Raw genomic sequence first — 54,146 nt, forward strand, 5'->3', positions numbered from 1 at the left:
GATCGGGGCGACCGGCACCGGCGGCGACCCGGCGACCCGGCGACCCGGCGACCCGGCGACCCGGCGACCCGGCCCCCGGGCACGGGCAGCCGCCCGCCGTACCGCCGAACCCGGCCGAACCCGGCAGTCCCGGCCCCGACCTACGGGCGCTTGACCAACCGTGCGTCGGCGATCGCAGTCCCGCCCTCCTGTCGGGTCGGCCCCGCACCCGCGGGGATAGCGCTCGACGCAGCCCGCCTACGGACGCGTCCGGGTCTCCCCGCGATGTGCGACCGCCGCCCGGATCTCTGCGAGCGCGCGGTCGCGGTCGACCGGCGGCGGCCGGAACCGGCCGCCGGACCGTCGGACGTGTTCCTCCCAGCGGTCCTGCCAGAACTCCACCGTCCAGCCCGGCCATCGCTGCGGCATCTCGTAGGCCTCGGCCGACGCCCCGAGCACCCACCAGCCCACCCGGCGCCGAACCGGATCGACATGGACCCCGGCTTCAGCCGGCATACGACACACCGCCCGCTCCGGACCGCCGTCCAGCTGGTCGAGAAGCGAAATCCCCTCCCGGATCGGATGGTCGGCAACGTTCGCCACCACGTAGCAGCGGTCCGACCCGACCGTCACCACCGCGACCATCGGTTCGGGGTCGGCCAGGTCCTCCGGATCCGGTTCCAGCAACTCTCCGGGGAGAACACCGTGGTCGCGGTCGCGTACGAGCTCAGGATCCACCCCCAGGTAGCTCCGCAACTCCGCGGGACCGTCGTACGACCACCGCACATCCCAACCCGCCCAGGCCGCTCGCAACAGCTCCAGGGCCGCAGCCCTGTGGCGCATCACGGCACTCGGCCCCTCCCAGGCGAACACCAGCAGTACCCTGCGACCGAGGTCGATCAGCGCCGCCCCCTGGCAGTGCACGTCGTCCAGCCACCAGTCATCGACTCTCAGCCGTTGGACCATCGAGAGCGTTTCCGTCGGTCCGGCCAGCAGGTCGAGGTCGATCCCCACCGCGCCGAACCGGGAGAGATACAGCTCGTACTCGCCGTTCTCGCGGACGACGACAAAGTTCGCGCGGTCAGCCACGTGCCCAGGATGGCCGACACAAGAAGCCCGCCACCACCGATTTCACGCGGCAACGCGGCAACGCGGCCGCTTCGACGCCGACCGGTTGCGGCAGACGCCGGCCGCGCTGCCCCGGCCGAAGGCCGCCGACGGCCGGCTCGTCCTGGCCGTGGACGTGAGCAACCGGCTGCGGCCGGACGCCGAGGGCAGCGCGGACAGGCTGCTCTGCCACGCCTTCGGTCGGCCCGGGACCGACACCTGATGGTCCCGGGCCGGCCGTACTCGTTCGTCGCCGCTCTCGAACGTCGAGAAGGGCAGGCCCTGCTCGGCCGGCTTGGACCTGGCGATCCTTCTTGAGGACTGTGTCCCTTGAGCTACCGGAGCCCTGGCGGCCGTCGGCGGCGGTCGGTTACGGCATTGCTTCGAATGCCTCCCGATGGTCGCGCGTCCACTGCTCGAACGTGCCCGCCGGCCGGCCGAGCACCCGCGGCACGTGGTCGGTGACGTAGGCCGCACCGCCGGCGCGTGCCCAGCCGATGCCGGTGACCATCTCGGCCGGCAACCGGTCGAGCGCGTTCGTGTCGGTGACCCTGACCGGCCGTTCCAGCACGCCCTCCAGGATCGCCGCCTGGTCCGCGGACGTCAGCAACTCCGGCCCGGTCAGGTCGTACCGCTGCCCGTCGTGCGCATCGCCGGTCATGGCGGCGACGGCGACCGCGGCCACGTCCCTCGGGTCGACGACGGCCTGCCGGGAGTCGCCGGTCAGGTTCGGGATCGGTTCTCCGGCCTGGATCAGGGTCCGGTGCCACAAGAGGTTCGAGGCGAAGCTCGGCGGGCGCAGCATCGTCCACACGAGTCCGCTGGCCTCGATCGCCTCCTCCGCGGCGACGTGCCACGCGCCGACGGTCGCCCCGTCGAACCACTCGCCGCTGCCGATGGCGGAGAGCTTGACGATCTTACGGACGCCTGCCGCCCGCGCGGCCGTGACCAGGGCGATGTCGTGGTCCGCGGTGGGTATTGGGGGCACGGTTACGAGGAAGACCGTGTCGACGTCGGCCACTGCGCGCGCCAGCGACGCCGGGTCGTCGAAGTCGGCCCGCACCCCGCCGGGCCGCTCGCGGCGGGACATCGCCCGGAACGGCACGCCCCGCTCGGTGAGCAGACGGACGACGTGACTACCGATGGTGCCGGTGGCACCGGTAACAAGGATCATGTCCCGACGATGACAGCGCCCGCACAGCTCCTGATAGGAAGTTTCGGAACTATCGTGGGCCGCGTGAGTTCTCTCGTCGTGCCGCCCGCCCTTCAGCGATGGGTGGCCGGGATCGATGTCGCCACGGCGACCGGTTCGGCAGTGGTCGACGTTCCCGACCACGCCACCACACTTCTCGTGCGCACGGACAAGCGCGAACTGATCGTCATGGGCCCCCGCACCCGGGCCGCCTATCACGTCGCCGCGCCCGGCCGCTCGTGCGTGCGGGTCCGTATGCGGCCGGGTCGTGCCCAAGCCCTGCTCGGACGTTCGCTGAACGGCGTCGCCGACGGTGTCCTGCCGTTTGGCGAACTACCGGGCCTGGACATCGACCAGCTCGCCGCCGACCCGCTCGCCGCTCTCGAAGAAGCACTGGCCGACCGCCCGGAACCGTCGGAGCGGCTCGAAGAGGCGGCGCGTCTACTGGCCGACACCACCGTCTCCGCGACCGCGGCCCGGCTGCACATCAGTGAGCGCCGTCTGCATGCCCTGTTCACCGACGCCACCGGCCTGTCCCCCAAGCACTTCGCACGCATCGACCGCGTCCGCACCGTGCTCGCGGCCGACGCGGGCCGATGGGCGGACATCGCCGCGACGGCCGGCTACTACGACCAGTCCCACATGACCGCCGAGTTCCGCCACTTTATGGGTGTCCCACCGGCCGCGTTCACCGCTGGCCGGCGCCCCGCCGCGACTTCGTGCACCGGCTGAGTTCCAGGACACCGCACAGAGGAGCAGGGTTCCCGGCGATCACAGACCGTCGCAACCCCCGTGATCCCCAGGCCCTGTGCCTCTTCATCTCCCGAGGAGCCCCATCGCGCCTGTCTGCGCGACCTCCTGATGTCCTGTCCCGTGAGGTTGGGGATCGTCTTCAAGCCGTTCAGCTTCTAGATTGACCCAATGGTGGACTCCGATCCACTGAACCAACCTGTCGGGGCGCCGTCCGTATCCCGGGCGGCGCCCCGGCGCACCAGAAATGTGGAATGGAAAATGCGCAAGAGGCGTAATCCGTGGGCGCTCGCCTACTTCCTGGTCGGGCTCGTGTTTTTGCTGATCGCTGTCGCTGTAGCGGCCACTGCCACCAGGGTCGATGACCTCATCCCTATCGTCCTTGGCGGTGTTCCGGGCTTGATGCTGACGATCCGTGCCCCGATGTACGGCGTCGCCTTCGGAGACACCGGCCTGAAGTACTCCGGCCTGCTCAACTCGCGCTCCTACACCTGGGCCGAGATCCAGGAGGTGAGGTCCGCCGTCGTTTCGGGAACCCTGTTCTCCTCGACCGTCCCGGAACTGCTCCTGATCTCGGGCAAGATCGACCAGTTCCCGATGCTGGCGGGCTACGGGTCGGGGAACACGCCCAACCAGCGGATCGAGCAGCTCGTGGCCGAATTGGAAGAGGCGCGCTCGTCCGCCCTCTCCTCAGCACGGTGATCACGCCCTCCGACACTCCGACTTGGCTTCTCCGTTCCTGCTGGTCAGCAGCTTGGGAGCGGAGACGTCCCTGCCCTCTCTTCTGATCATGCCGACTTGGGTCAAACGACTCGGCCCGGACCCCATGGCGGTGTCCGGGCCGAGTTCTCGCTTGTGGGGCGGGCACCGTCGTCGAGCTCCCAGGGTTGGCGTGGCGGGTTCCGCGGCGATGCTCCCACTGGTTCCATGGCCTCGGCGAGGGCATGGTCCCGGGGTAGATGGCCGCGGGTGCGGCCGGCGGCAGCGGTAGTCCAGCGGAGCGGTGGCAGCAGGCCTGGCGTGGGCGCAGGCCGATGAGGCCCACCAGTTGCAGTCGATTCGAATGCTTCCGCGTTGCCGCCGCTCCGAGGGGCAGCTCGAGGTGTTCGGTGCTGGAAGGCTCAACCGCTCACGGTCGGAGACGTCAGGCTGTCCGGGCCGACGCGGGGGAGATCCCAGGCCGGTCACGGAACCGTCACATCGCCTGCGCCGAGCGGTGCGTATCGGTACGGTCACCCCCATCACCTGCACCACGTTCTCAGAGGAACCCCATGCGCCGCACCGCCCTCGTCCTGCTTGCCGTCGGCCTGACAGCCACCGTCGTCGCATGTTCCAGCTCTGGGTCCGGTAGCGAAAAGCCACCGGTCAGCGCCCCGACCGCGACGGGCAGCGCCACGCTCGTCAAGGACACTCCTGCCACCTCTCCCGCCGTCGCGACGAACATGGCGCCGGGCTCGGTGGCGGGTAGCGCATCGGCGACTTTCGCCATGGTCGCCATGACCGTGCAGACCGCGAAGTTCGGCCGGTCCGTGACGGCGGAGGACGACCCGAATCACCTGCTCGGCAGGCCCGGCCAGTACACCTCGAAGGTCACGTTCACGGACTCCCGCGTCAAGGAGGCCGACGTCGAGGGCGAGGACGCCGACTCGGTGGCCCGCGGCGGCGCGGTGGAGGTGTTCGCCACCGAGGCCGACGCCAAGGCACGCGCGCAGTACATCCAGGGCATCGTCAAGTCCCTCCCTGCGGCGGTGGAGTACGACTATGTCCGCGGCACCGCGCTGATCCGCGTGTCCAAGTTCCTGACGCCCGCACAGGCCGACGGGTACAAGGGAGCCATCGGCGCCTGACCTGCAAGGATGACGAGCCGGCCCCCCTTGGGGGTCAGCCGGTCGGGCATCCGGGTGTCCGGCTCGTCATGCAGGTCGACGTGACCTCGCGGATCGACCACAGCGAGCATCACCGGCTCCCGTCCGCGGCGAAAACACGAGCCGCTGGAGCTGCCGTTCCCCGCGGTTGATGCTGCGGAGGAACGGCAACCCTCATGCCTTCGTCCGGAACCTGATCTCAGTCGTCTTCGAAGGTCAGCCCCTCGACCGCCTCGCTGAGGATCTCCCGGTCCTCGGTCTGGAACTCGCGGGGGCGGATCGCCGGAAGTGGGGGTGGTCGAGGTCCATCTGCAGGGCCGCATGCAGCGGTGCCGGGCTCAGGTCCTTGCCGACGGGCAGTTCGGCGGAACTCCTCCCAGCAGGTCCCGCCGACCGGCATGATGACTGATAGTCACCACTCGCATCGCCAGAGTCACGTATCAGGTGTGGGAGAGATCAGGATGCCGAACGCCGTCACCGCCCCGTGGGGTGCCACCCGAATGCGCCCGTTCGCCGACACGCCGCCCTGGCCCGCCCTGACTCCGGTCATCGACCCGGACACCCAGGTCGCGGTCTTCCACGACGAGCAGGGCCGCACCGTCGAGCTTGGCAAGCACGGGACCAGCACCGACCAGACCGGCCCGACGAGCACCGGCGGCGGTGGCGGGGACGGGCAGAGCGGCGGCCAGGCCCAGCCGACCGACGTGGACACCGTGACCTCCAACGACCAGGACCAGAGCTGAACCATGACGGGTGACCGGCGGACGGCGGTCCTGGTGCTGACCTGCGCCTACGATCCGACGGCCGACATCGTGCTGCGGATCCTGGCCGAGCGGCAGGTACCGGTCGTACGCGCGGACCCCGGCGCCGACCTCCACCAGGGCGCCGCACTGACCGCCCGCTACACTGCGGCCGGCCGGCGCGGCACCCTCACCACCGCCAGCCGCACCCTCGACCTCGACCGGGTCCGCGCGGTCTGGTACCGGCGCCCCTCCGGCTGGGCCGCGCCGGCCGGCATGGACGGGCAGGACGCCGAGTTCGCCCGCGCCCAGGCCCAGTGGGGCGCCGGGGGCGTCCTCGCCGCACTGCCCGGCGCCCACTACGTGAACCACCCCTGGCGGATCCGGGCCGCCGAGCACAAGTCCGCCCAGCTCGACGCCGCGCTCGCGGCCGGCTTCGCCGTCCCCGACACGATCGTCACCACCGACCCCGAGCAGGCGCGCGCCTTCTGCGCCGAGCAGCCGGACGGCGCGGTCTACAAGCCGCTGTGGAACTCCCCCTGTACGGACGAGGACGGCCGGCCGGTACAGGCCTGGGTCGCCGAGGTCGCCCCGGAGGAGATCAACGACGCCGTCGCCGCCTGCCCGCACCTGTTCCAGGCCCGCCTGGCCAAGGACCACGACGTGCGGCTGACCGCGGTGGGCCGCGAGCTCTTCGCCGTCCGGATTGACAGCCCGGACCTGGACTGGCGTCGCCGCCAGGACCTGCTCACCCACACCCCGATCGACGTGCCCACGTCCGTACGCCGGTCCGTGGCCCGCTACCTGGAGCACTTCCGGCTCGTCTACGGCGCCTTCGACTTCGCCGTCGACGCTTCCGGCCGCTGGTGGTTCCTCGAATGCAACAGCAACGGGCAGTGGGCGTTCTTCCCGCCCCCGACCACCGACGCCATCGCCACGGCGATCGCCGACCAGCTCCAGAAAGGCCCCGCCGCATGACCACCACCGCCGCCGCGGACCTGCGCGCAGCCCTCGTCCGGCAGCTCGCCGCCGACGAGGGCCTCACCGACCCGCACTGGCGTGCCGCCGCGGCAGCCGTACCGCGCGAGGCCTTCGTCGGCGACTACTTCCGCGAAGTCCCCGGCTCCTTCCCCACCTCCTGGAAACCGGTCCGGGAAGACGGCGACGGCCGGCTGGAGGCCGTCTACACCAACCAGACCCTCATCACCCAGCTCGACGGCCGCATCCACCCCGCCGACACCGACCAACCGGTCGCCGGATCCCCCTCCTCCTCGTCCACCCTGCCCTCCCTGGTCCTGCGCATGTGGCAACAACTCGACGTCCACGACGGCCACTGCATCCTGGAAATCGGCACCGGCACCGGCTACTCCACCGCGCTCGGCGCCCACCGCCTCGGCCAGGAGAACATCACCAGCGTCGAAGTCGACCCGGACATCGCCGAACGCGCCGCCACCTCCCTCAAGACCGTCGGCTACGCCCCGCGCCTGGTCGTCGGCGACGGCCTCGCCGGCCACAAGCCCGCAGCACCGTACGACCGATTGATCGCGACCTGCGCGGTGCGCACCCTGCCCTACCCCTGGCTGCACCAGGTCAGGCCCGGCGGAAAGATCCTCGTCACCTTCTCCGGCTGGCAGTTCGGCTACGGCCTCGCCCTGCTGACCGTCACCGAACCCGGCGAGGCGACCGGCCGCTTCCTGCCCGGCTGGACCAGCTTCATGATCGCCCGCCCCCACGACCGCCCCCCGCGCCAGAACCCCACCCTCCTTCCCGGCGACGAACGCCCCACCCGCATCGACCCCGCCACCATCACCACCTGGACCGGCACCTGGGTCGCCCAACTCGCCGCCCCCTCCGCCGAACGCATCGGCGCCGGCGACCAACAGATCCTCATCGACCACGCCACCGGCTCCCACGCCCGCACCCAACCCGACGGCCACGGCGGATGGACCGTCACCCAACGCGGCCCGCTGCGCCTGTGGGACCAGGTCGAGGACGCCGTCGAGACCTGGCAGGCGGCGGGCGCACCGCACCAGGACCACTTCGGCATCACCGTCACCGGCGACGGACAGCGGGTCTGGCTCGGCGACGAGGACGGACCCGGCTGGCGCCTGCCGGTGTGAGCGTGCTGCCTACGCGGAGCCCGTGCCGGAGGAGAGTGACGTGTCGGGAACGGAGGCAGCCTCGGTGCGCCAGCGCCTGGAACACCGGTGGCGGTTGGCGACCACGGCGCCCGGAGGGCCGGCCGCGCGCAAGCTCACCAATAGAGCGCAGGGCGCACTCGACGCGGTGGCGTCCGGACGGCGGATCTCGACTGTGCTGCGGACCGAGGTCCGCTCCGCCCACGCGATGCTTCCGGTATTCAACGTCTCCGTGTTCGCGAGCGCGCTGGTCGCCCTCGCGGTGTTCGGCCTACCACCCGGTCATCGCGCGGGGATCCTCGGAGTGGATCCCCGCATCGCTGCAACTCGGCGGTCGGGCTGTCGCAGCCTGCGGGACCCATCTGCTGGTCCGAGTACAGCCACAGACCGCTCTGGTCAGAGTCCGGATCCTCCTCGCCGAAGCCGAAAACGTCGACGGTTCGGCCATTGGGTTCGCCACCGTGTTTGACGGGCCGCTCCTGCTTCCTGATGGGCGGCTCGCTATCGGGGACGTCATGGGCCAGAGCCGGTTCACGACCAGCCTGTTGGGGCCAGGTGCCCGCCGTGTGCGCGTTGACGTCGACGACGCAGTCGGCCACGCGCGGGCCGTGGATGTCACCGTCGCGCTGCGGGTGGACGGACCGTCCTCCGAAGTGCGGCGCTGCTTCGGGGCCTGGGAGTGGCGGTGATCGTGATCGGCGGTGTTGACCGCTGGGTCGGTGTCCGCCGTACGTCGCGAGCGGGCTGTCCTCCGCGCTGCTCCCCACGCAAGCCGAAGTCGCCCTCCCCAGCAGCCTGACGACCGGCCAAGAATGCACCAGGCGCACCAACCCCATCAAGGGCACTGACACCTCAGAGCTCGTCCTCGTCTCCCCGGTCGATGTCGTTCAGCGTCTCGCCGAACCGCTCCAGTGCCTCCTCCGGCCGGCAGCCGAAGGCGCGGCCGATGTACTCCCAGGTCATCAGGTTGCTGCGGGCCTTGCGGCCGGCCAGCAGCGCGGTCGAACCGGCGGCGCGCTCGAACCGGGCGGCCGCACGGGCGGCGGCGTACGGTCGGCTCTCCGTCAGGTCGCAGATCTGGTCCACCAGCGCGGCGACCAGTTCCTCGACCTCGCGCGGCACCAGACCCTCGACCAGGTCGACGTGCCACTCCCAGTCCGCGAACGGCCCGGTGGCCTCGCCCACCGCCTCGGTTGCCGAGTCGTCACCGAAGTCCAGCAGGTGCATGCGCTCACCCCGCCAGCCGCAGCTGCAACCACTGCGCACCGCGACGGCCCGAGGACCGTCCGCACCGTTGTAGAGCCACCAGGTGGTACGCCCGTCCGGCAACGGCGCCGGCTCGCTGCCGTCCGCCAACACCGCCGCCGGGAAACCCTGGTGGCGCCCGCTCTCCTCAAACCATGGCATGCCGTGTCCCTCGCGTCCCTGGAGTACAGCACCAGGGTTCTCAGCCTGTGACGCACTGTCAAGGCTTCGCGACAACCGGTACGACCCACAGCTCAAGGGGGCGCGCGCCAGCCGCCGCACGCCGGGCCGGGGGTGCTCAGGCAGTTCGGTGAACCGCTCGATCCGGGTGACCGGCGGCCCCATCGGCGACGGCCCTCGATGAGGCCGCCGCCGGGCCTCCGAACCGCACGCCAACGGAGTTCGGCACATCGGCGTGGCGAAGCGCTGATCGCAGCGGGTGCCCCTGTCGTCGTGTCGGGCCCGGAGGTGGTCCACGGCCGGCCGTTCGCCCGGACGAAGTGTGCCTCTGAGTCGGCGGGTGGGATGCCCAACCTCCTCGCGATTCGCCGTACCAGCGGACGACATGACCGGCTCATTTCGCTGCGCAGTCCGGGCTGTCGCCGGCGAGGATCTTCAATGCCGTATGTCAATGACCGTGCACGCCTCAAGCAGTACGAGAATGTGCTGATCGGGCTGGGCGTCCAGGCCCGTTCGGTGGTGCGCTCGCGTCAGCCCAGCGGGGGGTGGATCAGCCGTCCGTGGTGGATCAGGGACACGGACTGCTTGAGGCGGCGCACACGAATGCTGATCTCGTAGCCCCTGATGCCCTCGATGCGGGCCAGGCGGCTGCTGAGGTAGCGGTAGAAGTCGGGGGTGTCCCGGCAGATGACGACGGCCATGAGGTTGTGCCGGCCGCTGGTCGCCGCGACGAAGGCGCATTCGTCGTGCCGGCCGAGCTCCTCGCCGATCCGGTCGAGTCCGGGCAGGTCGACCTGGAGCCAGAGGACGGCGTTGAGCTCGTAGCCGAGGCGTTCGGGCAGGATGTCGATGCCGTAGGCGAGGGAGCCGGAGGCCTCCAGGGCCTCCAGGCGGCGGGCGACTCGGGGTGTGGACCAGCCGGTGACCTCCGCCAGGCGCGTGTGGGAGACACGGCCGTCCTCCGCCAGGGCCTCGAAGAGCGGGAGGTCCTCGTCGGCCGGGGCGAGCGGCGGCCCGGCGGCCGCAGGGCGCTCCGCCGCCAGCCGTCGCACCTGTTCGTCGGTCAGGAAGCGTTCCCCGCCGGCCCAGCCGACCGCGTCCGGGGCGCCGAACGTGTGGAGGAGGAGGTCGACGCTCATGTCGAGGACCGAGGCGGCGCGCGGGAGCTGCCGCAGCAGGACGTCGTCGCGCCCGGTGCCGACGGCCGAGCGGATGGTGCAGATGATCTCCGACCCACCGGAGGCGATGCTGGCGTAGCCGACCTCGGGCCTGCGGGCGAGGGAGTCGGCGACGGGCCCCACGGCTTCCGGGCGGCAGCGCAGCCGCGCGACCCACTCCGCATGCCCGTGGGCTGACGGGCTCCTCAGCCCGACGACGCGCAGGATCCCGCCGCGCCGCAGCGCGTTGTAGCGGCGGGCCACGGTCTGTTCGGACACCCCCACGACCTCACCGAGGCGGCGGAACGAGGCCCGAGGGGCACAGTAGAGTCCGTGGATGATTTTGCGGTCCAGGTCGTCAGGCACAGAGGAATCGTGACACACGGGTGGACCGAAATGGAGGTTCTGGTACGTAGGCCGGGATCGCTTGGGGATTCCTCGCCCGTGGGGCCGAAGCTTTCCTGTGCCCCCAGCAACCGGTGCCCTCGCGGCATCCCGCAGTCGAAGGAACCACCCCGTGAACTCCGCAACGGTGCAGCGCCCCGTGGCCGGACGAGGCGTCACGCTCGTCATGGCCTGTCTGGGCGTCTTCGTCGCCTACCTTCCCGTGACCACCGTGTCGGTGAGTCTGCCGGCGCTCCAGCGGGCGTTGGGCGCCTCGACCTCCCAACTGTCCTGGGTCTCGGACGCGTTCGTGCTGCCGATGGCCGCGCTGATCCTGACCACCGGGGTGTGGGGCGACGTCCACGGCCGCAAGCGGGTGTTCCAGGCGGGCATGGCGTTCTGCGCACTGGGCGCGGCCGTCTCGCTGGCCGCGGACTCGGTGCAGTGGCTGTGGGTCGGGCAGGCGGCCTCCGGGCTGGGTGCGGCGGCCCTGCTGCCCACCACGCTGGCCCTGATCAGTCACGCCGTCCCCGATCACCGGGAGCGCGGGAGGTTCATCGGCCTGTGGGCGATGTCCATGCTGGCCTCGCTGGCCCTGGGACCGCTGATCGCCGGGCTGCTGCAGCAGCACGTCGAGGTGCGTTGGATCTTCCTCCTGCCCATCCCGGTGTCGCTGGTCGTGCTGGTCGTCGCGGCCTTCCTGCTGCCGGACTCCCGGGCGCCGCACGGCCGGCGGCTCGACTGGCCCGGACAGATCAGCGCGGCCGTCACGGTCACCGCCGTCGTCTACGGCGTGATCGAGGGCGGCGCCGACGGCTTCGGTACGCCCTCCGTGGTGGCGGCCCTGGTGATCGGCGCCGTGAGCGCGGTCGCGTTCGTCGTCGTGGAGCGTCGCAGCAGCAGCCCGATGCTCGACCTGGCCCTGTTCCGCAGCCCCGCCTTCGCCGCCACGTCGCTGGTCGCCATGATCAGCTTCCTGGGGCTGATCGGCTTCTTCTTCGTCCTGAGCCTGTACTTCGGTCTGGTGCAGCATCTGAGCACGTGGGAGGCCGGGCTGCGGATGGTTCTGGTGTCCGGGACGTCCCTGGTCGTGGGCGTCCCCGTCGGACGGCTGATGCACCGGGTGTCCGCCCGGGTCATGATCACCACCGGCCTGGTGCTGATGGCGGGCTCGCTGCTGTCGCTGATCGGCGTCGACGCGGGCACCTCGTACGGGTCGCTCGCCTGGCGCCTGGTCCTGCTCGGCCTCGGCATCGGCGCCGTCCTCACCCCGATGACGGCCTCCGCGGTCTCCTCCGTACCGCACCACCTTGCCGGCATGGCCGCCGCCGGGAACAACGCCTTCCGCCAGCTCGGCGGCGCGCTCGGCCCCGCCGTGCTCGGCGCCCTGCTGACCACCCGCGCCCTCGACGCCCTGCCCGGCCGGCTCGCCGACGCCGGCGTGCCGGCGGAGACCGGCGGCCACGTCCTCACCGTCGCCCGGGAGCAGGGCCTCGGCGCCGTGGCCGGGCTCGACCTGGGCCCTGCCACCAAGCCGGCCCTGAACGCACTCGGCGGCTCCTTCCTCGACGGCCTCCAGCTCTGCCTGGTCGTGTCGGCCTCGCTCGCCCTGCTGGCGGCCGTCGCCTGCGCCGTCCTCCTGCGGCCGGCCGTGTCCGCCGGCCGGCCTGGCGCCGGGGCCCCGGCTCCGCAGACCACCGCCGTTCCCGCCCCCGTCCCCGAGCCTGTGGGCAGCGCGTCCGCCTGAAGCTTGTTGCGGAAGCCCGGGTGCGGGCAGGTCACCTGTGCGGCCCGACCTGCTGGTTTCATCCGGTTCGGGCGAGGTTGTGCATATGGGCGACGGCCTGCACCGCGTGGTGCAGGCCGTCGCCCTTCTGTCGGCAGTCGCGGAGATTCTTGTAGAGCTTCATGCGGGCGAAGGTGCGTACGACGCGGGCGCGCACCCGGCGGTGTTCGGCGTTGTCCTCCTCCTGGGCCCGCAGGAGGAGACGGCCGGCGCGTCTGCGAGGAGGGATGACGAGGCCGGTGTCCGGGTAGGCGCCGTCGGCGAGCACGGTTGCGTCCGCACACGTGGCGGGCACCACAGCCGCGCACCACCGGGCCCGTGCCACCCCGGCTCGCGGCACCACCCACACCCCTCGAACTGCCGCACCCGCAGACCCGTGAACGTCTCCACCAACACCGGCTCAGCCCGCAGCACCCCACCCATACGGGAGAAATGGCCAGTCTCGGACCTTCCGCAACAAGCTTCAGAGCGCGCCGCCGAGGAGGACGCGGTAGACGATCGTGGCGCCGTCGGTGCTCACCTCGGTGCAGAGTTCACGGCGGTCGATCAACCAACCGTTCGCCTCGCACCGCTGCCGGGGCCGGAGCCGGTCGGTGGCCTGCGCCGTCGGCACGTCGGGCGGGCCCGCCAGGTAGAACGTGCGCCAGCAAGTGGCGCTGTGGCCGTTGCCGCAGCCCTGGCCGGTGCCGATGGTGGTGTAGCCGGGCGGCGGCTGCGGCACGGCCTTCGCGGACGGGACGTCCGCCTCGTGGAAGAACACGAGCGCCAGCAACGGGGTCGCGGTGAGGACAAGGGCCAGCTGGCCGTGGAAGGCGATGCCCACCGCCCGGGACCAGCCGACCGGGCGCCCGGCACGCGAGCCGGCGATCCCGCGCTCCAGCCACAGGCCGACCAGTACGGCCAGTTCGGCGAGCGGCGTGTAGAGCAGGTACAGCTCGGCCTCGCTCCGCACCTGCAGCAGGTCGGACGCCACCGCGAGCACCAGCGCCAGCCAGAGCAGCAGCACGGCGGCAACGGGCACCCGCAGGGGCGTCGGCCGGGCGCGCAGCACCCAGTGGACGAGCGGCAGCAGCGCGAACAGCACCCCGACAACGGCCCACACCACGATCCGAAACCCCTCCCCGTAGCGGGCGACGGCGCCCTGGAAAACCGGACGCCTGGCTACCGGCCCTCGGTTCCGGCACGCAGAAGGCCGCCGGACAGGTGGCGGAGGCCAGGAGCGGCAGCGCCGGCACGTCGTGCGGCAGGGTCTGACGGGCGGGCAGGCCCGGCTGAGCGGGGCCGTGATGGGCCGTGGCACGACGGGGGACGGGTGTGCATGGGTTGTGGGCATCCTTCGGTCATCGCTGCAGGGGAGCGGTCACGCCCGGGCTGCCGAAGACATCACCGACACGGCCCGCAGCGAGGCCTCCCACGTGGGCCGGGTGACTGTCGAACGCTATATATCGATGCTCGATATATGCTCGCGGGTGTGACGAGACAAAAGGCGCTCTTGACGGAACCTCAGTACTTCATCCTTGCCGCGCTCGTGGACGGGCCCCTGTACGGCTACGGCATCATCAAAGCCGTCGAGCAGACCTCAGGCGGCCGGCTCAGGCTCGCTGTCGGCACCCTCTACGGTGCGCTGGAGCGGATGGAGCGGTCCGGACTGGTGGCCACCGACCGCGAGGAGATCGTGGACGGCCGGGCACGGCGGTACTACCGGCTCACCGAGGACGGTGCCGACACGCTCCGGCGGGAGGCGCTGCGCATGGAGCAGGCAGCGGCCGTCGTCATCGGGCGCTCGCGGACAGCAGGGATCACCAGGGCATGAACCGTCTGCTGCTTGCCGCCTACCCCAGGGCATACCGCTCCCGGCAGGGGGAGGAACTGCTGGCCACGCTGGCAGAGGCGCACCCCGGCCGTTCCTGGCCCCCACTGCGGGAGACGGCCGCGCTGGTGCGCGGAGGGGTGCAGACCCGTGCCCGTGCCGCCGCCGACGACCCGGCCCGTCCGTGGTGGCTGGACGGCGCCCATCTGGCCGCCCTCGCACTCGCCGCCCTGGCGCTTGTGCCGTACCTGCAGGATGTGTGGGACTGGGCACTGCGCATCGATCCCGGCGGGCACGCCATCGGCTTCCGCTTCGCCGGCTGGTACCCGTGGGCGCAAGGCCCCGGCACGCAGACACGGATGCTGCCCTACGGCCTGCTCCCGCTGGCCTGCGTGGTCGCCCTGCTGCGCGGCAACCCGTGGATCGCGCTGCCGGCGTCGGCGGCAATGATCTACGCCGGTGCCACGGTCGGCAGCTCAACGATCTTCGGTGACGAGGGCCGGGTGGGCCCGGGCTACTACGGGCTGGCCGCCCCGATCCGGGCCCACGACCTGGCGCTCTCTGGAGCCCTGCTCCTGACATGCGCAGTCCTGACGGTCTGCCGTCCCGGCCGGCTGCGCCGCCGCTCGTACGGCTGGCTCGTACCGGTGGCGCTCGCCATGGCCGTCGCCGGAGGCCTTCACATCACTTCAGGCGATCCGTGGTTCCAGCGCGGCCAGCTTGCTCTCGAAGTCGCCGCGCTGGCCGTCGCGTGGGTAGCCACAGCCGCCACGGGTGACTACCGGTGGCTGATCCCCGTCGCCGTGTTCGCCATCGTCCGCACGCAGGCGATCGTCGTCCACCCGGACTGGCTCATGGAGTCCGCGCCGAGCCTGGTCGTCCTCCTCGGCCTGATCATGCCCCTCCCAGCCCTGGCAATCGCCGCACAGCGCCGGCACAGCGGCACGCCCCACGGATGACAACGGCTCCGCAACCGGACGGCCCCAGGCAGTCCGGGGAGAAGACACGCGGCCGGACCGTTGTCCCACGGAAAGAGAAAGCATTGACCCAGCAAGATCGCCCGAGTCTGTCGACAATCCGGCCGGACGCCCCTGGACGGGCCCCTGGCCCTTCCCGGACGATACGGCCGTTTCTGACCAGCGGGGCTCCAGCACTGCTGTTCCTCCTCGGGTTCACGGCGGTCTACCTGATCGCTGTCGCCACCCAGTTCGGGCAACTGGCGGAGAACTCGCTGATCAAGGGATATGCCGATAGCGCGTGGGTCTTCCAGTGGACCGGTCCATCTGACGGATGGGGCCCGCCGCTGCTGGTGCACAACTCGGCCATGCCGACCCTAGCCGCGGGCACAGTCCTGATCGCGGCCGTCGCCCTGGTGCGGCGGTGCTGGTGGCACGGCTGCGCGGCGATCAGCGTTGTGGTGGCCACGGTCGGAGGCACAGAGGCGTTCCGGGCCGTCCTGCCCCGTCCAGACCTGACAGGAGCTACGGAAGGACTCACCGGGACGAGCTTCCCCAGTGGTCACGTGGCCATCGCTGCCGGCCTGACCCTCGGCGCCGTGCTCGTCGCCTCTCCGCGTGTGCGTCCCTACGTCGCCGCTGCCGGAATGCTGTGGCTCGCCTTCACCGCTGCCGCCGTCCAAGCCCTCTACTGGCACCGGCCCAGCGACGCGCTGGGAGCCACGCTCCTGGCCTGCGCCTGCTACAGCCTCGCGGCCCGACTGCTGCCACCCAGCGCCGCGGCGGGCCCCAAGCGACGCCCTCGTGCACTGCCGGCCACCGCCCTCGCCCTGTCAGCGGCCGGCGCGCTCGCCGCCAGTGCGCGGGAGGACTCCGCCACACGCCCGCTGGCCTTCGCCACAGCGGCACTCCTGTGCTCGGCCCTGGTCTGGATCGCCGTAGCGGACCGCGGTCAACGGCGCGCAGCGTGACCGGCGCCCTCGGGCGGCGCTGCGGCCTGGTTGCGCCCGGCCCGCGCCGGCCGACCGGCGGTCAGGTGCCCACTGGCGGGGCGCGTTCGCGCTGGGCTCCGGTTCACACAGAGCGCTGTCGCGCTTGAACGCGCAGATCAGCAGGGCGTCGGGGTTGTCGAACAGGACGATGCCGTCGCGGGTGAGGTAGGCGCGGGCCTTGTTGACGAAGGCGCGGGGGCCGATGCGGCCTTCGAAGCGGGGCACGTGGGCGGCTGCAGTCAGAGCCCGCTGAGTGGCGGGCCGGAGATGTGCTCGCCTGCGGCGAGCCGGTCGCGCAGACGGGCGGCGGTGTCGGGGGCGGCGAGCGCGGTTTCGACGTCGAGGACGGTGTGGATGCCACCGCGGCTTCGGGTGCCGTAGCGGCTGGAGGTGCGGACGTCCAGGACGGTGCGCATGTGGCCGTACCGGATGGCGAGGGCGACCAGGCCGACCTCGCCGTCGTCGAGGCAGCAGCACAGCCGCAGGCCAACGGCGTCCGTACCCGCTGTCCGACTGAGCACGTCGGCAGGGCCGGCGAGCGGGTCGCCGACGTGCCCGGCGGCGGGCGAGGGCTGTGCCCGGCTCAGCGCGACCAGTAGGTGTCCTCGATGTCCGGTCGCAGGGGCGACAGCGGACGGGCCCGGTCCGGGGCGTACGCGACGTCGCCGCCGCTGACGGACATGGTGAGGGTGACCGTCCGGTCCGGTTCCGGCGAGAGCGCGACCCAGACGGCGATTCCCTCCGAGGTTTCGGCGCTGAGGTAGTCCGGGCCCTCGTCCGGGGCGCTCGGGGTCCAGGCCGACGGTTTCTGCCGGAGGCCGCGCAGCCGCCACTCGGCCTCGATGCCGTCCCGCAGCTCCTGCCGATGGGACGCGTTGATCCTGGTACGGGCGGTGAACCGACGGTCGACGGTGGACAGCTTGCTCGGTGTGCCGTCCGGACGCGGCTCGTACTGGTTGACGGTACAGCCCCTGTCGCTCAGCACGAGGCCAGGGCTCAGGCCCCCCAACGTGTCACGGACGGTTCGCTCGCTGAGCGCCTGGAACTGCTCCGGGGTGTGGCGGACGATCTCGGGTCCGGGCTTGGACGCGTAGTCGTCGGCGCCGATGAACCACCATGCGGCGATCTGGAACGCGAACGTCACCCCGATCACGGCGACAATGATCGCCGCCACCACCAGAGCCGCCTTCACCAACGACTTGCCGAACAACCCCAACCCCCTGCCGTGCGTCGTACGGCCACCGTATGCGCGCGACCCGGTGCGACTCCTGAGCATCCGTACTCAGAAAGGCCACCCAGTGCTGCCCGCCCTCAGTCGTAGTGGTGGAGCGGCCGGCGGCCGCTCCGAGCGGGACCGATGGGGGGAGTGGGCAGCGCGCGCCGGTGCACTCCTGGAGGTGTGGCGCTTCCGTTCCCTCTTCGTCTTCGTCTCCGTTGCCGCTCGCCGCGGCCCGCCGGTGTCGGGCGGCGATGTCCGGGTCGACTTCGACGCCGGTGATGTCGTCCTCGCCGAGGCGGTCGGTGCGGGCACGATCCTCACCGTGCACGTGCCCGCACGGGAGTCGGGCTGCGAGGTGGCGGCCCGTCAGGACCTCGGGCGGGCAACCCGGTCGGGCGCCGCGTCAGGCCAAGGTATGGTCACCGCGAGGGGGTGATACCCCTGTGTGCGAAACAATGCATTCAGCTACGAACCCACGGGGGTCCTTGTGTCCATGGTTCGATCCACCGTCAGGATTCCGCTCGCGGTGGGCGCGGCCGCGATGGCCGCGGCCGTCGTCACGGGGTGCTCCTCCGGCACGTTGACCGCATCCGGCAAGCCAGCGGCCGTCACCGCCACCTCTGCCACGTCCCCGGGCACCGCCCCGGTGGATGTGCCGACGCTCCCTGCGTCCGGCGCCCCGGCGTTCGGCACTCCCAGCAGCACGCCGACCGGCCCTCCGCTCCTCACCGGGGTGGACCTGCGCGCGTCCCTGCCGACCGCCGCGGTGCTGCCCGCCGGGTGGACGATCAAGGGCAACGGCAACCAGGTCGACACCGGCACCACCATCAACGAGTACCGGGCCGACCCGCCGCAGATCGCGGAACCGTGCAACCAGATGCGTCTCGCCGGGACCATCTTCTCCCAGGGCTACAAGGTCTCGGGCGCGATGAACGAGGTCTACGACGGGGAGCACATGGTCCAGGTCTACCTGGCCGCCTACCGCCCCGGCGACGCCGCCAAACTGCTCGGCGACCTGAGGGCGTACGCGGAGCGCTGCAAGACCTTCACCGGGAAGAGCGTGGACGGTGCCCCGATCCCGATGACCGTGACGTTGCAGCCCGTGCCGGGACTCGGTGCCGAGGCCTTCGACATGAAGCGGGTCCCCACCGGCCCGTACAGCACTTCGGAGATCGTGATGACCCGGATCGGCGACCGGGTGCTGTTCCTCAGCGGCGACGACATCCTGGGCCGACTGCCGAACATCATGCAGCTGGCGGTGCCGCTGGTGAAGACCATCAAGTAGGAGTCCCGGCCCCGCCCGCGCCACGGTGGCGGGGCGGGGACCCGCCACCACCCGGTGTCCGACCGGCTGCTCGCCGACCACCTTCGATGACGGCCGTGAACCGTCTTCCAGCTGCCGAAGCGGGTGACAGGCCCCGCCGCCAGGGGAGGCCGGTCCGCTGCCGGAACAGCATCCCGTTGATCACACGACGGTGGCGTTACCGGCGTCGACCCCGCCCTCGATTCGCCGGCGACAGTGCCACCACCGCCGGCACGAAGACCGGGTGATGCGGCTGGACGCCGTGCGGCTGCGGGCGGGCGCCACCACCGGCCCGCACAGCATCGTGCTGCCGGGCTCGACGCCGGGCGCCGGGACCACGGTCGGGCCCGCCTCGCTGGTGATGCGCGGTGAGAGGGTCCTGGACGGAGGCGCTGGCGGCGACTCGATCGCCGCCCGGCCGACGGGCGGGGCCACCGTCGCGGCCGTGGCGGAACCGGCGGAGGCGCCGCGCCGCGCCGGGCCGCGGCGGAAGCGGAGTACGTCAAGGTGCGGCAGTCGTCACGGACGGCACACTGCACCGGGTATCGGCCGCCGTAGGCGTTCCCCGTGTACGGCGGCCGACGGCGTTCCGGAGCGGTCGCGGGTGGCCGGACCTCGGGCTGGGGCGTGGGGCGGGGGCGGGGCCGTCAGGGCGCGGGGCTCTCCGCGCCCTCGACGTCGGCGAGCAGTTTGCGCAGGAGCCCGTCCAGGGTGGCCCGTTCCTCGCCCGAGAGGGCGGAGAGCAGCGCGGTCTCGTTGGCCGCGTGGTCGGTGAAGGCGGCGTCCACGAGGGTGCGTCCGGCCGTGGTGAGGGCGATGCGGACGCTGCGCCGGTCCGCCGGGTCGGTGCTGCGTTCCACCAGGCCCGCCGATTCCAGCCGGTCGATCCGGCTGGTCATGCCGGCCCGTGACATCAGCAGCAGCGCGGCGAGTTCGGAGGGCATCAGTTCGTACGGCGCGCCGGAGCGGCGCAGGGTGGCGAGGACGTCGAACTCGCCGCGCTGGAGGCCGTGTTGCTTGAACACCTCTTCGACGACCCGGCCCGCGAGCAGCGCGAGGCGGCCGAGGCGGCCGACGGTGCCGACCGCCGCCAGGTCGAGGTCCGGGCGCTCCCGGCTCCACTGGTCGAGCATGACGTCCACGTGATCCATAGGGGCATATTATTCGATGGGAGATAGTTAGACGTAGTACTATCAGCCATGGAACTATCGGAACGCTCGCTGTGGGGAGAGGCCAATGACGTTGATCGGACCGGAAGCCGTGGTGGTGCGGGGCGACGAAGCCGAGACCGTCGGAATGCTCGGCGGCAAGGGGCGGCTGCTGGCGGACTCCAGCGCCACCGGCGGCGCCCTGAGCACCCTGCGCGTCACGCTGGGGCGCGGCAAGGACGGCGCCACTCCGCACTACCACGGAGGCTCCTCGGAGCTGTTCTTCGTCATCGACGGCGCGGCCCAGGTGCTGGTCGGGAACGAGGTGGTCACCGCCCGCAGCGGCGACCTCGTGGTGGTGCCGCCCCATCTGCCGCACGCCTTCGCGGCGGCGCCGGACTCCGGGGCCGACCTGCTGATCGTGATAACCCCCGGGGTGGAGCGCTTCGACTACTTCCGCCTGCTGGAGCGCATCCGCGCGGGCGAGGCGACGGTCGAGGAACTGCTCGCCAAGCAGGACCTCTTCGACAACCACTTCCTGGAGTCGCCGAGTTGGCGCGACGCCCGGGAGGAAGCCGCCCGGTCCGAGCCGTAGACCGCCCGGCACCGAGCCCGGCCCGACACCAGGGGAGGAACCCCATGACCGACACCCGCACCATCACCAACCCGCCCGGCCTGCACGACCCGACGCCGTTCGGCTACAGCCACGCCGCCTCCGCGCCCGGCGAACCGGTGTTCATCGGCGGCCAGTACGCCTCCGACGCCACCGGCCAGGTCGTGCCCGGCGACTTCGCCGCCCAGGTGGAGCTCGCCCTCGCCAACCTGCGCACCGCGCTCGCCGGGGTCGGCCTCGGCTTCGAGCACGTCGTCCGGCTCGGCTCGTACATCGTCGACCACGACCCGGAGAAGCTGGCCGTCCTCGGCAAGGCCCTGGCCGGGGCCTGGGGCGACCGGCTGCCCGCGCAGACGCTCAGCGGGGTCGCCTCGCTCGCCCTGCCGGGGATGCTCTTCGAGATCGACGCGGTCGCTGTCCGGCCGACGGCGGGGGCAGCGGGCTGACCCACCCGCGCGCAGGGGTCCCACCGGCCGGTGGGACCCCTCGCCGTACCGCCGCCGTTCGAGCCGGCGCGGACCGCTCGCACGGCGCGGGTCGCCGCGCACAGTCGTCGCTCCACGGTGTCGGGGCCGTCGCCGAGGAACAGCACCCGCAGGAACGGGCCCTCGTCGGTGGCGGCCGTGTCGAGGATCTGGAGCAGGGCCGTCAGCCCGCGGACCGGCTCGTCGACGAGCACGGCCTCGGCCCCGCCCACCAGGATCGGCTGCCCGGCCGGGTCCGGGCGCCGGGGCGGGTGGCGGGCGTCGGTGAAGCATCCCTCGAAGGCGTCCCGGTTGTGCCCGCCCACCTAGCGCAGGGCGCGCTCCGCTTCCGCCGCCACCGCCGCGGCGACAGCTGCCAGTGCGGGCGAGTCGAGGCGCCACTGCTGCCAGTAGAGCGGAAGCTCGACGGTGCGGCCCGGAAGGAACTGGACCAGCGCGCCTCCGTGCAGCCGGGGCTCGGCCTGACCGTGCGGGACCAGGCCCCAGCCGAGGCCGGCGGCCACGGCATCGGCGAAGCCCTCACTGGACGGGACGTAGTGCCGCCGTCGGCTGGCTCCCCGACCACCCGTCAGTTCGCGGGCGAAAATGTCCTGCAGCTCGTCACGGCGGTCAAAGCAGACCACCGGGGCGTCCGGAAGCAGCAGGGCCGCGTCGCCGTCGAGCCAGCGGGCGGCGAACTGTGGCGTGGCCACCGGGAGGTAGACCATCGCGCCGAGCCGCCGCACCGAGCAGCCGGCCACCGGCTGCGGTGAGGAGGTGACCGCCGCCATCACCTCGCCCGCGCGCAGCAGGGTGGTCGTGTGCGCCTCGTCCTCGCGGCGCAGGTCGACGTGGATCCGAGCGTCCTGCGCGAGGGAGGTCAGCGCGGGCACGAACCAGGTCGCCAGCGAGTCCGCGTTGACCGCGATCGGAAGCCAGGAGGGGCCCGACGGCCCGGCACCTTCTTCGCCCCCGGGCATCCCGAGCGCCTCGCGCGCGTCCCCCTCCAGGCGGGCGAGCTGACGGGCGTAGCGCACCACGACCTGCCCGGACTCGGTCGGCCTCACCGGCCGGGAACGGGTCAGCAGTACCCGCCCGGTGCGCTGTTCCAGCGCCTTGATCCGCTGGCTCACCGCCGAAGGCGTCACGTGCAGGGCCGCCGCCGCGGCGTCGAAGGTGCCCTCGTCGACCACCGAGAGCAGGGTCCGGACCAGGTCGTGGGGCAGCTCAGCCTTCATGGCTGCTAAGGATACGTAAAAATCTTTAGCTGGTCTTGTGTCGCGCCGCCTGCCTACCGTTGCGGCCATGGGAAGCACGCTCACCGCCACCGCCGCCGGCTTCGGGGCCGGCCTGTCACTCATCGTCGCGATCGGGGCGCAGAACGCCTTCGTCCTACGCCAGGGCGTCCGCCGGGAAGCCGTCGTGCCGGTGGTCGCGATCTGCGCGGCCTCCGACGCGGCACTCATCGCCTGCGGCGTGGGCGGGCTCGGCGCACTGATCACGGCATGGCCGACGGCACTGACGGCGGTGCGCGCGATCGGCGCGGCCTTCCTCCTCTGCTACGCCGTGATCGCCGCGCGCCGCGTCTTCCGAGCCTCCAGCCTGGAAGGCGGCGGACCAACGGTCCACTCCGGCCGCCGCGCGGTACTCAGCTGCCTCGCGATGACCTGGCTCAACCCCCACGTCTACCTCGACACGGTGCTCCTGCTCGGCGCCATCGCGGCCACCCACGGCACGCTGCGCTGGCAGTTCGCGCTCGGCGCCGCGCTGGCCAGCCTGTGCTGGTTCGCCGCACTGGGGTTCGGCGCCCGCCTGCTCACCGGATTCTTCCGCCGCCCCTCGTCCTGGCGCGTCCTGGACGCCCTGGTCGCAACGACGATGCTGTTCACCGGCCTGTCCCTGGCCGCGGGCGCCTGACCAGTTCGAATCCGGAGCCCTGCGCGTGCGGGGCGATGTACCCGGTTCTGACCAGTTGCCGAAGCAGCCGGTCGGAGTCGCAGGCGTGGCGCTGGGCAATGTCGGGGAGCGCGGCGATGACCAGCCTTTTGATCACGACCTGGCGGTCCTCTTCGGTGGCGGCCCACATCACGACTCCCACACGTCGGGGTCCGCGCCGTAGCTCACGAGGTGTCTGCTCTCTCAATCGGAGATCCGGTGCATGTCAGCGCGGCCCTGCCCCCGAAAGGCTTCCGGCGCTCCGGCGCTGTGCGGGGGCCGGCGGAAGGTTCGTGAGGGAGCGCGGAGTCCGATCACGCGCGGAAGCCGAAGCTGACGAGCGTGACGTTTCCTCCTCGGCCTCCTGCCCCATGGCGGCGATCAGGTCGGCGGGGAACGACTGGTCACGCAGGCGGCGCGGGTGCACGCGCTGGTGTGCGGCGAGCCCGTGCGCAGCGTGCCGGAGGGTCGGGCGGTCCTCTGCCCGTCGCTCCGGGGTCCGGGCCGTGGTGCGGGACTGGAGCCATGCGGTCCACCGGCCGCTTTCAACGGCGCGGATCCGCGCCGTCTGCCGCCGAGGCGTCGGCCCGGCCGGCCAGCAGTTCCACCCTGTCGAGTGCGGCCTGCGTGGACTCGATCAGCTCGCGGTCCCCCTTGGTGATCCGCAGCCGCATGGCTTCTTGCAGATGCCTCCGGGCGTCCGCGAGGTCGCCGCGCTCCATCAGGTGCTTGCCGGTGTGCTGGAGCGCGAAGTCCAGGAGTTCCGGGTGCCGGCTTCGTGCGCTGGTCAGCGCGCTGCGGTAGAGCGCGTCCGCGGTCTGCACGTCGCCGGCGTAGCGGTGCGCGTCGGCGAGGTTGAGTGCGGTGGCGACGACGGCCCGGGTGTTGCCCATCACTGCGGCAAGGTCGAGCGACTGCCGGAGGCTCGTCCGGGCTTCCTCGTGGTCGCCCAGGCACATCCGGCCGATGCCGATCCACCTGGTCAGGAGGCGGACACGAGCGGGGTCGGTCTCCTCGGGCAGGGCCCGCAGTTCCTCGTGGAGCCGGCCGACCGCGCTGGTCAGCTCGTCGCGGTCGGTGGGGACCATCCGCAGGTCGGCGTCGTGGGTGATGAGGTGATCCAGCATTGGCCCTCCGTCGTTCGGTTCTGCGCGTCTTGGCTACAGCTGGTCGGTCTGATGGTGCACAGGCCGGCCAGCAACTCCACGCCGTGGGGGGAGAAGTGCTCACGCAGGAGTTCGAGTTCGCGCATGAGGCGGCACACGGCGGGCAGGCCCTCGTCGTAGGCGCTTCGGACGCTCGCGCGCACGTCGGGCGATCAGCGGTGCGACCGGGTGTGGCACCCCCCGACGAAGGGCCAGTGCCTCAGCGCCACCGAGGCCGGGAAGGCAGCGCTGAACGAGTTGCTCGACACCTGGGCGTAGCCGTCGAGCGGGCCTGCCGGGAGCCTAGGCCCTCTCTTTCGGATCACGCCAGGCGGTCGCCGCCGGAGCACGCACCTCGCCGGCTTGTCGTCGGTCGCCGATGCTCCGCATGGACTCCCTCCTCCGCACCGCCGATGCACGCACTCCAACGACGCCCACCGGTCCGACGTGATCCGAAAGAGAGGGCCTAGGGGCAGGCGACAGGCCCGGTTGAGTTCCGGCGCCGTCAGGGGCGGGGCGCCTTCACGCCGTGGACGGCGGCGTACTCGGCGGCGAGCCACGGGCCCAGGTCGTCGACGAGCACGGTGAGGGCGGCCCGGTCGGCGGTGGTGGCGGCGGTGCGGGCGACGGTGACGGCCAGGCGCGCCTGGGCGGCCCGCTCGGGGTAGTAGCCGGCGAAGACCTCGGCGGAGGCGGCGAGGTCGCTGGTCCAGCCGCCCCAGCGGGGCATGACCAGGGTGAGGCAGGTGCGGACCAGATGGCGGGAGACGGCGCGGGCGAGGCGGCGCAGTTCGGCCTCGGGGTCGGCGGCGGTGTCGGCGGCGGCCAGGCGTTCGCGCCAGCGCGGCAGGAACAGGGCGAGGTCGCCGTTGGTCTCCCGGGCGAGCAGCGGGGTGGGGCGGTAGCGGGGGAGCCGGGCGGCGAGGTCCTCGCCGAGCAGCGGGGTGCAGAGGCAGGCGACGAACCAGCCGAGGTCGTGGCGTTCGAGCTCGCTCAGCAGGGTGTCCGTGCCGGCGAGCACCACGCCGACCCCGTTCACCTGCGCGAACTCGCCGTCGAGCGCGGCTTCGAGGGCGTCCGCCCCGGCCCGGTCCGCGGCGGTGGGCTCGTGGTGCAGGGCGAGCAGCAGGTCGAGGTCGGAGACGCCGGGGGTCGCGGTGCCGCGCGGGACGCTGCCGTAGAGGTAGGCGCTGTGCAGCCGGTCGGGGCCGAAGGCCGCGGCGATCCGCTCGCGGGCGGCGGAGACCACCGGCGCGAACGCGGGCGGCACGCGGTCCAGCGAGCCCTCCCGTGCGATGCAGCCGTCCCGGTCCAGTCCCTGAGTGGTGGTCATGGGGGTACCCTGCCCCACTCCCACCCGTGGTGACCAGCGATTATTCGGCGGCCCGGCGGATTGTCAGTGGGGCGTGCAAGCATGCGACGCACACGAACACGAGAGGCGTGAGGGGATCAGCATGGGCACCTGGGACATCGGGCACTTCGACAACGACTCGGCGGCGGATTTCGGCGGCGGTCTGGATGACGCGGCGCCGGGCGAGCGCGAGGCGCTGCTCCGGTCCGCGCTGCTGTGCGCCGTCGGGGCGGAGGAGTTCCTGGATTCCGACGAGGCGGTGGAGGCGGTCGCCGCCGCCGCGCTGGTGGCGGCGCAGTGCCCGGGCGGGGCGGCGGTGACCACGGCCTACGGGCCGAAGGAGCCGATACCGCCGCTCGCCGCCGAGCTGCGCCCGCTCGCGGTGGCGGCGCTCGACCGGGCGGTGGCGGAGGAGTCGGAGCTCGCGGAGCTGTGGGACGAGACGGAGAGCGGTCCGGCCTGGCGCGAGGGCATCCGGGAGCTGCGGGCGGTCCTGGCCGCGGCGTCGTCGGAGGACGCGCCGGTGGCCGGGAGCTGAGCGGGCCCGGGGCGATCGGCCGTCACGTGCGGGCCGCCGTCCACCAGTAGCCGAGCGCGGCGAGGCTGGTGGCGGCGCCGAGCAGGCAGACGGCCGTCCAGCCGCCGTGGTCGTAGACGACGGTGGACAGGATCGCGCCCGCGCCGCACCCGGCGGAGTAGAGCAGCATGTAGCCGGCGGTCAGGCGGCTCCGCGCCTCGGGGCGGAGCTGGTAGAGCAGGTGCTGGTTGGCGACGTGGAGGGACTGCAGGCCGTAGTCGATCACCACCATGGCGAGCACCAGCCACCAGACCGAGTGCGGCAGCAGTGCGGCCGGGAGCCAGCCGACCAGCATGGCCACCAGGCCGATTCCGGCGGTGCGTTCGGCCCGGCCGCGGTCGGCCTGACGGCCGGCGTACCCGGCTCCGAGTGCTCCGGCGGCGCCGGCGAGGCCGAAGAGCCCGATCTGGGTGTGGCTGAGGTTGAACGGCGGTGCGGCGAGCGGGAGCACCATCGGGGTGAGCAGCACGGTGACGGAGGTGAAGCCGAGCAGGGCGAGGACGGCCCGGGTGCGGAGCACGCGCTCCTGGGCGAAGAGCGCGAACACCGAGCCGACCAGGCGCGGGTAGCCGATCCGCTCGGCCGTGCGGTGCCGTTCGGAGGGGACGGCGGCCGCGACGGCGAGGGCCATGGCGGCGGTCGCGACGGCGGAGACGAGGTAGACGGCCCGCCAGCCGGCCAGGTCGCCGATGGTTCCGGCGACGGTTCGGGCGAGCAGGATGCCGATCACGATGCCGCTGGTCACGGTGCCGACCACCCGGCCCTGGTCGGCCGGGGCGGCGAGTTGGGCGGAGTGGGCGACGACCACCTGGGCGACGACCGCGAGGACGCCGACGGCGGCCATCGCGGCGAGCAGCAGCGGAGCGGAGGGGGCGAGTGCGACGGCGAGGAGGGCGAGGACGGACAGGCCGAGCTGGGAGGTGATCAGGGTGCGGCGGTTGACGAGGTCGCCGAGCGGAACGAGCAGCAGCAGGCCCAGGGCGTAGCCCGTCTGGGTGAGGGTGCCGACCAGGCCGATGGTCGCCGGGTCGATGCCGTAGTCCCGGGCGATCAGGTCGAGCAGTGGCTGCGAGTAGTAGACGTTGGCCACGGCGAGGCCGCAGGCGACGGAGAGCAGCCAGGCGACGGCGGGTGACAGGCCGCGCGACGGGGCTCCGCCGGGGATGCCTGGCGTGTCGGCCGTGGCAGCCGTGTCGGCCGGGGTGGAGGCGGTTGTGCGGGCGGGCGAGGTCATGGGCGGGGCTCCCTCGGACGGCACGGTGGTTTCAAAGTGCTACCGCGACACCATGGCATAGCCTGGTTTTAATAAGCAACCACGTCCTGGTCGGTAGGCTGGGCGTCGACCGGTGAGGGCTGAGAGGTGGGAGAAGTGCCGAAACGCACCACGCACGAGGAATCGGCCTGTCCGGTCGCTCGTCCGCTCGACGTCGTCGGCGACGGCTGGACGCTGCTGATCGTCCGTGACGCCTTCGACGGGCTGAGCCGCTTCGGGCAGTTCCAGCGGAACCTCGGCCTGGCCAAGAACATCCTGTCGACCCGCCTGGCCAACCTGGTCGCCAACGGCGTGTTCGACCTCGCGCCGGCCGCCGACGGCAGCCCGTACCAGGAGTACGTGCTCACGGAAAAGGGCCGCGCGCTGTTCCCGGTGATCACGGCGCTGCGCCAGTGGGGCGACCAGTGGTTCTTCGAGCAGGGCGAGCCCCGGGCGCGACTGGTGGACCGTGATTCCGGCGCGCCCGTCGCGCCGGTCGAGGTGCACGCGGCGGACGGCCGGGTGCTGGGCCCCGAGGACACGAGGGTGCTGCTGCCCTGACGTGCGCCGCCACCGGACGGGCGGCGGCCGGGGGAGGGGGCGGGCGGGCACCGGGTCGGCTCGCCGTTTCGCGGGCGGCCGGGCCGGGCGCGTTCGGCTCGGCGGGCCCTGTCGTTGGCCTCCGGCCGCTCCCGCTGCCCCGTTCGCCGCTCCCGCTGTCCCGTGCGCCACGCCCGCCGCCCCGTCCGTCGCAACAGCAGGTGTGCGGAGCGTCGCCGAGCGTGCCCACCGGTCGTCGGTCACCCTGGAAACCTCACCGGGCGTCGGCCGGGCGCCGGCCGGGAGTTCGATCGGGCCGATCGAGCCCAGGCCCGCCCCGGGCCCCGGAGCGGCCCGCGAGCGACGAGGAGGCGACATGCAGCAGCCCACCACCCGGGTCGCGGGCCCGCCCGGCGCCGTACGCGGCTGGCTGGAGGCGCTCGCCGTAGTGCTGGCCGGACTCGCCGCGATGGCCGCGGTGGCCGCGCTCGGCCTCTGGCTGGCCGGCGCCGACGACCTCCCGGACGGCGGCTTCCCCGCCGTGCTGGCCGCGACGCTCGCGCTCGCGGTCGGGGGAACCGTCCGACTCGACGGCGGCGCGGGAGACTTCGCGGCCGTCGGGGCCGGGATCAGCGCGATGCCGCTGAGTGTTTCGGTGGCCGGAGCGGTCGCGATGGCCGAGGTGTTCCTGCGCGGGCTGCGCTTCCGTGCGGTCGCGAGCGGCGGTGAACTGCTCGGGCGGATCGGCCGGACGGCGCTGCTCTGGGCGCTCGCCCTGGTGCTGCTGACCCTCGGCGCCCGGCACAGCTTCGTCGTCCCGCTCGGCGGTGACCTGGCGGAGTCGATCGGCGGAGCGCTCGGGCTGACCCCGGAGGTCGGCTTCCACGCGGACGGCCCGACCACCGTCGGCATCGGGCTGGCCTGGCTGCTGCTGGTGCTCGCGCTCACCTTCGCGGTGTCCCGGCGGGCCCCGCTGCCGCCCGCGCTGGTGCGCCACCAACTCGCCGTCCGCCCGGCCGCCTCGGCGCTCTGGCTGGTCCTGCTGGCGTACCTGGCGATCGGTGCGGTGGCCGGGGTGCTGACCGCGATCGTGCACGGCGACGCCCGGCAGACCCTGGCCGTGGTGCTGCTCGCGCTGCCGAACCTGGCCTGGCCGGCCTTCGGTCTGGGGCTCGGGGCCGAGTGGCACGGTCGGCTGGTCGGCACGCTCGGCCTGCCCGTCCCCAAGGCGCTCAGCGCCGTGCTGCGCGCCCCCGAAGGCGGGCAGGCGACCGTCGACCTCGGCACCCTCGCCGAGCAGGGTGCCGCCAGCTGGTGGCTGCTGCCGCTGGCCGCCGTCCTGCTGCTCGCGGCCGCCTTCCTGGCGGCCCGCCGTGCGCCGCGCACCGTCCGGCTCCGACAGCACGCCGTCCGGTTCGCGCTCGCCACCGCCGTCACCATGCTGCTGGTGGGTCTGTGGAGCCGGGTGGACGCCGCCTACGGGCTCTCCGTGCTCGGCGTCGGCCTCGGCCAGGGTGGTCTGGGCGACCTGCTGGGCGCCGTGCTCGGCGCCGACAACCCGCTGGCCGCGTTGGGTGGCGGCAGCCTCACCCTGCGCCCGGTGCTGTGGACGGCGGTGCCGCTCGCGGCGGGCTGGGGTCTGCTGACCGGTGCGCTCGGCGCCCTGCTCGCCACCAGGGTGCGACACCGCGGCGAGCTGCCGGCGGATCCGCGGTGAGAGGCGCCGGGCGAGGAGCGCGGAAGCGAGGGACGGCGATCTCGGCGGCGAGGGGGCGCAGGGTGAGGTGAGGAGGCGCGGGGTGAGGGGTGAGGGGCTGCGCGGACCGGCTCAGAACAGCCGGTGGCCCTGCACCCACATGGTCTTCCGCCCGTCGGTCCGGATCAGCCGCAGCTTCTTGATGCCGTCGTGCACGCTCGCGCTGAACAGCAGCGAGGGGCCGACGATCACGCCCGCGGCGGCCAGGGCGAAGAGCATGCCGATGTTGTCGACCGCCTGGTCGTCGCCCTCCTCGACGGTTTGGCCGCCCAGCTGGATCAGCAGGGGGACGGTGACCAGCAGCGAGAGCACCAGCAGCCAGCCCAGCGCCTGGTGGACCCGCCGCTTGACCCGCGCCCTGGTGGCGGTCTCCACCCGGACGGAGAAGGAGCGCCGGCAGCGCGGGCAGATGACGCCGATCTCCCGGCCGCCGCCGGTGGGCCGGGGCGAGCCGCCCTCCGGCAGGTGGGCGATGCTCCAGTTGACCCTCGTCACGGCGGACTGGTGCTCGACGCTCACCCGGCAGCCGAGGCTGACGACGTACCGGTCGCTGATCGGGATCCTGACCACTGCTGCCACCCCCAGCCTCCGCGACCGTCGCGGGGTAGGCGGATCGTAGCCCTTCCGGAGGGCCTCGAAACCACTGATGAGGCGTCAGAAAGCCTCGGCCAGAAGGATGATGGCCGCCGGGACGGCCTGACCGAGTGCGCCGCGCCACAGCTTCGGTTCCGAGGCGAACAGGGTGATCCCGCCCGCGACCATGAACGCGGCGACGTAGAGCACCACCGGTCGCCCGGCCCCCGGGTGCCCGGCGTGCAGCAGGACCAGTCCGGCGACCAGGCCGAGTGCCAGGAACAGGTTGTAGAAGCCCACGTTGACGCGCCAGAGTCGGACCTCCGGGGCGTCCGCCGTGCTGCCGGTCAGTACGCGGCGCACCCGTGGGTGCCCGTACAGGAAGCTCTCCAGCGGCCACACGATCAGGTGGATCGCCGCGGCGACCACGGCGAAGACCTGGCTCACGGCGTTCATGGCGGGCGGCTCCCTCCTGGCGGGGCGGCGGAGGCGGGTGGGCGGTGACGGTGGCTGGACGGTGACGCCGGGCAGCCGGAATGGCCGGAGCGGCCGGATCGGCCCGGACGGGCGGCCGCGGCACCGTGGGCGGGCCGTTGCTCGCGCAGCGCCGGCGGCGGGTCGTCGAGGTGGGCCCGGGCCGGTCCGATCGGGGGCGATCCGGTGCCGGTGACCCGTGCGAGGGGCGGTGCGGCGGGTGCGCCGGGGCGCTTTCCCATGGTGCGCATTCTATCGCCGGTGCGGTCGCCGCGGCGGTCGAAGAGCCGTTCCGGAGTGCGGGATTGGACTGGACCACTGCCTCCGCGCACCACTATCGTTCGGCGTGCCCGCGGATCGCGCGCCGCCGGAACGCATCGCGCGTCGCCGGAAGTCGTCGAGTGCTTCGGAACGGAACCCATGAGCATCTGGCCCCAGTTGCGAAGATCCAGGACCGTCCGGGCCGGGCAGGCCACCGGCCGGGTGCTGCGCTGCGGCCTGATGGACACCATGCTCGCCGACCTCGCCGTCTCGGTCGCGCTCTGCTTCGAGCACCCGCTGGACGACGACCGGCTCGCCGCCGGGCTGGCCCGTGCGCTGGAGCGGGTGCCGGTCTTCGCCGGACGCCTGCGCACCGTCGAGGGCGTCCTGGAGGCGGTCTGCGACGACACCGGCGTGCCGTTCGAGGTCTACACCGTGGAGGGCACGCTCGCCGAGGCGATGGGCCGGGTGACGGCGCCCGGCTCCGAACTGGTCGCCCCGCTGGACGCCCGCGCCGCGCGGGACGGCGGCGTCCCGGTGCTCACCGTACGGGTGACCCGCACGGCCGACGGCGGCACGGTGCTCGGCTGCTCCTGGCACCACGCGATCGGCGACCTGCACAGCTTCATGCTGCTGCTGCGGGCCTGGTCCGCGGCGGTCGAGGGGGAGCCGCTGCCCGAGGCCGAACTCGTCGACGATCAGGACGAGTTGCTGGCCGAGGTGCTCCCCGCCGAGGACTGCGGCCGGCCCGGATTCCGGCTGCCCTCGACGGAGGAGGCGGAGCTGCTGGCCCGCGAGGTGGCGGCCGGGCCGCGCGCCAACCGGCTCGTCCAGATCGCCTTCACCGATGCCGAACTGGCCCGGATGTGCGAGGAGTTCGGTGCGGCGGCCGGGCGCCGGCTCTCCTCCGGGGACGTGCTCTGCGCCCACCTGCTGAGCACCCTGCGGGAGCTGGACGGGGACGAGGCCGAACGGATGCTGACGGTGCCGGTCAACGTGCGCCGCTGGCTGGGTCTGTCGCCCGCGCTGATGGGCAACCTGCTGAGCGAGGTCCATCTGCCGCACCGTCCCGAGGACGGGCCTGCGGTGCTGGCGGGCGCGCTGCGCACGGCGCTGGAGGAGTTCCCCGCCGCGCACCTCAACCTCCGCGCCAACCTGTGGTTCCTGGCGACCCTCGGCCGCGCGCGGCTGCGCGACTGCGTGCCGCTGGGCTTCGACCCGGCGGCACGCCGGTTCAGCTTCTCCAACTGGAGCGGCTTCGGCGCCTATGCGGTGGGCTTCCAGGGGAGGCGCCCGGTGCTCTTCAGTCCGGCCGCCAACTATCCGATTCCCTGGGTCTGCTGGACGGTGGAGGGGTTCTGCGGCGAGGGCCGGCTGGCCACCGTGGTGCTGCCGGCCCGGCTCGCCGCCCGGGTACGCGGGGCGGAGGGCCGGGCGGCGTTGCACCGCTACCGGCGGGCGGAGGATCGGCCGCCCGCGTCGGCGGCCGTCCTGCCCAAGGTGATCTAGGTGACCCAGGTGATCCGGGGTCTGTCCTGAAGGACTACTGGAAGGACTGCTCGATCGCCGTCCACAGGCCGAGCCGGGCGCGCAGCGCGGTGCGGACCGTCTCGGCGCAGGAGTCCCACTTGTCCTGGTCGTCGCCGCACAGGTCGATCAGCATCTGCATCGCCATCGGGGTGTGCTGCTCGCCGTCGACCTCGATGTGACGGGCCAGGTAGTCCTTGAAGACGGTGAGCGCGCCCTCGGGGTCGTCGATCCGGATGACCTGGGCGAACATGTCCGGGATCAGGTCCTCGCGGCCGAAGGCGAAGGCGGCGGCCCGGCAGTGCACCGGAGCGTTCTCCACGATCGACCAGGTGGTGGAGGTGAAGTCGAGGGCGGCCTGCGGAACTTCGGCCTTCTTCAGGGCCTCCGGAACGGTGCTGCCGGTGCCCAGCAGGGCCAGGAACTCCTCGATCGGGCGCGGGTCGGCACCGGCCAGCCGCATGCCCTCCACGTACAGCTCGAAGTGGCTGGTGTAGCCCTCGCCGAGCTCGTCGCTCTCCTCGACCAGGACGATCTCGTTGATCAGCCGGCGGCTGGCGGTCGGCCCGTTCGGGACCCACGGCACGTCCACACAGGTGAGGTCGCGCTGGAGGCTCTTGAGCAGCGACATGAAGTCCCAGACGGCGAAGACGTGGCTGCCGAGGAAGGTGCGGACGCGCTCGATGCCGGTGAGCGAGCGGTACACCGTGTGCTCGACGACCTCGCGGCGCAGCGGGTCGATGGCCTGCTGAAGGCTGCTCAGGCCGGGGTGCGAACGGTCCCAGTGGTAGCGGTTCGTGGACAATGCGACTCCTTGGTGGGCTCGTTGGGCAGTCAACGGGTCTACGGGGGTCTTGCGCGATCATCGTACGGTTTCTGGCGCGTACTCGTCAGTGATCTTTGTGAATCGATGCCGAACAGTTCGTGGGCGGGTGCGGTCAGCGGTGCTTCAGCACGAGGCCGAGCGCGTGCCGCAGCTGCTCGCGACCGGGCTGGACGGCGCGGTCCAGGGCCGGGGCGAAGGGCAGCACGGCGCCGTCCGGGCGGGTGATCCGGCGGGGCGGGGCGATCAGGCGCATCTCCTCGGCGGCGGTGGCCAGCACCTCGGCGCCGAAGCCGCAGCTGCGGTTGGAGTCGTCCAGGACGACCAGGCGCCCGGTGCGCTCCAGCGAGTCGGCGAGCGCCTGCCAGTCGAAGGGGTACACCGTGCGCGGGTCGAGGACCTCCACCGAGACGTCCGGCGCCAGCTCCTCGGCGACCGCGAGGGCGTCGTGCACCAGGTGCCCGAGGGCGACCACGGTGACGTCGGTGCCCGGCCGGTGGATCCGGGCCCGGCCGAGCGGGACGGGCACGAGGTCCCAGGTGACGGTCTCGCGCACCGGCATCGCGGCAGCGGGCGCGAACACCACGACCGGGTCCGGGTCGCGGATCGCCGAGCGCAGCAGCCCGTAGGCGTCGGTCGGGGTGGCGGGCACCACGGTCTTCACCCCGGCGTGCGCGAACAGGCTGTACGGATGGTCGGAGTGCTGCCCGGCCCAGCCGTCCCGGGAGCCCGAGCCGGGCACCAGGCAGGTCAGCGGGACGGCCGCCTGGCCACCCGTCATCAGCGAGAACTTGTGGGCCTGGTTCACGAGTTGCTCGAAGACCAGGAACAGCAGGGACGGGATCTGGAACTCCAGCACCGGACGCCGGCCGGCCAGCGCGGCGCCGACCGCCATCGAGGTGAAGGCCTGTTCGGACAGCGGGGTGTCGACGATCCGCCCCGGCCCGAAGCGGTCCAGCAGGCCGAGGGTCGGCCCGGCCAGACCGGCGCCGATGTCCTCGCCGAAGACGCAGACCGCCGGATCGGCGGCGAGTTCGTCGGCCAGTGCCCGGTTGAGCGCCTTGGTGTACGAGAGCCTGGTCACGCGGTCACCCCCGCCCGGGGCCGCAGCCCGTCGGCGTACAGGTGGTCCAGCGCCCCCGCCGGGTCCGGGTGCGCCGAGGCGAGCGCGAACTCCTCGGCGGCGGAGAGCTGTTCGGCCACCGCGCGGTCCAGATCGGCGACCGTCGCGGGGTCGAGCAGGGCGGCGGCCCGGGGGAGCGGGTCGCGCTCGCGCCAGGCCCCGACCTCCTCCGGGGAGCGGTAGCGCAGTTTCATCCGGCGTTCCATGGTGTGGTGGCCCTCGTAGCGGTAGGTGCGGCAGGCCAGGAAGCCGGGGCCGCGGCCGGTGCGGGCCCGTTCGACGGCGCGCAGCGCGGCGGTGCGAACGGCCTCGGTGTCCATGCCGTCCACCTCCTCGGCGGGGATGCCGAAGGCGGCCGCCCGGCCGGTGGCGCTGCCCGCGACGGCGGTGGCGGCGGGCAGGGTGGTGGCGTAGCCGTTGTCCTCGCAGACGAACAGCACCGGCAGGCGCCACATCGCGGCGAGGTTGAGCGACTCCAGCAGGACGCCCTGGTTGAGCGCGCCGTCGCCGAAGAAGGCCACCGCGACCGGGGTCCGGCCCGAATCGGGCCGCCCGGCGACGGGACCGTCGGCTGTCACCCGTTCGGCCGCCGACCGTTCGGGGGAGGAAGCGGCCAGGGCCGCCCAGGCGGCGCCGACGGCGATCGGGGCGCCGGCGCCCACCATGCCGTTGGCGCCGAGGATGCCCAGCGAGAAGTCGGCGGCGTGCATGGAGCCGCCCCGGCCGCCGTTCGATCCGTCGACCCGCCCGAGGAGCTCGGCGAGCAGCCGGTGCGGGGCGGTGCCCCTGGCGAGCACGTGGCCGTGGCCGCGATGGGTGCTGGCGAGCCGGTCGTCGGGGCCGAGCGCCGAACAGACGCCCACCGCGACGGCCTCCTGCCCGATGTACGGGTGGATGCCGCCGGGGATCGCGCCGGATTTCACCAGGCCGAGCGCCAGCTCCTCGAAGCCGCGGATCAGCCGCAGCATCCGGTAGCGCTCGGCGGGGGTGTCCAGCGGGGCGGGGCCGCCCTGCACATCGGAGCCGGCGTGCGCACCGGGGCGGGCCTGTGCGCCGAGGCCTTCCGGCAGCCCGGCGCCCTCGTCGGTCGTGCGTGCGGGAGCGGTCACGGCCGTCCCCGCCAGACCGCCGGGCAGAACCGCGGGTCCGCGTAGTCCGGCCGGTCGTCGTCCGTGCGGCGCACCAGCACGTCGTGGTTGTACACCACCGGCTCGCCGTCCGGCCGGTCGTGCCGGCGGTACTCGTTGGCGCTGTCCTGGAGGTGCAGCGAGATCGCCCGGCGCGGGTGGGAGGCCAGGTTGGGGCCGCTGCCGTGGTAGGTGCGGCAGTGGTGGAAGGACATGTGGCCACGCGGGATCAGCATCGGCACCTTCCGCACCCGCTGCCCGTTGTGGGCGGCGTTGGCGGCCAGGATGTCCTCCAGCTCGGAGCCGTCGCGGTCGGCGAAGTGCCGGGTGGAGTCCTCGCCGGAGGGCAGCTCCTGCCAGCGGTGGCTGCCGTCGATCATGGTGATGGTGCCGTTCTCCTCGCGGCAGTCGTGGAACGGGATGAAGGCGGTGAGCATCTCGTCCGAGGTGCAGGTCTGCCAGTAGTGCTTGTCGAAGTGCCACGGCACCCTGTTGCTGGGCTCCTCGGGCACCGGGGGCTTGTAGATGAGCGTCGACTGGAAGATCCGGATCTCCTCGGTTCCGGCGAGCAGCGCGGCCACCGCGCCGATCAGCGGCTTGCGCAGGATCGCGCCGATCGCGTCGCTCTCGTAGTGCACGTAGTCGTTGTGCCGCTGGACCGGCCCGTCCTCGGGCCGCCAGGAGGCCAGCCGGGGCGGCCGGGCGGGCAGCTCGCGGTCGCGGTGGCCGGCGTAGTACAGCTCGGTGGCGGCCTGGAGGGTGTCCAGTTCCTCGTCACTGAACAGCCTGCGGGAGAGGTACCAGCCGTGCTCGCGGTAGTGCGCCACCTCGTCGGGGGTGGGCAGCAGGGCGAGCTCGGCCTCGGTGAGCCGGAACTCGGAGGCTGCGGCCATCGGGAGGGCCTCCTTCGGATGTGCGGGGGAGGGCCGGTCGTCGGCGATGGGCCGGGCGACGGCTGCGGGCCGGTCGTCGGCGGTGGGACTGTGCCGTTCGACGGCCTCGTAGAGGGCCTTGATGTTCGCGGTGCCGAAGGTACCCGCTCCCTGCCGCTCGATCAGTTCGAGGAAAAAGGTGCGCCGGGGGTGTGTCGAACGGGCGAAGATCTGGAACAGCTGGCCGCCGTGGTCCTGGTCGACCAGGACGTGCAGGTCGCGCAGGGTCGCCACCGGGATGGCCGTCCCGCCGAAGCGCTCGGTCAGGGCGTCGAAGTAGGCGTCCGGGGTGCTCAGGAACTCCACGCCGCGCTCCCGGGCGGTCCGGACGGCGCCGGTGATGTCGCGGGTGCTGAAGGCGAGGTGCTGGACGCCGGCCCCGCCGTGGGCAACGAGGAACTCGTCGATCTGGCCGGGGCGGCGGGTGGTGTCGGGCTCGATCAGGGTGAAGGTGACGCCGCCGGAGGCGCTCTGCACCACCTTGGAGTCCATCGCCTGCTCGCCGACCTCGATGTACTCCTCGAAGATCGTGCGGAAGCCCAGGGCCGTCTCGCAGAACCGTACGGCGTCCGCGAGCGTGCCGGCCGGCAGGCAGATCGCGACGTGGTCGAGGTCCTCCAGCAGGCGGGGCTCCGTGGGCCCGGCGTCCGGCAGCGCCACCAGGCGCAGTGCGGTGTCGCCGAAGCCCTCGATCAGGGCGCCGGCCCGGTCGAGCACCCGGGCGCCGTGCCGCTCGGCCCGTTCCAGCGCGGCCGCCGGGTCGGCGCAGCCGAGCGCGAGGACGGCGACGCCGTCCCCGTGCCGGGCGACGTACTCGGCCACCGGGTGCTCCGGGTCGGGGGCGGAGGTCAGCCGCAGCCGGATGGTGCCCTGGCGCAGCCCGACGGTGCGGGCGCCGTCGGGCGCGGTGGCCGGGGCGTCGACGGTGAAGCCGTGGTCGGCGCGGAGTCCGGCCGCGGTCTTGTCGGCGTCCGCGCAGTGGAACTCGACGTGGGTGATGGTCTGGATGGACAACGGGATCTCCCCCCGGAGGGAACGGTGGATCGGGGATCGGCGCGCGGGCCACCGCCGGCGGGCGGCCACTGTCGGGCGGCCACTGTCGGGCGACCGTTACTGGGCGACCGCTATCGGGCTGCCCGGGTGGAGGCCGGGCCGAGGATCAGGCTGAGGTTGTGGCCGCCGAAGGCGAAGGCGTTGCTCAGCGCGGCGCGCACCGGGGCGGATCGGGCGGCGCCCCGGACGTGGTCCAGGTCGCAGGCCGGGTCGGGGTCGGTCAGGTTGAGCGTCGGCGGCAGCGTCCCCCGCGCCACCGCCAGGGCGGTCACCGCCGCCTCCAGCGCGCCCGCGGCGCCGAGGAGGTGGCCGGTGGCGCCCTTGGTGGAGCTGACCGCGGGCGGCTGCGCGCCGAAGACGGCGCGCAGCGCGGCGGTCTCGGCCACGTCACCGAGCTTGGTGCCGGTGCCGTGGGCGTTCACGTAGTCGATGTCGCCCGGGGTCAGGCCCGCGTTGGCGAGCGCGGCGCGCATCGCGTCGGCGGCGCCGGTGCCGTCGGGGCGGGGCATGGTCGGGTGGTGGGCGTCGGTGGAGGCGCCCCAGCCGAGGACGTCCGCGTACCCGGCGGCACCTCGGGCCTCGGCGTGCTCGGCCCGCTCCAGGACCAGGACGGCGCTGCCCTCGCCCAGTACGAAGCCGTTGCGGCGGGTGTCGAAGGGCCGGCTGGCCTGCTCCGGCTCGTCCCAACCCTGTGCCAGGGCACGGGCGTTGGTGAAGGCGGCGGCGATGGTCGGGTGCAGCGAGGACTCGGTGCCGCCGCACACCACCACGTCGGCGTCCCCGGCCCGGATCAGCCGCAGCCCCTCGGCGATCGCCTGGGCGCCGGCCGCGCAGGCCGTCACCACGGCGGAGCTGTAGCCCCGGATGCCGTGCTTGATGGCGATCCGGGCGGCGGCCATGTTGGAGAGCATCCCGGGCAGCAGGTACGGGCTGACGCCGGGCCGGCCGCGTTCCAGCCGGCGGTGCGACTGCTGCTCGAAGGTCTCCAGTCCGCCGCCGCCGGTGGCCAGGACCACGGCGGTGCGGTGCGGGTCGGAGTCCCGGCCGACGGTCAGGCCGGCGTCGGCGAGCGCGTCGTCGGCGGCGGCCAGGGCGAGCAGCACGAAGCGGTCCACACAGCGGGTCTCGGTGGGCGGCAGCACCTCCCGGCCGTCGACGGCGGGGGCGATCCCGGCGGCGGGCAGCCAGCCGTGCGCGGGGTGGTCCTCGGGGACGGCCCGCAGGCCGGAGCGGCCGGTGACCAGCGCCTCGAACACCTCGGCGGGTCGGCGGCCGAGCGGGGAGACCAGGCCGATGCCGGTGACGACGGCACCGGGACGCGGGCTCATGCGCGGACCTCGTTCCGCTCGGCGGTCGCCCCGCGCGACGCGCACCCCTCGACGACGCGTTCGCTCCGCTCGCTCATGCGCCCACCGCCGCGAGGTGGATCTCCCGCAGCAGGACCTTGCGGACCTTGCCGGTCGGGCCGAGCGGGATGTCGTCGGGGGAGACCACCAGCACCTTGCGGACGGTCGCGGCGGCGGCCTCGTCCAGGGCGCCGACGACCGCGGAGGTGCGGTCGGCGGCCGGGTCGGCGTCAGTGGCGAGGAGCAGCAGCACGTCGGTGACCACGCGCTCGCCGTCCCGTACCGCGACCACCGTGCAGTCCAGCACGTCCGGGCAGGCGGCCAGCACCCGCTCCTCCGACATGGCGGTGAACAGCCGCTTGCCGCCGCCGAGTTCGACCGAGTCGACGGCCCGGTCCACGTGGTAGTAGTAGCCCTCCTCGTCCCGGTACATCAGGTCCCCGGTGAGGAAGCGGCCGCGCAGCCGGGTGCGGAAGGTGGTGGCCGAGTCGTTCCAGTAGCCGAGCGCCAAGGTGGGTGAGGCGGTGGCGAGTTCACCGACCTCGCCGGGGCCGAGCGGCTCGCCGTCCGGGCCGACCACCTCGCAGTCGACGAAGGCGTGCGGGCGGCCGACGCAGCGGCCGTAGCGCTCGGTGCCGGGGCCGTGGGTGATGAAGAAGTGCGAGTGGCCCATCTCGGTGGAGCCGAGGCCGTCCACGAACAGCGAGCCGGGCAGCCGGGTGCGGCCGGCCCGGGTGACGGTCTCCCGGCTGCCGGTGGCGATCAGGCGGCGGATGTGCACCTCGTGGGCGCAGTCGCCGGTGTTCCACCAGAGCGCGACGGAGCTCAGGTCGCGGGCGGCGAGGTCGTGCCGGGCGAGGTCGGCCCAGGTGGCGGCGAAGCCGATCACCCCGGTGGGCCGCCACCGCTCGACGGCCTCCAGCACGCCGTCGCCGGACTGCCGGGAGAGCACGGCGAGTTCGGTGTGCGAGCTGAGCGCGAGGTTGAGGGCGATCAGGGTGGCGGCGTGCGGGGCGGGCAGTGCGCTGAGCATCCGGTCCTGGCCCTGGGGGCGGGGCAGCCGCAGCCGGTGGCGGATCGCGGCGTACAGGCTCGCGTGCGAGTGGACGACGGCCTTGGGCATTCCGGTGGTGCCGGAGGAGTGGGTGATCGCCACCGGGTCGCCGGACCAGTGCCGGTACGGCTCGGGGGCGGCGTCCGGGTCGCCGGCGCCGAGGGTGGAGATCTCCGGCAGCAGCGGCGCGCCGGGGTCGTGGCCGGCCAGTGCGGCCAGGTGGGCGGGGTCGGCGAGGACGCCGGTCGCGCCGAGGCGGGCGATGTAGCGGGCGGCGCGCTCGCCGTCCAGGTTGGGGTTGAGCAGGGCCGGGACGGCGCCGAGCCGGGCCAGGGCGAGGAAGGAGAGCACGTGGTCGGCGGCGTCGCTGGCGTACACCACGACGGGGTCGCGCCGGGTGATGCCCAGCGCGTGCAGCGCGGCGGCGCGGGCCCGGACCGCGCGGTCCAGCTCACGCAGGGTGAAGGGCTGCCACGCGGGGTGGTCGTCCACCGGGGTGTCGAAGCTGAGCAACGGCACGTCCAGGTCGAGCCCGAGGGCGATCCGGGCGGTCAGGACGTTGCCGGCGCCCACGTCGGGGTCGTCCGCGAGCTGGGTGCGGAGGCTGCGGATGGTCACGGGGGTGGATCCCTCCCTCGGGGCCGGTGGACGGCCCGGGCGGCTGATCGGGTGACAGGGGTCGGCCGCACGGGCGGCGGGTGCGGTCGGCCGCGCGTCGTCGGGCGGCGGATGTCGGGAGTGAGGCGGGGACGGGCGGGGGCGCTGGTGTGCCGGGTGCGGCTGCGTCAGGCGCCGGGCCTCGATGATTGCTACGGCCGGGGGCGGGCGGCGGGTTCAGTTCGTTCGGGTTCAGTTCGTTCGGGTTCAGTTCGTTCGGTTTCGGCGGGTTCGGTTTCGGCCGGTCCGGATTCCGTGGCCGGACCGGCGAGCAGGACGGCCGCCGCCAGGTCCCCGTCGGGCGTCTGCTCGGCGGCCACGGCCAGTACTCGGTCGGCGTCGCCGTCCTGGAGCAGCAGTGCGGCGAGTTCGAACGCCTCGGCGGGGACACGGCCGGGTTCGGCCTCGGCCGGGCAGATCGCCACGACCGGGCCGGTCAGGCCCCAGCGCGCGGCGATGTGTCCGAGGACGGCGTTGGGGTTGGACTGGAAGAACAGCAGCGGGCCGGTCCGCTGCCCGGGTTCGGCGCTGCGCTCGATGGCCCGCGCGGTTTCGAGGTCGCCGCTCGCGCTGGCGAGCAGCAGGGCGGTCCGCCCGGGTGCGGGCGGCTCGCCGTGATGGGCGCGCAGGCAGCGTTCGGCGGTGTCGGCGACCAGCGGATTGAAGCCGGAGGCGGAGAAGCCGGGCAGCGGCGGCGGTGGCGGTGGCCCGTCCGGGCCCGGTGCGGGGTGGCGGGCCTCGGCGAGGATCCGCAGTCCGTGGGTGTGGTCGGCAGGGGTGGTCATGGCGGTGGCTGTCATCCCGGGGCCAGCAGCAGCGCGGTGTTGGCGCCGCCGAAGGCGGAGTTGAGGCTGAGGGCGTACGGGGGGCGGGCGGCGTGCGGGCCGTCCAGGACGAGGTCCAGTGCGACGTCCGGGTCCGGGCCGAGCCAGCCGGCGTTGACCGGGAGCAGTCCGGTGCCCAACGCGCCGATGGTGGCGGCGAGTTCGAGCAGTGCGGAGGCCTCCAGGGCGTGCCCGTGCACGGATTTGCTGGAGCTGACCGGCAGGCGGTCGGTGTGCGGGCCGAACACCCGCCGCAGGGCGTGGGCCTCGGCCCGGTCGGCGAGGGCGGACCCGGTGCCGTTGGCGTTGACGTAGCCGACCTCTGCCGGGTCGGCGCCCGCGCGGGTGAGCGCGGCCCCGATCGCCCGGACCGCCCCGCCGCCCTCCGGTTCCGGGCGGCAGACGTGGTGGGCGTCCCCGGCCCGGCCCCAGCCGGCCAGCCGGGCGAGGGCGGGCGCGCCGCGGCGTTCGGCGGCCGGGGCGGACTCGACCAGGACGGCCGCGGCCGCGTCGGCGAGCAGGGTGCCGGTGCGGCCGGCGCTGAACGGGCGCGCCTCGCCGTCCCGGGCCAGCGCCCGTCCGGCGTCGAAGACCGCGAAGACACCCGGTTCGACCAGGTGTCCGGCGGCGACCAGGATCCGCTCGTGCCGTCCGGCGGCCACCAGGGCGCCCGCGTCGGCGACGGCGGTCGCGGCGGCCACGCAGGCGCCGTTGTACACCCGGGTGACGCCCGGCGCGCCCCAGTCGGTGCGGACCCCGGCGGCCACCGCGGCGGCGGTCGCGCGGGTGCGCTCGTCGCTGTGCAGCGCGAGCAGCACGGGCAGTCCGGCGCTCTCGGCGGCGGTCAGTCCGGCCTGCCGGCAGGCCTGGCCGATCGCGTCGAGCACGGCCCTGGCCAGCGGAAAGGTGCAGGCCAGGGGCACGGTGGCGGGGAACAGCGCGGCCCGGGTGGTGCGGCGGGCGCTCACATCGAAGCGGGTGACCGGGCCGAACAGGGACTTGCCGTGGGTGGCGGCCTCGGTGAGCGGGGCGAGTCCGCGCCCGGCGGCGCTGAGCACCCCGACACCGGTGACCACGGGGTGGCCGGCCGTCCGGCCCGGTGGTCCGGTGCCCGTCCCGGCGGCGATCACGGCCGTGCGCCCGCGCGGTCGGCGAGGACGGCCTCGCGCAGCAGTCCGGCGGCGTCGTCGACGGTGCGCACCGCGCCGAAGCGGTCGTCGTCCAGGTCCAGTTGGAGCCCGTACCGCTGCTCGAACTCGGCGACGAGCCAGGTGAGTTCGAGCGACCCGAGGTCCTCCGGCACGGCGTCGACGGCGCGCTGCCCGAACGCCGCCAGCATGGTGAGGACCTCGGTCCGGTCCGGCAGGGTGTCGGGGAGCGGGGAGCCGGTCATGCGGCGCTGCCGGAGGTGGCGGCGAGGGCGTCGACCCGGCGGGTGACGTCGGCGGTGAACTCGTCGAGCGTCATCAGCGCGGTGGTCTCCATCTCGTCCAGGTCGAACTTGATCCCGAACTCGTCCTCGACCTGCACCGACAGGTCGGCGAGGGCGAGCGATTCGAGGTCCAGTCCGGCCGGGCCGAGGTCGGTGTCCCCGGTGACCTCGGAGACGTCGTACTGCATCTCGGCGAGTGCCGCCAGGACGAAGGCGCGGATGCGGTCCTGCATGGTGGTGGGCTCCTTGTCGGGGTGGTGGTGCGAAGGGATCGGGGTGCGGCCGGCCCGGTGGCGGGCGGGGTCAGCCTGCGGCGGGCCGGCCGGCGGCCGCGCTCTCGCGCAGGGCGGCCGGGTCGCGCAGCAGCTTTCCGGTGGCGGTGCGGGGGAGCCGGTCCAGCCGGGCGAGCCGGCGCGGCCGCTTGTAGGCGGCCAGGCGGTGGGCCAGCCCGTCCTGGACGGAGGCGAGGTCGGTCCCGGGTTCGGTGGCCAGGTAGGCCTCGATCGCGCTGCCGTCGAAGACCACCACGGCCTCGCGGACCTCGGGCAGCGCGGCGAGCGTCTGCTCGACCTCGGTGAGGTCGACCTTCAGGCCGCCGATCGAGACCTGGGAGTCCAGTCGGCCGAGCACGGTGACCAGGCCGTCGGCGGTCAGCTCGGCGGCGTCCCGGGTGTGCAGCCAGCCGTCCGACCAGCGGGTCGGATCGTCCAGCCCGGGGTACGGGGAGGCCGCCGCGCCGATCTGCAACTCGCCCTTCACCAGGCGCAGTTCCATGCCGTGCACGGGTTGCTTGGCGGGGTGGAGCGTGCCGGAGAGGTCGGTGGCGATCACCCCGGTCTCGGTCATGCCGTACATGGTGCCGAGCGGGACGCCGTAGCGTTCGGTGAACAGCGCGGGCAGTCCCGGGCGGACGAGCTCGCCCGCCACGACCATCCGCCGCAGCCGGGGCAGCGGCGGGGGAGCGACCGTCCCCGCCAGCAGCTCGGCGTGGAAGGGTACCCCGATCACGGTGGTCGGCCGGTCGCTCGCGGCGACCTCGGCGAGGATGCCCGCCGCCGTCATCCGCTCCGGCACGGTGAGCGCGACCCGGGCGTGCAGGCTGTTGAGCAGCCCGCCGACCAGGCCGAGCACGTGCACCACCGAGGAGAGCAGGACGACCCGCTCGCCGTCACCGGGGAACTCCACCAGCCTTCGGTAACAGTCGAGTTCGCGTAGTAGATCGGCCGCCGTGCGGGCGATGACCTTGGCCGGACCGGTGGATCCGGAGCTGAGCTGGATCAACGCGTGCCCGGTGCGGGCCGGGCGTCCGTCCGTCAACGGGACGGCCACCGGCTCGACTTCGGAGAAGCCGCGCAGGGCCGCCGCGGACCGATGGGCGGAGCCTACCAGCACCTGCGGGGCCAGCCGCGCCACCGCCGCGTCGATCTCGTGGTCGGTCAACCGGTGGTCGAGCAGTGCGACTTGGGCGCCCAGACGCCAGCATGCCAGCAGCACCGCGACGAACGCCACCGAGGGCGGCAGCCGCAGCGCCGCCGTCCCGCCGGGGCCGAGCCCGGCGGCCGCCAGTCGGCCGGTCTGCTCCTCGACCAGGCCGCGCAGGGCGTCCCGGTCGAGCGGTGCGCCGAGGCGCAGGCACTCCTCGGTGCCGGGGCCGGCCAGCAGCAGCCGGTCGACCCAGGAGTCCGGGGCGTCGGAGTGCGGCAGGAAGGCAGCCGGAAGTACGGAGGGGAAAAAGCCGGTCAACGCGGCTCCACACAAGTGAGGGGATTTGACATGAACGCCGTTAACAAGTCAGAACGGCCAATTCCGTGGCCAGACCATGGCACAGACGTTTGGTCAAATCAAGGTCTATACCAATGTGGTCGTTGCTCCTACGCTGCCCAACCAGGACCGGCCCGCGCGTGGCCGTCCTGGAACGAGGAATGCCCGTGAGAGTTCTCACGTCGGCCGGGATCGAGCGTGCGGCGCGCGACCGACTCCCAACGGAAATCTGGGATTTCATCGAAGGCGGCAGCGATGCGGAACGCACCCTGGCGGCCAACCGGGAGATGTTCGGACGCCATGCGCTGCGTCCGCGCACACTGGTCGACGTCTCCGCCTGCGACCCGGCCCTGACCCTGCTCGGCGCACCGCTGCGCCTCCCGCTCGGGATCGCCCCGATGGCCTACCACCGGCTGGTCGACCCGGAGGGTGAGACCGCCACCGCGCGCGCCGCCGGCCGGGCCGGAGCCCTGCTGGTCGCCGCGATGTTCGCCAGCCGCACCCTGGAGGAGATCGCCGCGGCCGCCACCGGCCCGCTCTGGCTCCAGCTGTACTGGCTGCGCGAACGCGCCGCCCTCGCAGCCCTGGTGGAGCGCGCCGAGGCGGCCGGCTACCGCGCACTGGTGCTGACCGTGGACGCCCCCAGGATCGGCCGCCGACTGCGCGACCTGCGCAACGGCTTCGCCGTCCCGCCCACCGTCCGGGCGGTCAACCTGGACCGGTCCCTGATGTCCGCCAGCCACCGCGCCGCCGACGGCGGTTCGGGCATCGCCGAGCACGCCCGTGAGCAGTTCGACCCCACCCTGAGCTGGACCGATCTGGCCTGGCTGCGCGAACGCACCCGGCTGCCGCTGGTCCTCAAGGGCGTCCTCACCGCCGAGGACGCCCGGCTGGCCGTCGAGCACGGCGTCGACGCCCTCCTGGTCTCCAACCACGGCGGCCGCCAACTCGACGGGGCGATACCGGCCCTGGCGGCGCTCCCGGAAGTGGTCGAGGCGGTGCCCGCCGACCTGCCGGTGCTGTTCGACGGCGGCGTGCGCAGCGGCACCGACCTCGCGATCGCCCTCGCCCTCGGCGCCCGCGCCGTGCTGATCGGCCGCCCCGCGCTCTGGGGCCTGGCCGCCGACGGCGAGGCCGGGGTGCACCGGGTGCTCGACCTGCTGCGCGAGGAACTGGAGCACACCATGGCCCTGTTGGGCCGCCCCCGGCTCGCCGACCTGGACCGCACGGTCCTCGCCCCCTGGCCCTGCCCGGCCCGCTGACGCCGCACCCGCGCGGTCGTTCATCCGCCTCGCACCCGCGCGGCCCTTGAACCGCGCCGCCCCCGAACCGCGTTCTTTCCACCAGGAGGTCCGACACATGACCGAGCAGAGCGAGCGATTCCCGGGCTGGGACTGGGACGACCCGGACGGGCTGGCCCCCCGGCTGGACGCCTTCAGCGAACAGGTCGCCACCTGCGAGAAGCTCGAAGCACATCCGGGCGGGCTGCCGCGCGACCACGCGGGCCTGCGCGAACTCGGCATCACCGGCATCGAGTTCGCCGCTTTCCGGACCGCCCACCCGCAGGGGCTCGGCACCGACCTCGCCACCCTGCGCAGCCCCGACACCGCCACCGAGCCCGGCACCCTCTACCGGGTCGACGGCGACCGCTGGTTCACCCGGCTAGACATCGCCGAACCGCTGCCCTTCGCCGACGCCAGCGTCGACTGGGTGTACGCCGAGCACCTGATCGAGCACGTCACCATGCCCGTCGCCGTGGGCTGGCTGCGCGAGGCCCGCCGGGTGCTGCGCCCCGGCGGCGTGCTGCGCCTGACCACCCCCGACCTCGCCCGCTACCTGGTCGGCTACGCCACCGGCGACGGCTTCCTCGCCAAGCACCGGCGCCGGCTGACCACCCTCGGATTCGGCCCGCCGATGCCCGCGCGTCCGGCCTTCCTGGTGAACCAGATCTTCCGGTACTTCGGGCACCAGTGGATCTACGATCTGGACGAACTGCGGCATGTCCTCACCCGGGCGGGCTTCGACCCCGGGAGGATTCGCCCGTGCGCCTACCGGCAGGGCACCCGGCCGGACGTCGCCGACCTCGACACGGCCTTCCGCACCGACGAGACCGTGTACGTCGAGGCAGACCGCTGAGCCCTCCGCACCGAATGGATCCGCCCATGCCCCTGCACCCCCAGGCCGAAGCGCTGCGCACCAGGCGCGCCGGGAGCGGTGCCCCGCCGCTCTACACCCTCAGCCTCGCCGAGGCCCGTGCCGCCGACCTCGCGGACATCCGCGCGGCGGCCGGAACGCCCGAACCGGTCGCCGCCGTCGAGGAGTACCGCATCCCCGGTCCCGGCGGCGAACTCGCGCTGCGGCTCTACCGTCCCGAGCCGCCCGGCGGCCGGCTGCCCGCTCTGCTCTACCTGTTCGGCGGCGGCTGGACGCTCGGCTCGCCCGACACCAGCGACGCGATCTGCCGCCGGCTCACCAACGCCGTCGGCTGCGTCACCGCCTCCGTCGGCTACCGGCTCGCCCCCGAACACCCCTTCCCCGCGGCGCTGCACGACTGCCGCGCCGCACTGCTGCAACTCGTCGAACGGGCGGCGGAGTTCGGCGTCGACCCGGACCGGATCGCGGTCGGCGGCGACAGCGCCGGCGGCAACCTCACCGCCGCGCTCACCCTCCTGCTGCGCGCCGAGGGCGGCCCCGCCCTGCGCCACCAGCTGCTGGTCTACCCCAACACCGACCACGGCGCCGACACCCCCTCGCTGCGCGCCCACGACGACCCGGCACTGTTCAACCGCCGCTCGGTGGCCTGGTACTGGGGCCACTACCTGGCCGACGAGGGCGACGGCGCCAGCCCGTACGTCTCCCCGCTGCGCGCCGCCACCCTGGCCGGCCTGCCGCCCGCGACCGTCCTGACGGCCGAGTACGACCCGCTGCGGGACGAGGGCGAGCAGTACGCCGAGGCGCTGCGCGCCGCCGGGGTCCCGGTGGACCTGCGCCGCTACCAGGGCATGCCGCACGGCTTCTTCGCCATGACCGGCACCCTGGACGCCGCCGCCGAGGCCCAGGACTTCGCGGCCGGGCGCCTCCGGGAGGCGCTGCGATGACGATCCCGTTGAGCGACCTGCACGCCTCCCTGGCCGATCCGCTGCTGGACGCGATGACCTTCCTCAACGAGGTCACCACCCGCTACCCGGAGGCGGTCTCCTTTGCCCCCGGCCGCCCCTACGAGGGCTTCTTCGAGCCCCAGGACGTCCCGGCGTACCTGGAGACCTACCTCGCCCACCTGGCCGACCGCGGCCTGGACCGGGACGCGGTGCGCACCGCGCTGTTCCAGTACGGTCCGACCAAGGGCATCATCAACGAGCTGATCGCCCGCACGCTCGCCCACGACGAGGGACTGACCGTCGACCCCGCGGCCGTGGTGGTCACGGTCGGCGCCCAGGAGGGCATGCTGCTGACGCTGCGCGCCCTGTGCGCCGGCCCGGACGACGTCCTGCTGGTCAGTTCGCCCTGCTACGTCGGCGTCACCGGCGCCGCCCGGCTGCTCGACCTGACCGTCCGCCCCGTCCCCGAGGGCCCGGACGGCGGCCCCGACCCGGCGGCGCTCCGGGAGGCCGCCCGCGCGGTGCGGGCCGAGGGGCGCCGTCCGCGCGCCTTCTACGTCGTCCCGGACTTCGCCAACCCCTCCGGCACCAGCATGCCGGTCGCGGCCCGCGCCGGGCTGCTGGAGGCGGCGGCCGAGGAGGGCGTGCTCGTTGTCGAGGACAACCCGTACGGCTTCTTCTCCCGCACCCCGGGGCTGCGGCCCACCCTCAAGGCGCTGGACCGCCGCCGCCAGGTCGTCCACCTGGGCTCCTTCGCCAAGACCTGCTTCCCCGGGGCCCGCCTCGGCTACGTGGTCGCCGACCAGGAGGTGACCGGCCCCGACGGCCGGCGCAGCCTCCTCGCGGACGAGCTGGCCAAGCTGAAGAGCATGACGACGGTCAACACCCCGGCGCTCAGCCAGGCCGTCATCGGCGGCATGCTGCTGACCCACGACTGCCGCCTGCGGGCCGCCAACGCCCGTGCCACGGCCCACTACGCGGCCGGCCTGGACACCCTGCTGCGGGAGCTGGACCGGCACTTCCCGGCCTCCGTGCGGAACCGGCTGGGCATCTCCTGGACCCGGCCGGACGGCGGCTTCTTCGCGGTGCTGACGGTGCCGTTCGTCGCCGACGAGGCCGCCATGGAGCGCTGCGCCCGCGAGCGCGGGGTGCTCTGGACACCGATGGCGCCGTTCTACCCGGCGGGCGGTGGCGAGCAGCGGCTGCGGCTGTCCGTCAGCTCGCTGACGCAGGCGCAGATCATCGACGGCGTGGCGAGGCTGGCGGCCTTCGTGACGGCCTTCGTGACGGACTGAGAGCCCGCGCGGACCGGCGGGGGCCGGAACGACGAATGAGGGAGGGGCCCGGCTCACCACGAGCCGGGCCCCTCCCTCATTCGTCGGTCAGCGCACCCGGGTGGAGAACAGCCGGGCCGACCAGTACACCGCCAGGACGGTCATCACGACGACCACCAGCAGTCCCTGCCACACCACGCTGTCCCCGGCGTGCCCGGAGAACAGCGCGCGCATGCCCTCCACGGCCCAGTAGAAGGGGTTCCACCTGGCCGCCTGCTGCAGCCACCCGGGCGCCAGGGTGAGCGGCAGCAGCACCCCCGACAGCAGCGCGATCGGCTGCGCGATGGTGTTGACCACCGGCGACATCGCCGCGTCGGTCGGCACCATCAGCGCGATGCCGTAGGAGATCGCCGAGGTCATCAGCGCCAGCAGGCCCAGCAGCAGGTAGGCGAGCAGCAGGTTCAGCGGATTCACCCGCAGCCCGAACGGCAGCGCGATCAGGGTGATCAGGACGGCCTGCACCAGCAGCGCCACCATCTCCCGCAGCGCGCGTCCCAGCAGCAGCGCCAGCCGGCTCACCGGGGTCACCCGGGAGCGCTCGATGATGCCGGCCCTGAGCTCGCCGAGCAGGCTGAAGCCGGTGAACAGCCCGCCGAAGATGCACAGCACCGCCAACAGGCCCGGCACGTACACCTGGTAGGCGTCGGCGTAGCTGCCGGCGCCCTCCGGGGTGAGCACGTTCTTCAGCAGCGGGGCGAACAGCAGGAGGTAGAACACGGGCTGGATGATGCCGACGGCGATCCAGATCGGGGTGCGGATCATGAGCAGCAACTGGCGCTGGAAGACCAGCCAGGTGTCGCGGGCGAGCTTCACGGTCTCCCCAGGGGGTTGTGCGGGTCCGGGCGGTACGGGGTCAGGACTGCTGCAGCGAGCGGCCGGTGCGGGCCAGGAACACGTCGTCCAGGCTGGGCCGTTGGAGCTGCACGGTGCCGGGCGTCACGCCCGCCGCGTCCAGGGCGCGCAGCAGCCGGGGAATGGCGGCGGCGCCGTCCTCCAGGTACAGCCGCAGCCCCTCGTCGCCGTTCTGCTCCAGCCGGTGCAGGTACGGCTGCGCGCGCAGCACCTCGGCGGCCCGCTCGAAGGCGGCCTCCGCGGCGTCCGCGGCGTCCAGCCCGACCAGGACGACGTCGCCGGAGATCTCGCGCTTGAGCGCCTCGGGGGTGCCCTCGGCCACGACCTGGCCGTGGTCGACGATGGCGACCCGGTCGCAGAGCGCGTCGGCCTCGTCCAGGTAGTGGGTGGTGACGACCACCGTCATGCCCTCGGTGCGCAGCCGGCGGATCTCCTCCCAGACGTGCGCCCGGCTGGCCGGGTCCAGCCCGACCGTGGGCTCGTCCAGGAACAGCACCCGGGGCTGGTGGATCACCCCGAGCGCGATGTCCACCCGGCGGCGCTGGCCGCCGGAGTAGGTGGCGCACGGGCGGTCGCCGAACTCGGCCAGGTCGAAGGCCTTGAGCGCGTCCGCGGCGGCCTGGACGGCCTGCGCCTTGGCCGCGCCGTACATCCGGGCCTGGAGGACCAGCTCCTCGCGGCCGCTGACGTGGTCGGTGGTGCCGCCGCCCTGGGCGACGTAGCCGATCCGGCGGCGGACCCCGGCGGGGTCGCTGAACAGGTCGGCCCCGGCGATGGTGGCCCGTCCGCCGTCCGGGCGGATCAGGGTGGCCAGCATGCGCAGGGTGGTGGTCTTTCCCGCGCCGTTGGGGCCGAGGAAGCCGTAGATCTCGCCGGCGGCGACCGACAGGTCGATGCCGCGGACGGCGTCGACGGTGGGGTTCTCGCCGCTGCGGCGCGAGGTCTTCTTGCGGTAGGACTTGCGCAGTCCCGCGGTCTCGATCAACCGGAACTCCCGTGCGGGGATGGGCTGCCACGGCACCTGGAAAGGCGGGGCCCGGCACCTGCGGAGGGCGGTGCCGCTGCGACACCCTAGGGCGAACCCCGCCCCGGAAACAATGGCCTAGACCAATGGACGTACCCTCCGCCGGTCTGCTAAGGGGCGGCGGGTCCGGGCAGGGCGGGGCCGGTCCGGGGGTGGGACGAGCCCGGTCCGGGCCCGCTCAGCCGAGCGCCTCCAGCCGGTCCGCCGCGGCCACCGCACCGCCCCCGGCGAGCAGCCGGCTCCCGACCTGAACCGCCCGCTCCCGGTGGGCCGTGGAGTCGAGGACGGTTCGCAGCGCGTCCGCCAGCCGCACCGAGGTGACGCGCGCGAACGGCACCCGCAGCCCCGCGCCCGCCGCCGCCACCTGGCCGGCCACGATCGGCTGGTCGTGCCGGATCGGTGCGGTGACCAGCGGCAGTCCGTGCGCCAGGGCCTCGCCCACGGTGTTCATCCCGCCGTGGCAGAGCACCGCGTCCAGCTCGCCGCGCGCCATCAGGTCCAGCACCGGCGCCCGCCCCACCGCGACGGCCCGGGAGGGGAGTTCGGGCAGCAGCTCGCTCGGAGCGGCGAACACCGGCTGCACCTCGTCACCGCACAGCTCCAGCGCCCGGACGGACCGGGCGAGGAAGTCCGCGCCCAGCTCGCCGGCCAGGGTGCCCATGGTGACCAGCACCCGGCGCCGGCCGGGCAGCAGCCGCTCCCACGGGAAGTCCGGATCGTGCGGCCGCGCCGGGATCACCGGCCCGACGAGCGCGTGCTCCGGCGGCGGGGTCGAGCCGGTCAGGGCCGGACCGGTGGTCGCCAGGACCAGGGCGGGGGAGAAGCGCGGGTCCAGGTACTCCTCCGCGGGCAGCCCGGCGCGTTCCCACAGCCCCCGCAGCAGCCCGGTCATCCAGGCCTCGACCTGCGGCAACGCCCGGTAGGGACGCCCCAGTTCCATCGCCCCGGGCGCGAAGGACGCCCACGGCAGACCGTGCCGATGCGCGACCAGCGCGCCCGCCGGAGTGTGCTGGTCGACCAGCAGCACGTCCGGCCGCCACTCCCGCACGACGGCGTCCAGCGGCTTCAGCGTGAACCTGGTGTACGGGACGATGAAGCCCTCCCAGAGCGAGCGCAACGCGGCCAGCCCGTGTCCGCCCTGGGCCCGGAACGCCCGGGTACCGGTGCCGAGCACCCGGGCCTGCGGGCCGAGCAGCGGGCGCAGCACCGATTCGGTGCCGGTCCAGGCGACCTGGTGGCCGCGTGCGGTCAACTCGGCGGCGATGCCGGCGGCCGGGTTGACGTGGCCGGTCAACGGCGGCATCACCAGGAGGAACCGGGTCATCGTGCGCCCTCCTCGGGGAGCAGTCGCTGGACGTCGGCGACGGTCAGGTCCTCCAGGGCGGCCAGGTCGAGCCCGGCGCGCAGCGCGGCCAGGTCGGCCTGCGGACCGAAGCGCCCGCGCAGCCGATCGGCCAGTTCGGCGAGTTCGTCCTCGTCCAGCAGCAGGTCCCCGTCCAGCCGGGCGTCCGGGGTGACGTGACGCGCCCAGCCGGGCGGCGCGCCGGCCACCTCGACCAGCAGGGCCACCAGATCCTGGTTCAACGGGGCTCCGGGGTAGGGGGGTTCAGGGTTCGACATGAGAGATCTCCCACCTGCTCGACGGCACGGGGGTGAACGCGGCCACGCCGGGGGGAAGTTGACGGGCTTCCGGGGAGCGGCGGCGACGGAGGGGGCCCGAGATCACTTGTGCGACCCGGCGGGCGTCGGAATACTAGCCCGGGTGACCGCACTGGAGGCAGTGGCCGTCCACCTCCCCCCGCACGCCGTTCCCATCGAGGCTGTGGGCGAGCTCATCGGCCTGACCCCACGTCAACTCCGTCTCTTCCGCCGCTTCCACGGCCTGGACCAGCTGCGTCTGGACCCGACCGGGACGCTGCCCGACCTGCTCGACGCCGCCCTGGACAACCTGCCGGAGCTGCGCGGACGCGAACACGACATCCGCTTCGTGATCCACGCCCGCAGCATGCCGGTGGCGGTGCCCCATCCGCTCAACCCGCTGCACGACCTGCTCGACGCCCGTGGACTGGCGCACGCCAACGCCTTCACGGTGACCCACCACGCCTGCGCGGTGGGCCTGCTGGCGATCGACCTGGCCGGCAGGCTGCTCGCGGACGAACCCGACCCGGCGGCGCTCGCCCTGGTGCTGACCGGCGAGAAGACCTTCACCAGGGACGCCCAGGTGGTGCCCGAGACCGGCATCTTCGCCGAGGGCGCGGCCGCCTGCCTGGTCAGCGCCGGTGGCGAGCGCCACCGGATGCTCTCCTTCGTGGTGCGCCAGCGCCCGGAGTTCGACGGCCGGCTGGCCGAGGACCCGGACCTGCTCGCCCGCTACCAGCGCGAGTACCCGAACGTGATGGTGGAGGCGATCGAGGCCGCCCTGGACCAGGCCGGTCTGGACCTCTCCGACCTGGCCGCGATCCTGCCGCACAACGTCAACCAGGCGTCCTGGCGGATGATCGCGCGCCGGATCGGCTATCCGGTCGAGAAAGTCGTGCTGGACAACGTGCGGTCGGTCGGGCACAGTTTCGCCTCGGACAGCCTCATCAATCTCCACACCGCCACCACGCGGGGGCTGCTCCGTCGCGGCGACCACTACCTGATCGCCGCCGCCGGTGTCGGAGCGACCTTCTCCGCGATGGCGATGCGGTACTGACGGTCCGCCGGCCGCCGATGCCGCCGACTCCGCCGGCCGCCGTCCGCACGGTGACGCCGGATTCCCACACCACCCAGAGCCCCGGGGCGCCTGCAAGCCCCGGAGCACACATCCCACGTACGACGGGACGGGACACCCATGTCAGAAGCCGCGGTCCAGACCACCGACCCCGAACTGCGCGAGCGCATCCTGCACGGCATCGGCGAGCTCCTGCCGCGCGTCCTCAAGCGCGAACTGCCCGAGATCCCGCAGGACGCCTGCCTCTTCGACGACCTCGGCCTCACCTCGGCCGGCACCATCGAGCTCATCCTGGAGCTGGAGGAGTCGCTCGACATCCAGGTGGACGTCGAGCAGATCACCGAGGACGACCTGCGGTCGGTCACCAGGCTGGCCGACTACGTCGCCGGGCACGTCATCCCCGAGGACTGACCGGATGGCCCCCGGTCCCACCGGCCTGCGGATCACCCGGGCGCTGGCCCGCCGGTTCGACGGCCGCTCGGAGACCTCGCTCGACCCGGACCTGCGGGTCTTCGTCTCCGACCTCGTCCGCCCCTACGGCCTGCCGCTGCGCGAGGACCTGCTGGGCGAGGGC

Annotated in this window: 57 protein-coding genes and 2 pseudogenes (1 of these 59 running past the window's edge); 28 read left to right on the plus strand and 31 right to left on the minus strand. The window is 73.4% G+C overall.

Features of this window, described 5'->3' with window-relative positions:
- Nucleotides 1-237 precede the first annotated feature (237 nt).
- Nucleotides 238-1,068 carry a hypothetical protein gene (locus ACFVVA_RS09370; protein WP_387687409.1) on the minus strand — a complete coding sequence of 277 codons (831 nt, stop codon included), beginning with the start codon at nucleotides 1,066-1,068 and terminating at the stop codon, nucleotides 238-240.
- On the opposite strand from ACFVVA_RS09370, the gene ACFVVA_RS09375 reads away from it, so the two are divergent.
- The gene (locus ACFVVA_RS09375; protein ID WP_387687840.1) at nucleotides 986-1,309 is read left to right on the plus strand and encodes a transposase; all 324 of its coding nucleotides are present in this window, start codon (nucleotides 986-988) and stop codon (nucleotides 1,307-1,309) included. The genes ACFVVA_RS09370 and ACFVVA_RS09375 overlap by 83 nt on opposite strands.
- Nucleotides 1,310-1,456: 147 nt before the next feature.
- Here ACFVVA_RS09375 and ACFVVA_RS09380 read toward each other — a convergent pair whose 3' ends face one another.
- Nucleotides 1,457-2,260 carry an NAD(P)H-binding protein gene (locus ACFVVA_RS09380; protein ID WP_387687411.1) on the minus strand — a complete coding sequence of 268 codons (804 nt, stop codon included), beginning with the start codon at nucleotides 2,258-2,260 and terminating at the stop codon, nucleotides 1,457-1,459.
- A 9-nt stretch (nucleotides 2,261-2,269) separates the two neighbouring features.
- Here ACFVVA_RS09380 and ACFVVA_RS09385 point away from each other — a divergent pair, with 9 nt between their 5' ends.
- The 7 genes from ACFVVA_RS09385 (at nucleotide 2,270) to ACFVVA_RS09415 (ending at nucleotide 8,460) form a co-directional block, all read left to right on the plus strand.
- Entirely contained in the window at nucleotides 2,270-3,010 is a 741-nt protein-coding gene (locus ACFVVA_RS09385; protein WP_387687413.1) for a helix-turn-helix domain-containing protein, read from the plus strand.
- A 189-nt stretch (nucleotides 3,011-3,199) separates the two neighbouring features.
- A complete protein-coding gene (locus tag ACFVVA_RS09390) occupies nucleotides 3,200-3,730 on the plus strand; it encodes a hypothetical protein (RefSeq protein ID WP_387687415.1) in 531 nt (176 codons plus the stop codon).
- Between the two features lie 569 nt (nucleotides 3,731-4,299).
- Entirely contained in the window at nucleotides 4,300-4,875 is a 576-nt protein-coding gene (locus ACFVVA_RS09395) for a hypothetical protein (protein ID WP_387687417.1), read from the plus strand.
- A gap of 479 nt (nucleotides 4,876-5,354) precedes the next feature.
- The gene (gene tgmA / locus ACFVVA_RS09400; protein ID WP_387687420.1) at nucleotides 5,355-5,636 is read left to right on the plus strand and encodes a putative ATP-grasp-modified RiPP; all 282 of its coding nucleotides are present in this window, start codon (nucleotides 5,355-5,357) and stop codon (nucleotides 5,634-5,636) included.
- A gap of 3 nt (nucleotides 5,637-5,639) precedes the next feature.
- Complete coding sequence (gene tgmB, locus ACFVVA_RS09405; RefSeq protein ID WP_387687421.1) at nucleotides 5,640-6,611, plus strand: ATP-grasp ribosomal peptide maturase; 972 nt, start codon at nucleotides 5,640-5,642, stop codon at nucleotides 6,609-6,611.
- Nucleotides 6,608-7,753, plus strand: coding sequence for an ATP-grasp peptide maturase system methyltransferase (tgmC, locus tag ACFVVA_RS09410; protein WP_387687424.1), 1,146 nt, complete (start codon nucleotides 6,608-6,610; stop codon nucleotides 7,751-7,753). Before tgmB ends, tgmC begins: the two co-directional genes overlap by 4 nt.
- 584 nt (nucleotides 7,754-8,337) lie before the next feature.
- The gene (locus tag ACFVVA_RS09415; protein ID WP_387687426.1) at nucleotides 8,338-8,460 is read left to right on the plus strand and encodes a hypothetical protein; all 123 of its coding nucleotides are present in this window, start codon (nucleotides 8,338-8,340) and stop codon (nucleotides 8,458-8,460) included.
- A 163-nt stretch (nucleotides 8,461-8,623) separates the two neighbouring features.
- Here the strand turns inward: ACFVVA_RS09415 and ACFVVA_RS09420 are convergent, their stop codons facing one another.
- Together ACFVVA_RS09420 and ACFVVA_RS09425 are read right to left on the minus strand one after the other, a co-directional pair.
- The gene (locus tag ACFVVA_RS09420; RefSeq protein WP_387687428.1) at nucleotides 8,624-9,178 is read right to left on the minus strand and encodes a hypothetical protein; all 555 of its coding nucleotides are present in this window, start codon (nucleotides 9,176-9,178) and stop codon (nucleotides 8,624-8,626) included.
- Between the two features lie 548 nt (nucleotides 9,179-9,726).
- Nucleotides 9,727-10,737 (minus strand): Lrp/AsnC family transcriptional regulator, encoded by a 1,011-nt coding sequence (locus ACFVVA_RS09425; protein WP_387687430.1) that lies wholly within the window; start codon nucleotides 10,735-10,737, stop codon nucleotides 9,727-9,729.
- Nucleotides 10,738-10,924: 187 nt separating this feature from the next.
- On the opposite strand from ACFVVA_RS09425, the gene ACFVVA_RS09430 reads away from it, so the two are divergent.
- Complete coding sequence (locus ACFVVA_RS09430) at nucleotides 10,925-12,484, plus strand: MFS transporter (RefSeq protein WP_387687842.1); 1,560 nt, start codon at nucleotides 10,925-10,927, stop codon at nucleotides 12,482-12,484.
- Between the two features lie 58 nt (nucleotides 12,485-12,542).
- Here ACFVVA_RS09430 and ACFVVA_RS09435 read toward each other — a convergent pair.
- Nucleotides 12,543-12,806, minus strand: a pseudogene (locus ACFVVA_RS09435) (transposase family protein); the annotation flags it as partial.
- 180 nt (nucleotides 12,807-12,986) lie between these two features.
- A complete protein-coding gene (locus ACFVVA_RS09440; protein ID WP_387687433.1) occupies nucleotides 12,987-13,628 on the minus strand; it encodes a hypothetical protein in 642 nt (213 codons plus the stop codon).
- A 354-nt stretch (nucleotides 13,629-13,982) separates the two neighbouring features.
- Between ACFVVA_RS09440 and ACFVVA_RS09445 the strand changes: the two genes are divergently transcribed.
- From ACFVVA_RS09445 to ACFVVA_RS09455, 3 genes are all read left to right on the plus strand, one after another.
- On the plus strand, nucleotides 13,983-14,336 hold the full coding sequence (locus ACFVVA_RS09445) for a PadR family transcriptional regulator (RefSeq protein WP_387687436.1): 354 nt from the start codon (nucleotides 13,983-13,985) through the stop codon (nucleotides 14,334-14,336).
- Nucleotides 14,333-15,292 carry a hypothetical protein gene (locus tag ACFVVA_RS09450; RefSeq protein WP_387687438.1) on the plus strand — a complete coding sequence of 320 codons (960 nt, stop codon included), beginning with the start codon at nucleotides 14,333-14,335 and terminating at the stop codon, nucleotides 15,290-15,292. Before ACFVVA_RS09445 ends, ACFVVA_RS09450 begins: the two co-directional genes overlap by 4 nt.
- An 83-nt stretch (nucleotides 15,293-15,375) precedes the next feature.
- Nucleotides 15,376-16,260: a phosphatase PAP2 family protein gene (locus ACFVVA_RS09455; protein WP_387687440.1), complete on the plus strand. Its 885-nt coding sequence runs from the start codon at nucleotides 15,376-15,378 to the stop codon at nucleotides 16,258-16,260.
- 260 nt (nucleotides 16,261-16,520) lie between these two features.
- Here ACFVVA_RS09455 and ACFVVA_RS09460 read toward each other — a convergent pair whose 3' ends face one another.
- Both ACFVVA_RS09460 and ACFVVA_RS09465 read right to left on the minus strand, forming a co-directional pair.
- On the minus strand, nucleotides 16,521-16,802 hold the full coding sequence (locus ACFVVA_RS09460) for a hypothetical protein (RefSeq protein WP_387687443.1): 282 nt from the start codon (nucleotides 16,800-16,802) through the stop codon (nucleotides 16,521-16,523).
- Between the two features lie 62 nt (nucleotides 16,803-16,864).
- A complete protein-coding gene (locus tag ACFVVA_RS09465) occupies nucleotides 16,865-17,434 on the minus strand; it encodes a hypothetical protein (protein ID WP_387687446.1) in 570 nt (189 codons plus the stop codon).
- A gap of 7 nt (nucleotides 17,435-17,441) precedes the next feature.
- Here ACFVVA_RS09465 and ACFVVA_RS09470 point away from each other — a divergent pair, with 7 nt between their 5' ends.
- Together ACFVVA_RS09470 and ACFVVA_RS09475 are read left to right on the plus strand one after the other, a co-directional pair.
- On the plus strand, nucleotides 17,442-17,936 hold the full coding sequence (locus ACFVVA_RS09470; RefSeq protein WP_387687448.1) for a hypothetical protein: 495 nt from the start codon (nucleotides 17,442-17,444) through the stop codon (nucleotides 17,934-17,936).
- Nucleotides 17,937-17,993: 57 nt separating this feature from the next.
- On the plus strand, nucleotides 17,994-18,785 hold the full coding sequence (locus tag ACFVVA_RS09475; protein ID WP_387687450.1) for a hypothetical protein: 792 nt from the start codon (nucleotides 17,994-17,996) through the stop codon (nucleotides 18,783-18,785).
- Between the two features lie 38 nt (nucleotides 18,786-18,823).
- Here the strand turns inward: ACFVVA_RS09475 and ACFVVA_RS09480 are convergent.
- A pseudogene (locus ACFVVA_RS09480) lies at nucleotides 18,824-19,038 on the minus strand (transposase); the annotation flags it as partial.
- A 412-nt stretch (nucleotides 19,039-19,450) separates the two neighbouring features.
- Nucleotides 19,451-19,954: a MarR family winged helix-turn-helix transcriptional regulator gene (locus ACFVVA_RS09485; RefSeq protein ID WP_387687452.1), complete on the minus strand. Its 504-nt coding sequence runs from the start codon at nucleotides 19,952-19,954 to the stop codon at nucleotides 19,451-19,453.
- Nucleotides 19,955-20,039: 85 nt separating this feature from the next.
- On the opposite strand from ACFVVA_RS09485, the gene ACFVVA_RS09490 reads away from it, so the two are divergent.
- Nucleotides 20,040-20,546: a cupin domain-containing protein gene (locus tag ACFVVA_RS09490; protein WP_387687454.1), complete on the plus strand. Its 507-nt coding sequence runs from the start codon at nucleotides 20,040-20,042 to the stop codon at nucleotides 20,544-20,546.
- 44 nt (nucleotides 20,547-20,590) lie between these two features.
- Complete coding sequence (locus ACFVVA_RS09495) at nucleotides 20,591-21,010, plus strand: RidA family protein (protein ID WP_387687457.1); 420 nt, start codon at nucleotides 20,591-20,593, stop codon at nucleotides 21,008-21,010.
- Between the two features lie 344 nt (nucleotides 21,011-21,354).
- Here ACFVVA_RS09495 and ACFVVA_RS09500 read toward each other — a convergent pair whose 3' ends face one another.
- A complete protein-coding gene (locus ACFVVA_RS09500; RefSeq protein ID WP_387687460.1) occupies nucleotides 21,355-22,266 on the minus strand; it encodes a LysR family transcriptional regulator ArgP in 912 nt (303 codons plus the stop codon).
- Between the two features lie 67 nt (nucleotides 22,267-22,333).
- Between ACFVVA_RS09500 and ACFVVA_RS09505 the strand changes: the two genes are divergently transcribed.
- Entirely contained in the window at nucleotides 22,334-22,945 is a 612-nt protein-coding gene (locus ACFVVA_RS09505) for a LysE/ArgO family amino acid transporter (RefSeq protein ID WP_359907273.1), read from the plus strand.
- Nucleotides 22,946-23,508: 563 nt separating this feature from the next.
- Here the strand turns inward: ACFVVA_RS09505 and ACFVVA_RS09510 are convergent.
- Nucleotides 23,509-24,090 (minus strand): tetratricopeptide repeat protein, encoded by a 582-nt coding sequence (locus ACFVVA_RS09510; protein ID WP_387687464.1) that lies wholly within the window; start codon nucleotides 24,088-24,090, stop codon nucleotides 23,509-23,511.
- A 523-nt stretch (nucleotides 24,091-24,613) separates the two neighbouring features.
- Nucleotides 24,614-25,441 (minus strand): nucleotidyltransferase domain-containing protein, encoded by an 828-nt coding sequence (locus ACFVVA_RS09515; protein WP_387687466.1) that lies wholly within the window; start codon nucleotides 25,439-25,441, stop codon nucleotides 24,614-24,616.
- Nucleotides 25,442-25,562: 121 nt separating this feature from the next.
- On the opposite strand from ACFVVA_RS09515, the gene ACFVVA_RS09520 reads away from it, so the two are divergent.
- Complete coding sequence (locus ACFVVA_RS09520; protein ID WP_387687469.1) at nucleotides 25,563-25,997, plus strand: DUF4259 domain-containing protein; 435 nt, start codon at nucleotides 25,563-25,565, stop codon at nucleotides 25,995-25,997.
- 22 nt (nucleotides 25,998-26,019) lie between these two features.
- Here ACFVVA_RS09520 and ACFVVA_RS09525 read toward each other — a convergent pair whose 3' ends face one another.
- Entirely contained in the window at nucleotides 26,020-27,270 is a 1,251-nt protein-coding gene (locus tag ACFVVA_RS09525; RefSeq protein ID WP_387687471.1) for an MFS transporter, read from the minus strand.
- 135 nt (nucleotides 27,271-27,405) lie between these two features.
- Between ACFVVA_RS09525 and ACFVVA_RS09530 the strand changes: the two genes are divergently transcribed.
- Together ACFVVA_RS09530 and ACFVVA_RS09535 are read left to right on the plus strand one after the other, a co-directional pair.
- Nucleotides 27,406-27,849 (plus strand): winged helix-turn-helix transcriptional regulator, encoded by a 444-nt coding sequence (locus tag ACFVVA_RS09530; protein WP_387687474.1) that lies wholly within the window; start codon nucleotides 27,406-27,408, stop codon nucleotides 27,847-27,849.
- A 355-nt stretch (nucleotides 27,850-28,204) separates the two neighbouring features.
- A complete protein-coding gene (locus tag ACFVVA_RS09535; protein ID WP_387687477.1) occupies nucleotides 28,205-29,545 on the plus strand; it encodes a streptophobe family protein in 1,341 nt (446 codons plus the stop codon).
- A 111-nt stretch (nucleotides 29,546-29,656) separates the two neighbouring features.
- On the opposite strand, the gene ACFVVA_RS09540 is transcribed toward ACFVVA_RS09535, so the two are convergent.
- Both ACFVVA_RS09540 and ACFVVA_RS09545 read right to left on the minus strand, forming a co-directional pair.
- Nucleotides 29,657-30,163: a hypothetical protein gene (locus ACFVVA_RS09540; protein WP_387687480.1), complete on the minus strand. Its 507-nt coding sequence runs from the start codon at nucleotides 30,161-30,163 to the stop codon at nucleotides 29,657-29,659.
- Between the two features lie 75 nt (nucleotides 30,164-30,238).
- A complete protein-coding gene (locus tag ACFVVA_RS09545) occupies nucleotides 30,239-30,613 on the minus strand; it encodes a DUF1304 domain-containing protein (RefSeq protein ID WP_387687483.1) in 375 nt (124 codons plus the stop codon).
- A 438-nt stretch (nucleotides 30,614-31,051) separates the two neighbouring features.
- Here ACFVVA_RS09545 and ACFVVA_RS09550 point away from each other — a divergent pair, with 438 nt between their 5' ends.
- Nucleotides 31,052-32,401 carry an acyltransferase gene (locus ACFVVA_RS09550; RefSeq protein ID WP_387687485.1) on the plus strand — a complete coding sequence of 450 codons (1,350 nt, stop codon included), beginning with the start codon at nucleotides 31,052-31,054 and terminating at the stop codon, nucleotides 32,399-32,401.
- Nucleotides 32,402-32,435: 34 nt separating this feature from the next.
- Here ACFVVA_RS09550 and ACFVVA_RS09555 read toward each other — a convergent pair whose 3' ends face one another.
- The 11 genes from ACFVVA_RS09555 to ACFVVA_RS09605 all read right to left on the minus strand — a co-directional run bounded on the left by ACFVVA_RS09555 (nucleotide 32,436) and on the right by ACFVVA_RS09605 (nucleotide 44,533).
- Complete coding sequence (locus ACFVVA_RS09555) at nucleotides 32,436-33,224, minus strand: DUF3050 domain-containing protein (protein ID WP_387687488.1); 789 nt, start codon at nucleotides 33,222-33,224, stop codon at nucleotides 32,436-32,438.
- Nucleotides 33,225-33,357: 133 nt separating this feature from the next.
- Entirely contained in the window at nucleotides 33,358-34,326 is a 969-nt protein-coding gene (locus ACFVVA_RS09560; protein ID WP_387687490.1) for an alpha-ketoacid dehydrogenase subunit beta, read from the minus strand.
- Nucleotides 34,323-35,474, minus strand: a complete 1,152-nt coding sequence (locus ACFVVA_RS09565) for a thiamine pyrophosphate-dependent dehydrogenase E1 component subunit alpha (protein WP_387687492.1) — start codon at nucleotides 35,472-35,474, stop codon at nucleotides 34,323-34,325. Before ACFVVA_RS09565 ends, ACFVVA_RS09560 begins: the two co-directional genes overlap by 4 nt.
- Nucleotides 35,471-37,438: a 4-hydroxyphenylpyruvate dioxygenase gene (gene hppD, locus ACFVVA_RS09570; protein WP_387687494.1), complete on the minus strand. Its 1,968-nt coding sequence runs from the start codon at nucleotides 37,436-37,438 to the stop codon at nucleotides 35,471-35,473. The genes ACFVVA_RS09565 and hppD overlap by 4 nt, the downstream gene beginning before the upstream one ends.
- Nucleotides 37,439-37,548: 110 nt before the next feature.
- The gene (locus ACFVVA_RS09575) at nucleotides 37,549-38,805 is read right to left on the minus strand and encodes a beta-ketoacyl-[acyl-carrier-protein] synthase family protein (protein WP_387687496.1); all 1,257 of its coding nucleotides are present in this window, start codon (nucleotides 38,803-38,805) and stop codon (nucleotides 37,549-37,551) included.
- Nucleotides 38,806-38,878: 73 nt separating this feature from the next.
- Nucleotides 38,879-40,495 carry a class I adenylate-forming enzyme family protein gene (locus ACFVVA_RS09580; RefSeq protein WP_387687498.1) on the minus strand — a complete coding sequence of 539 codons (1,617 nt, stop codon included), beginning with the start codon at nucleotides 40,493-40,495 and terminating at the stop codon, nucleotides 38,879-38,881.
- A gap of 191 nt (nucleotides 40,496-40,686) precedes the next feature.
- Nucleotides 40,687-41,319 carry a hypothetical protein gene (locus ACFVVA_RS09585; RefSeq protein WP_387687500.1) on the minus strand — a complete coding sequence of 211 codons (633 nt, stop codon included), beginning with the start codon at nucleotides 41,317-41,319 and terminating at the stop codon, nucleotides 40,687-40,689.
- A gap of 11 nt (nucleotides 41,320-41,330) precedes the next feature.
- Entirely contained in the window at nucleotides 41,331-42,488 is a 1,158-nt protein-coding gene (locus ACFVVA_RS09590) for a beta-ketoacyl synthase N-terminal-like domain-containing protein (protein WP_387687502.1), read from the minus strand.
- The gene (locus ACFVVA_RS09595) at nucleotides 42,485-42,751 is read right to left on the minus strand and encodes an acyl carrier protein (RefSeq protein WP_387687504.1); all 267 of its coding nucleotides are present in this window, start codon (nucleotides 42,749-42,751) and stop codon (nucleotides 42,485-42,487) included. Before ACFVVA_RS09595 ends, ACFVVA_RS09590 begins: the two co-directional genes overlap by 4 nt.
- A complete protein-coding gene (locus ACFVVA_RS09600) occupies nucleotides 42,748-43,023 on the minus strand; it encodes a phosphopantetheine-binding protein (RefSeq protein ID WP_359902554.1) in 276 nt (91 codons plus the stop codon). Before ACFVVA_RS09600 ends, ACFVVA_RS09595 begins: the two co-directional genes overlap by 4 nt.
- A 70-nt stretch (nucleotides 43,024-43,093) precedes the next feature.
- On the minus strand, nucleotides 43,094-44,533 hold the full coding sequence (locus ACFVVA_RS09605) for a class I adenylate-forming enzyme family protein (protein ID WP_387687506.1): 1,440 nt from the start codon (nucleotides 44,531-44,533) through the stop codon (nucleotides 43,094-43,096).
- A 179-nt stretch (nucleotides 44,534-44,712) separates the two neighbouring features.
- On the opposite strand from ACFVVA_RS09605, the gene ACFVVA_RS09610 reads away from it, so the two are divergent.
- From ACFVVA_RS09610 to ACFVVA_RS09625, 4 genes are all read left to right on the plus strand, one after another.
- The gene (locus ACFVVA_RS09610) at nucleotides 44,713-45,813 is read left to right on the plus strand and encodes an alpha-hydroxy acid oxidase (protein ID WP_387687508.1); all 1,101 of its coding nucleotides are present in this window, start codon (nucleotides 44,713-44,715) and stop codon (nucleotides 45,811-45,813) included.
- A gap of 97 nt (nucleotides 45,814-45,910) precedes the next feature.
- Nucleotides 45,911-46,687, plus strand: coding sequence for a class I SAM-dependent methyltransferase (locus ACFVVA_RS09615; RefSeq protein WP_387687510.1), 777 nt, complete (start codon nucleotides 45,911-45,913; stop codon nucleotides 46,685-46,687).
- Between the two features lie 26 nt (nucleotides 46,688-46,713).
- Nucleotides 46,714-47,649, plus strand: a complete 936-nt coding sequence (locus tag ACFVVA_RS09620) for an alpha/beta hydrolase (protein WP_387687512.1) — start codon at nucleotides 46,714-46,716, stop codon at nucleotides 47,647-47,649.
- Complete coding sequence (locus ACFVVA_RS09625) at nucleotides 47,646-48,944, plus strand: PLP-dependent aminotransferase family protein (protein ID WP_387687514.1); 1,299 nt, start codon at nucleotides 47,646-47,648, stop codon at nucleotides 48,942-48,944. The genes ACFVVA_RS09620 and ACFVVA_RS09625 overlap by 4 nt, the downstream gene beginning before the upstream one ends.
- 87 nt (nucleotides 48,945-49,031) lie before the next feature.
- Here the strand turns inward: ACFVVA_RS09625 and ACFVVA_RS09630 are convergent, their stop codons facing one another.
- From ACFVVA_RS09630 to ACFVVA_RS09645, 4 genes are all read right to left on the minus strand, one after another.
- Entirely contained in the window at nucleotides 49,032-49,796 is a 765-nt protein-coding gene (locus ACFVVA_RS09630) for an ABC transporter permease (protein WP_387687516.1), read from the minus strand.
- Between the two features lie 40 nt (nucleotides 49,797-49,836).
- Nucleotides 49,837-50,820, minus strand: coding sequence for an ATP-binding cassette domain-containing protein (locus tag ACFVVA_RS09635; RefSeq protein ID WP_387687518.1), 984 nt, complete (start codon nucleotides 50,818-50,820; stop codon nucleotides 49,837-49,839).
- Between the two features lie 217 nt (nucleotides 50,821-51,037).
- Nucleotides 51,038-52,183, minus strand: coding sequence for a glycosyltransferase (locus ACFVVA_RS09640; RefSeq protein WP_387687521.1), 1,146 nt, complete (start codon nucleotides 52,181-52,183; stop codon nucleotides 51,038-51,040).
- The gene (locus ACFVVA_RS09645; RefSeq protein ID WP_387687523.1) at nucleotides 52,180-52,443 is read right to left on the minus strand and encodes a hypothetical protein; all 264 of its coding nucleotides are present in this window, start codon (nucleotides 52,441-52,443) and stop codon (nucleotides 52,180-52,182) included. Before ACFVVA_RS09645 ends, ACFVVA_RS09640 begins: the two co-directional genes overlap by 4 nt.
- Before the next feature lie 178 nt (nucleotides 52,444-52,621).
- On the opposite strand from ACFVVA_RS09645, the gene ACFVVA_RS09650 reads away from it, so the two are divergent.
- From ACFVVA_RS09650 to ACFVVA_RS09660, 3 genes are all read left to right on the plus strand, one after another.
- Nucleotides 52,622-53,554 (plus strand): 3-oxoacyl-[acyl-carrier-protein] synthase III C-terminal domain-containing protein, encoded by a 933-nt coding sequence (locus ACFVVA_RS09650; protein WP_387687525.1) that lies wholly within the window; start codon nucleotides 52,622-52,624, stop codon nucleotides 53,552-53,554.
- A gap of 138 nt (nucleotides 53,555-53,692) precedes the next feature.
- Nucleotides 53,693-53,983, plus strand: coding sequence for a phosphopantetheine-binding protein (locus ACFVVA_RS09655; protein WP_049653836.1), 291 nt, complete (start codon nucleotides 53,693-53,695; stop codon nucleotides 53,981-53,983).
- Between the two features lie 4 nt (nucleotides 53,984-53,987).
- On the plus strand, nucleotides 53,988-54,146 hold the 5' end (the start) of the coding sequence (locus ACFVVA_RS09660; protein ID WP_387687528.1) for a hypothetical protein. 627 nt of this gene lie beyond the right edge of the window; only the first 159 of its 786 coding nucleotides appear in the window; it begins with the start codon at nucleotides 53,988-53,990; its stop codon lies beyond the right edge, outside the window.

This window comes from Kitasatospora sp. NPDC058048 (assembly GCF_042885555.1).
GTDB classification, from domain to species: domain Bacteria; phylum Actinomycetota; class Actinomycetes; order Streptomycetales; family Streptomycetaceae; genus Kitasatospora; species Kitasatospora lactacystinica.

What these genes read in the sequence shown, in the direction of transcription:
- ACFVVA_RS09380 (WP_387687411.1), bottom strand. Translation starts at nt 2,260, where the DNA reads ATGATCCTTGTTACCGGTGCCACCGGCACCATCGGTAGTCACGTCGTC.
- ACFVVA_RS09385 (WP_387687413.1), top strand. Translation starts at nt 2,270, where the DNA reads ATGACAGCGCCCGCACAGCTCCTGATAGGAAGTTTCGGAACTATCGTG.
- ACFVVA_RS09390 (WP_387687415.1), top strand. Translation starts at nt 3,200, where the DNA reads ATGGTGGACTCCGATCCACTGAACCAACCTGTCGGGGCGCCGTCCGTA.
- ACFVVA_RS09395 (WP_387687417.1), top strand. Translation starts at nt 4,300, where the DNA reads ATGCGCCGCACCGCCCTCGTCCTGCTTGCCGTCGGCCTGACAGCCACC.
- tgmA (WP_387687420.1), top strand. Translation starts at nt 5,355, where the DNA reads ATGCCGAACGCCGTCACCGCCCCGTGGGGTGCCACCCGAATGCGCCCG.
- tgmB (WP_387687421.1), top strand. Translation starts at nt 5,640, where the DNA reads ATGACGGGTGACCGGCGGACGGCGGTCCTGGTGCTGACCTGCGCCTAC.
- tgmC (WP_387687424.1), top strand. Translation starts at nt 6,608, where the DNA reads ATGACCACCACCGCCGCCGCGGACCTGCGCGCAGCCCTCGTCCGGCAG.
- ACFVVA_RS09420 (WP_387687428.1), bottom strand. Translation starts at nt 9,178, where the DNA reads ATGCCATGGTTTGAGGAGAGCGGGCGCCACCAGGGTTTCCCGGCGGCG.
- ACFVVA_RS09430 (WP_387687842.1), top strand. Translation starts at nt 10,925, where the DNA reads ATGGCCTGTCTGGGCGTCTTCGTCGCCTACCTTCCCGTGACCACCGTG.
- ACFVVA_RS09445 (WP_387687436.1), top strand. Translation starts at nt 13,983, where the DNA reads ATGCTCGCGGGTGTGACGAGACAAAAGGCGCTCTTGACGGAACCTCAG.
- ACFVVA_RS09450 (WP_387687438.1), top strand. Translation starts at nt 14,333, where the DNA reads ATGAACCGTCTGCTGCTTGCCGCCTACCCCAGGGCATACCGCTCCCGG.
- ACFVVA_RS09470 (WP_387687448.1), top strand. Translation starts at nt 17,442, where the DNA reads ATGATCGCCGCCACCACCAGAGCCGCCTTCACCAACGACTTGCCGAAC.
- ACFVVA_RS09475 (WP_387687450.1), top strand. Translation starts at nt 17,994, where the DNA reads ATGGTTCGATCCACCGTCAGGATTCCGCTCGCGGTGGGCGCGGCCGCG.
- ACFVVA_RS09485 (WP_387687452.1), bottom strand. Translation starts at nt 19,954, where the DNA reads ATGGATCACGTGGACGTCATGCTCGACCAGTGGAGCCGGGAGCGCCCG.
- ACFVVA_RS09490 (WP_387687454.1), top strand. Translation starts at nt 20,040, where the DNA reads ATGACGTTGATCGGACCGGAAGCCGTGGTGGTGCGGGGCGACGAAGCC.
- ACFVVA_RS09495 (WP_387687457.1), top strand. Translation starts at nt 20,591, where the DNA reads ATGACCGACACCCGCACCATCACCAACCCGCCCGGCCTGCACGACCCG.
- ACFVVA_RS09500 (WP_387687460.1), bottom strand. Translation starts at nt 22,266, where the DNA reads ATGAAGGCTGAGCTGCCCCACGACCTGGTCCGGACCCTGCTCTCGGTG.
- ACFVVA_RS09505 (WP_359907273.1), top strand. Translation starts at nt 22,334, where the DNA reads ATGGGAAGCACGCTCACCGCCACCGCCGCCGGCTTCGGGGCCGGCCTG.
- ACFVVA_RS09510 (WP_387687464.1), bottom strand. Translation starts at nt 24,090, where the DNA reads ATGCTGGATCACCTCATCACCCACGACGCCGACCTGCGGATGGTCCCC.
- ACFVVA_RS09515 (WP_387687466.1), bottom strand. Translation starts at nt 25,441, where the DNA reads ATGACCACCACTCAGGGACTGGACCGGGACGGCTGCATCGCACGGGAG.
- ACFVVA_RS09520 (WP_387687469.1), top strand. Translation starts at nt 25,563, where the DNA reads ATGGGCACCTGGGACATCGGGCACTTCGACAACGACTCGGCGGCGGAT.
- ACFVVA_RS09525 (WP_387687471.1), bottom strand. Translation starts at nt 27,270, where the DNA reads ATGACCTCGCCCGCCCGCACAACCGCCTCCACCCCGGCCGACACGGCT.
- ACFVVA_RS09535 (WP_387687477.1), top strand. Translation starts at nt 28,205, where the DNA reads ATGCAGCAGCCCACCACCCGGGTCGCGGGCCCGCCCGGCGCCGTACGC.
- ACFVVA_RS09545 (WP_387687483.1), bottom strand. Translation starts at nt 30,613, where the DNA reads ATGAACGCCGTGAGCCAGGTCTTCGCCGTGGTCGCCGCGGCGATCCAC.
- ACFVVA_RS09550 (WP_387687485.1), top strand. Translation starts at nt 31,052, where the DNA reads ATGAGCATCTGGCCCCAGTTGCGAAGATCCAGGACCGTCCGGGCCGGG.
- ACFVVA_RS09575 (WP_387687496.1), bottom strand. Translation starts at nt 38,805, where the DNA reads ATGAGCCCGCGTCCCGGTGCCGTCGTCACCGGCATCGGCCTGGTCTCC.
- ACFVVA_RS09585 (WP_387687500.1), bottom strand. Translation starts at nt 41,319, where the DNA reads ATGACCACCCCTGCCGACCACACCCACGGACTGCGGATCCTCGCCGAG.
- ACFVVA_RS09595 (WP_387687504.1), bottom strand. Translation starts at nt 42,751, where the DNA reads ATGACCGGCTCCCCGCTCCCCGACACCCTGCCGGACCGGACCGAGGTC.
- ACFVVA_RS09600 (WP_359902554.1), bottom strand. Translation starts at nt 43,023, where the DNA reads ATGCAGGACCGCATCCGCGCCTTCGTCCTGGCGGCACTCGCCGAGATG.
- ACFVVA_RS09610 (WP_387687508.1), top strand. Translation starts at nt 44,713, where the DNA reads ATGCCCGTGAGAGTTCTCACGTCGGCCGGGATCGAGCGTGCGGCGCGC.
- ACFVVA_RS09615 (WP_387687510.1), top strand. Translation starts at nt 45,911, where the DNA reads ATGACCGAGCAGAGCGAGCGATTCCCGGGCTGGGACTGGGACGACCCG.
- ACFVVA_RS09620 (WP_387687512.1), top strand. Translation starts at nt 46,714, where the DNA reads ATGCCCCTGCACCCCCAGGCCGAAGCGCTGCGCACCAGGCGCGCCGGG.
- ACFVVA_RS09625 (WP_387687514.1), top strand. Translation starts at nt 47,646, where the DNA reads ATGACGATCCCGTTGAGCGACCTGCACGCCTCCCTGGCCGATCCGCTG.
- ACFVVA_RS09640 (WP_387687521.1), bottom strand. Translation starts at nt 52,183, where the DNA reads ATGACCCGGTTCCTCCTGGTGATGCCGCCGTTGACCGGCCACGTCAAC.
- ACFVVA_RS09655 (WP_049653836.1), top strand. Translation starts at nt 53,693, where the DNA reads ATGTCAGAAGCCGCGGTCCAGACCACCGACCCCGAACTGCGCGAGCGC.